Below are 56,907 nucleotides of genomic sequence, written 5' to 3'. Positions count from 1 at the left end.
CGGCGCGGGATGTGAAGCGGCCGGTGAGGGGGGAGGTGAAGTGATCGGTGAGGGCGGCCCGGTCACCGAGCCCAGCAGCCAGCCAACGTCCACACCTCCGATGTCGGCGATCCGGGCCAGCTCCGCGGCGGTGAAACGACGGGTGCCGTTCAGGGAGCGCGACAGCTTCGACGGATCGATGACGATCCGCCGGGCGAACTCACGTGCGCTGACTCCCGCCGCGTCGATCACCTGACGGACCCGCGCGGCCACCTCGTACTGCTCCATGGTCGGCAACCGTAACCAGGTGTTGAGCAAATCTCAACACGGGAGGTGATGCATGACGGCATTTTCGCCGAGGAATGGAGAGCCTGACTGATGAGAAAGTCAGGTGAGGGGGCTGTGTCGTGTCACTCCTGGGTCAGCATCCCGTTGCGCAGCTTGCCCAGCATCCGGTTCAGCAGGCGGGAGACATGCATCTGGGAGATCCCGAGCTCGGCGCCGATCTGCGCCTGCGTCAGCTCCTGGCCGAACCGCATGTCGATGATCCGGCGTTCCCGCTCGTCCAGTTCGCCCAGCAGCGGTGCGAGGGTGTGCAGGTTCTCCACGGTGTCCATGGCGGGGTCCGGCTCACCGAGGACATCGGCGAAGGTCCGCCCGCCGACGTTCTGCGGGCCGGATTCGGCGGAGTCGGTCGGCATGTCCAGCGAGCCCGCGGTGTAGCCGTTGGAGGCGACGATCCCCTCGGTGATCTCGGCCTCGTCCATCCCCAGGTGCTCGGCAAGCTCCCGTACCGTCGGGTCCCGGTCGAGGTCGGCCGCGAGGGTCTCCTTGGCCTTGGCGAGGTCGACCCGCAGCTCCTGGAGACGCCGGGGCACATGGACGGCCCAGCTGGTGTCCCGGAAGAACCGCTTGATCTCGCCGACGATGTACGGCACGGCGAAGGAGGTGAACTCCACCTCGCGGGAGAGGTCGAAGCGGTCGATCGCCTTGATCAGCCCGATCGTGCCGACCTGGATGATGTCCTCCATGTCGCCGCTGCCCCGGTTGCGGAAGCGGTTGGCGGCGAACCGGACCAGCGAGAGGTTCATCTCGATCAGGGTGTTGCGGGCGTACTGGTATTCGTGCGTGCCCTCCTCCAGGACCTGGAGGCGGTCGAAGAAGAGCCGCGACAGCCGCCGGGCGTCCATGGGGGCGACCTTGCCGGCGTCCTCGATCCACGGAAGGTCCTCCGTGGTCCCGGTCCGCTGCTCGGTACCGGTGCTCCGTGCCGTGTGCGCCGTCATCTCGTCACCCTCCCCAGGTCGTAGGCCATCCGGTTTACTCGACTGCCCGGCGGTCCGGTCCTCATGCGTACGGGAGGGATTCGATCTGGCCAGAGGTCGGGAGTTGGCCGGAATCGGCTGGAGAGAGGCGGAAACAGGCGGAGTTCGGCGCTGAAACACCGTCATGGGGGCGGGCCGGTCCACAGGGGGCGCACAGAACCGCCCCACCGGTACGGGGGAGCCCGGTGGGGCGGTCGCCACCAGAGTGCCACAGCTGGAAGGCAGTTGGGACCGGACCCGCGCGGATTGGCTGACGGATGAGTCGAATTCGCCGCTCCTCCAGGTGGGCGCACGCCGGTTCCCGCCGTGCTCCGGAAGCTCTCCTTCCAGGGCGTGGAGCCGGTCTCCGCCGCCGTTGATTGCGGCCTCGTGAACAGTTCCCCGGCGCGGAATACGCCCTGCGCGCATCGGCTTTTCGCGGGTGGCGGACGCGCGGCGCCAGGGCACCGGGTGCCCGCCGGGAGGAACCGCGCGATGGACCGGAACGAGGGAGAGCATGCGCAAGCCGTACGCGTACGAAGGGTGCCGCGGAGGGGTGGCACGGGATGCGGCCGAACGGCCCGATCCGATCGCCGAGGTGGGCCCGTGACCGCCCTCGACCCCGCGCCCCGGCACCGGACCGCCACGCCTGAAACCGTCTCTCCGGCCCAGCCGCTCGCCGGTCCGCCGGCCCAGCCGCTCGCCGGCCCGTCGGCCGTCCCGGCCACCGCCTCCGCAGTCGGCCCGCCGGCCACCGACCCGTTCGCCGCACCGGCCGCCGGGCCCGGAGCTCCACCCCACCCCCTGGACAACCCCGCGCTCGCCTCGCTCACCGGCCCGCACGCGCACTTCGCCGAGCGGCGCGGCCGGATCCTGCGCTATCCCGTCGACGTGTCCCCGTGGACCGCTCACCCCGGCGTCCCGGACGCGCGGGACTGGGCCGATCTCGCCGCGCTCGCCGGGCCGGGCGGAACCATCGGCCTGAACACGCTGCGTGAGGAGCCGCCGAGGGGCTGGGAGATCCTCCACCGGATCCGCGGCGTCCAGCTCGTCGATGTGTCGGTGGTCCCGGAGCCCGACCCGGAAGCCGTACGCCTCGGCCCGGCGGACGTGCCGGAGATGCTGGCCCTGGTGGAGCGCACCCGCCCCGGCCCCTTCCTGCCGCGCACGGTGGAGCTCGGCACCTACCTGGGCATCCGCCGGGACGGCGCGCTGGTGGCGATGGCGGGGGAGCGGCTGCATCCGCCGGGCTGGACCGAGATCAGCGGGGTCTGCACGGACGAGGCGGTACGGGGACAGGGGCTGGCGAGCCGCCTGGTCCGGGCGGTGGCGTACGGGATCCGTGAGCGCGGCGAGACGCCGTTCCTGCACACCTCCGCCGCCAACGCGGTGGCGATCCGGCTCTACGCATCGCTCGGCTTCCAGCTCCGCGCCCACCCCGAGTTCATCTCCGCCCTGGCTCCCGTGAGCCTCCCGCCCGCCGACGGAACCCGCCGCGCCGCACTGCGGTGACCAGGAGGAAGAGGGCCGAAGGTCCCGGGCCGAACGTCCCGCCCGGGACCTTCGGCACCGCCTCCGGGCCCTATGCCCCGCTGCGCCATGGCCCGAATGGAGGTCAACTGGAAGGGACCGTCCTCACCCACGGGCGGCACCGAACAGAGAACGGGAGGAGAGGGCGTGTCCCTGGGGAAAGGGCGCACAGCACCGGGCCGGCCGACGGCCCTGCCGGGTGCGGACGCGGGCGCCGAGGCGGCCAGGGGCCGGATCGGGAACTGGGCGCTGGCCGGCCTCGTGCTGCTGCTGAGCGCGCTGGTCGCCCTCCTCGACGCGGTCACCGGCGATGACCTCCGGGTCATCCCCCTCCTCGTGGTCGTCCCTGCCCTGGCCTCCGTCTTCTGCACCCTCCGCCAGACCGTCTGGGTGGCGGTCTGGATCACGGCGGTCGTCGTCGGCTCCGGGCTCGGCAGCGACGGCACCTTCTGGGACTTCGTCTTCGGCATCGGCTTCACCGTGCTGGCCTGCGCCCTCGGCGTCGCCGCCTGCGCCGCCCGCATACGCCACGCCACCGAGATGGCCCGGCTCCGCTCCACCGCCGTGGCCCTCCAGCGCCAGATCCTGCGCCCGCTGCCCGTCATCACCGACCGGGTCTTCGCGTACGGCCTCTACGAGCCGATCGAGGAGGACCGCTTCGTCGGCGGCGACGTCTACGAGGTCGTCGAATCGCCGTACGGCACCCGTGTGATCATCGGCGACGTCCAGGGCAAGGGGGTCCCGGCCATAGGGGCCGGGTTCGCCACCATCGCGGCGTTCCGTGAGGCGGCGGTCCGGGAGCCGACGCTGACCGGTGTGGTGGAGGCCTTGGAGGCCGCCGTCGTCCGGCACAACGGGTTCTCCGCCCAGACCGGTGAGGCCGAGCGCTTCGTGACCGCGCTGGTCCTCGGGTTCGACGAGGAGGACGACGTACAGGCGGTGAACTGCGGCCATCTGCCGCCGTGGCTGCTGTACGAGGGCCACGCGTCGGCCGTACCGCTGGAGCGGACGTATGTGCCCCTCGGCCTCGGCGGCCTCAGCCGGGAGACCCGTACGGCGGAGTCGTTCGCCCTGCCGCCCGGCGCCACTCTCCTCGTCGTCACCGACGGAGTGACCGAGGCCCGCGACGCGGCCCACGCCTTCTACCCGCTGGACCAGCGACTGAGCGGCTGGGCCGGGCACGGTCCGCGTGAGCTGCTGGACGCGCTCCAGCTCGACCTGGCGGAGTTCACCGGAGGCGTCAGGCGCGACGACGTCGCCGCGCTCGCGCTACGCCGGGCGCCGGGCGACGGCGAGCCGCGGCCGGTGTCCGGCGCCGAGGAGGCCCGGCCGGTCGCGGGCGCCGTCACCGACTGAACGACCCGCCCGTGATGTCCCTGTGAGACGAATGTCGCGCGGGGACATTTTCAGGTGTACGGTGCATGTATGAGCGCGGAGGAGAAGAACCCGGAGCGGACGGCGACGCCGGAACCGCCGGAGCGCGGGGCACCGGAACGCAGGGCCCCCGAGCGGCGTAGCCGGAAGGCCCGCCGCACCCGCGACACGCTGGCGCAGGCCGCGTTCGAGCTGGTGCTCGACCGGGGGCTGCGGTACGTCACGGTCGAGGAGATCGCGGAGGCCGCGGACGTCGACCGCCGTACGTTCAGCCGGTACTTCGCGAGCAAGGAGGCCGCCGCGCTCGACTCCCTGCGCGGCGACGGCGACCGGATCAACGAGGCCCTGCGGGCCCGTCCCGCCGAGGAGCCCCCGCTCCTGGCCTACCGGCGCGCCGTCCTGGCCTGGCTCGCCGACCCGGACGCCGAGCCCTGGCACCGCCGCCCCCGGATCTTCGACCTCCTGACCGCCGCCGAGGAGGAGCCGACGCTCTACGCGGCCTTCCACCACATCCGGGTGGACGCCCAGGAGGACTCGGTGGCCATCGTCGCGGACCGGCTCGGCACCGACCCGCGCCACGACCTCCGCCCCGCCGTCACCGTGGCGGCCGGAGCGGGCGCGCTCCTCGCCGCCCAGGCCGCCTGGGTGCGCGGAGGCCGCCCCGACGCCCTGCCCGACCTGGTCACCGAGGCGTTCGACGCCCTCTCGGCGGACCTCCTCACAGCCCCGGGCACCACAGAAGACACAGCAGAAGAGGCAACCTCATGAGCACCACCACCCCCACCACCCCCGCGGCCGAGTTCGCCGGCCGTACCGCCCTCGTCACCGGCGGCGCCTCCGGCATCGGCCTCGCCGTGGCCCGGCTGCTCGCCACCGCCGGCGCGGCCGTCGTCGTCGCCGACTACGACGAGGAGAGCGCCCGCAAAGCCGCCGCCCAGCTGGAGAGCACCGGTGCGCGGGCGGCCGCCGTCCGCATGGACGTCACCGACCCGGCCTCCGTCGAAGCCGGTGTCCGGTTCACCGTGGAGACCTTCGGCGCCCTCCACCTGGCCGTGAACAACGCCGGCATCGCCGGTCCAGCCGCCCCCACCGGCGCCTACCCCGTCGAGGACTGGGACCGCGTCGTCGCCACCAACCTCAGCGGCGTCTTCTACTCGATGCGCCACGAGCTGCCCGCCATCGTCGCGTCGGGCGGCGGCGCGATCGTCAACATGTCCTCCATCCTCGGCACCAACGGCTTCGCGGGCTCGCCCGCCTATGTCGCCGCCAAGCACGGCGTCGTCGGCCTCACCAAGAGCGCGGCGCTCGAATACGCCGCCCAGAACGTCCGGATCAACGCGGTCGGCCCCGGCTTCATCGACACCCCGCTCCTGCGGAACGCCGACCCGCAGGCCCGCGAGCACCTGATCTCCCTGCACCCGGCCGGACGCCTCGGCACCGCGGAGGAGGTCGCGGAACTCACCGTCTTCCTCCTCTCCGACAAGGCCTCCTTCATCCACGGCAGCTACCACCTGGTGGACGGCGGCTACTCCGCTCCGTAACGGTGCCCGGGTGGCGGACGGGGGAGCCACGGGCGACAAAGGACCTACGGGACATCACGGGGGCCGGTCGAGGAACACCAGGCCGAAGAGCACAAGGCAGCGAAGAAGCGAGGAGACCCATGAAAGCCGTCCAGTACCGCGCCGTCGGTGAAGCCCCCGAGGTCGTCACCGTGCCGGACCCCGAGCCCGGCCCCGGCCAGGTCCTGCTGAAGGTCACCGCCGCCGGTGTCTGCCACTCCGACATCGCGGTGATGAGCTGGCCCGCCGACCAGATCCCCTTCCCGCTGCCCCTCACCCTGGGCCACGAGGGCGTCGGCACGGTCGCCGCACTCGGCGACGGCGTGCACGGCCTGTCCGAAGGCGACTCCGTCGCGGTGTACGGGCCCTGGGGCTGCGGCATCTGCGTGAACTGCGCGGAAGGCAAGGAGAACTACTGCCTGCGCGCCAAGGAGCTCGGCATCATGCCGCCCGGACTCGGCGCCCCCGGTGCCATGGCCGAGTACATGATCGTCGACGACCCGCGCCACCTGGTGCCGATCGGTGACCTGGACCCGGTGAAGACGGTGTCGCTCACGGACGCCGGACTCACCCCGTACCACGCGATCAAGCGCTCGCTGCCGAAGCTCGCGCCCGGTGCGACGGCCGTCGTCATCGGCACCGGAGGCCTCGGCCACGTCGCGATCCAGCTCCTGCGCGCCATGACGGCCGTCCGGGTCATCGCGCTCGACGTCACCGAGGAGAAGCTCGACCTGGCCAGGTCGGTCGGCGCGCACGAGGCGGTCCTCTCCGACGAGAAGGCGGCGGCCCGCGTCAAGGAGCTGACCGGCGGACTCGGCGCGCATGTGGTGCTGGACTTCGTCGGCGCCCCGCCGACCGTCGAGACCGCCGGAGCCGCCGCGCGCGTCGACGGCGACGTCACCATCGTCGGCATCGGCGGCGGCGCGCTCCCCGTCGGCTTCGGGACGCTGCCGTACGGCACCAACGTCAGCGCCCCCTACTGGGGCTCGCGCAAGGAGCTCGCCGAGGTCCTCGACCTGGCCCACGCGGGAGCCGTCGACGTCCACGTGGAGACGTACTCCATCGACGAGGCCCCGCGCGCCTACGAGCGGCTGCACGACGGCCGCATCAACGGCCGCGCGGTCATCCTGCCTAACGGCTGAGCCTTGTGCGCCGATTGCGGGGCCGGTATAAATCCCCGGCCCCGCGACCGGGCGGCCGTTACACTCGATGCCATGCGTTCGTACTACTACTTCCGCTGATTCCCGGCCCGGACAGCCGCCGTGTGACGCCTGACGTCACCGGCCGAGCCCCCGGCCGACCGCCGAGCACCGCCCGTGACCGCACCGGGCGACGCCTGGCCGCATCCAGGCCCCGGTGCGCCGCTGTCCTTCCGCCGTCCGGTATCCACGCCCCGCCCCCGCGCGTCCCCGCACGCGCTGCCGCGGGCGCTCACCCAGGAATCAGGGAAATGGCCCCGATGCACCCTCAGCGCGACCGCGCCCAACTGACCATGAAGGACGTCTCCAAGGCGTACGGAGACCGCTCCGTACTCGACCAGGTGACGCTCACCGTCCGCCCCGGTGAGAAAGCCGCCGTCATCGGCGAGAACGCCTCCGGAAAGTCCACCCTGCTGCGGCTGCTCGCCGGAGCCGAACAGCCGGACAGCGGCGAGATCACCGTCCGCTTCCCCGGCTCCACCGGCTACCTCGCCCAGACCCTCGCCCTCGACCCCACCGCCACCGTGCAGGACGCCGTCGACGCGGCCCTCGCCGAACTCCGTGCCTTGGAGCGCCGCATCCGCGAGGCGGAGGAGGCACTGTCGGCGGCCGAGCCCGCGGACGGGGAACTCGCCGCGTACGGAGACCTCCTCACCGCCTACGAGGAGCGCGACGGCTACCGTTCGGACGCCCGTACCGAGGCGGCTCTCCACGGCCTCGGCCTCGCCCACCTCACCCGCGACCGCACGCTCTCCACCCTCTCCGGCGGCGAACAGTCCCGCCTCGCCCTGGCCTGTGTGCTGGCGGCCGCCCCGGAACTGCTGCTCCTGGACGAGCCGACCAACCACCTGGACGTACGGGCGGTGACCTGGCTGGAGGAGCACCTGCGGGCCCACCGGGGCACCGTCGTCGCCGTCACCCACGACCGGGCCTTCCTGGAGCGGGTCACCACCGTGATCCTGGAGGTCGACCGCGACCTGCGCACGGTCACCCGGTACGGCGACGGCTGGGACGGCTACCGCACCGCGAAGGCGTCGGCCCGCCGCCGCTGGGCGCAGGAGCACCAGGACTACCTGAGCGACCTGGCCCGTACGGCGGAGCTGGTGGACGCCGCAGGTCAGCGGCTCGCGGCCACCGGCAGGGATCCGAAGCAGGGGTTCGGCAAACACCGCCGCTCGCACGAGACCAAACTCTCCGGCCAGGTCAGGGCGGCCCGCACCCGGCTGGAGGCGCTGCAGCGCACCCCCGTACCGGCCCCGCCCGAGCCGCTCGCCTTCACCGGCCGCCCGGCCCTGGCGGCGGAGACCGGCACCGGGCCCCTGGTGGAGCTGGACGGCGTCTCCGTGGGCGACCGGCTCCACCTCCCGGCCCTCCGCGTGGAGCCCGGCGCCCGTCTGCTGGTGACCGGCGAGAACGGGGCCGGGAAGACCACGCTGCTGCGGGTCCTCGCCGGGAACCTGGCGCCCGACACCGGGACGGTCCGCCGGCGCGCCCGGGTCGGCCACCTCCCGCAGGAGCTGCCCGCCCGGCCGACCCGGCGCACGCTGCTCGCCACCTTCGCGGCGGGCCGTCCGGGCTTCCCGGAGGAGTACGCGGACGAGCTGCTGGAGCTGGGCCTGTTCCGGCCCGAGGACCTCGGCGTACCCGTCGCGTCCCTCTCCATCGGCCAGCAGCGCCGACTGGCCCTGGCCCGGCTGGTGACCCGGCCGGCCGATCTGCTGGTGCTGGACGAGCCGACGAACCACATCGCGCTGAGCTTGGTGGAAGAGGTGGAGGCGGCGCTCGCGGCCTACCCGGGAGCCGTGGTCGTCGTCTCGCACGACCGCAGCTTCCGGGCCCGCTTCACCGGTGACGTACTGGAGTTGCGGGCCGGCCGCCCCGCCGCGCCCTATGCCTCCGGGGAAGAGGATCCCGCCGCGCGCACCCGGTCGCGCAGCCGCTTCACGAAGATCCGCTGACCGACGATCAGCAGCCCGTCGGCCTCCTCCGGCGTGCACCAGGCGAACCGGTCCATCTCCGGGAACTCCTGCTGCACGCCGGAGCCGCGCGGCCACTCCATCGTGAACGTCCCCGGCACCACGGCCGCCACATCCAGCTCCGCCTCCACCGCCCAGACGGTCACCGTCTTGCCGCTGCGCTGACGCGACTCACCGAGCGGCAGCCAGGCACCCTCCGGCACCGGCAGCCCGAGCTCCTCCTCGAACTCCCGCCGCGCGGCCGCCGCCGGATCCTCCTCGGGGCCGTACTCACCCTTCGGCACCGACCAGGCGGCCTCCTCCCGCCCGGTCCAGAACGGCCCGCCCATGTGCCCGATCAGCACCTCGACATCCCGCTCACCTCCCGAACCGGTGGTCCGGAAGAGGAGAAGTCCCGCACTGCGCCTGCCTGCCGACATGTCGTCAAGTCTGCAATCACGGTGAGCGGCACGCCAACGGAGGGCCGGGGCGTGCACGGGACTCCACCCCGTACGACCCGACCCACTACGTCTTGCGATACCCGTACGCCTCCGAGGCCGCCGCCTCCACCGCGCCGATGTCGCCGCCGGACGACGCGGTCACCACGGCGGCGACCGCGCCCTCCACGAAGGGCGCGTCGACCAGCCGGCTGTTCTCCGGCAGCTCGTCACCCTCGGCGAGCATCGCCTTCACCGTGAGGACCGCGCTGCCGAGGTCGACGAGGACCGCGACCCCGGCGCCCCGGTCCACCGATGCGGCGGCCCGGCCGATCAGCTCGGCGCTGGTGCCGAGCCCGCCGTTCGGCAGCCCTCCGGCCGCCGCGACGGGGGCCGTCACACCTCCCGCCGCGAGGCCCCGGGCCAGTTCGGCGACCGATTCCGCGACCGGACCGCTGTGCGAGACGAGCACGATGCCCACCTGCGGCTCCTCGCTCATGCCTTCGCACCTCCGTCCTGTGCCGTCCTGGCCAGCGCCTCGACCAGCAGGGCCGCCGAAGTCGCCCCCGGGTCCTGGTGGCCGATGCTGCGCTCACCGAGGTAGCTGGCCCGACCCTTGCGCGCCTGCAACGGCACCGTCGCCTCCGCACCCGCCCGGGCCGCCTCCGCCGCGCCGCCGAACGAGGAGCCCAGCGCCTCGGCGGCCGGCAGCAGCGCGTCCAGCATCGTCTTGTCCCCGGCCTGCGCCCCGCCGAGCTGCCCCACGGCCGCCACACCCGCGGCGAACGCCCGGGCGAGCTGGTCCCGGTCCACCTCGGCGTCCTCGCCGAGCGCCTTGCCCGTACGGCGCAGCAGCGTCCCGTACAACGGTCCGGACGCACCGCCGACGGTCGAGATCAGCTGCCGCCCCGCCAGGGTCAGCACCGCACCCGGAGTCGCGGGCGCGTCCTTCTCCAGGACGGCCGCCACCGCCGCGAAGCCGCGCTGGAGGTTGCTGCCGTGGTCGGCGTCCCCGATCGCCGAGTCCAGCTCGGTCAGTCGGTCCGCCTCACGGTCCACGGCGGCCGCGGTGGCCGCCATCCAGCGGCGGAAGAAGTCGGCGTCGAGCACATGATCTCCTGTTCCCCGGGCCGGTCCGGCCCGGTGCGTACGGGTGACGAGTACGGCCGGGACCGGCCCGGGCTCACCGGCCCCAGCGGAGCGCGGGCGTCTCCACGGGCGCGTCCCACAGCCGCAGCAGCTCCTCGTCGATCTGGCACAGCGTCACCGAGCAGCCTGCCATGTCCAGCGAGGTCACGTAGTTCCCCACGAGCGTACGAGCCACCGGCACGCCGCGTTCGGCGAGCACCCGGTGGACCTCGGCGTTGAACCCGTACAGCTCCAGCAGCGGTGTCGCGCCCATCCCGTTGACCAGCGCCAGCACGGGCCCGGTCGGCCGGAGGTCCTCCAGCACCGCGTCCACGGCGAAGTCGGCGATCTCGCCCGAGGTCATCATCGGCCGCCGCTCCCGGCCCGGCTCGCCATGGATGCCGATGCCCAACTCCAGCTCTCCGGTGGGCAGATCGAAGGTCGGGCTGCCCTTCGCCGGTGTGGTGACGGCGCTGAGCGCCACGCCGAAGCTCCGCGAGGACCCGTTCACCTGCCGGGCCACCGAGGCCACCCGCTCCAGCGGCGCGCCCTCGTCGGCCGCGGCCCCGGCGATCTTCTCGACGAAGAGCGTCGCACCGGTCCCGCGCCGCCCGGCCGTGAACGTGCTGTCGCTGACCGCCACGTCGTCGTCCACGACGACCTGGGTGACCTGGATGCCCTCGTCCTCGGCGAGCTCGGCGGCCATCTCGAAGTTCAGCACGTCACCGGTGTAGTTCTTGACGACGAAGAGCACCCCGGCTCCGCTGTCCACCGCCGCGGCCGCCCGCACCATCTGATGCGGCACCGGCGAGGTGAACACCTCCCCGGGACAGGCCGCCGACAGCATGCCGGGCCCGACGAACCCGCCGTGCAACGGCTCGTGCCCCGACCCGCCGCCGGAGACGAGCGCCACCTTCCCGGCCACCGGGGCGTCCCGCCGTACCACGACCCGGTTCTCGACGTCGACGGTCAGTTCCGGGTGCGCGACGGCCATGCCCCGCAGGGCGTCGGCGACGACGGTCTCGGGGACGTTGATGAGCATCTTCATGCCTGTCTCCTCGTGAGGTTTCGGCCGGGGCCGTGAGCTGCTGGCCGACCTCCATGATCCTGCAGGACCGCATCATGCGGAGTACGTTGCGATGGTCAGGCCTGCCGGGGAGGCCCGCTGACCCGAAGAGCATGGGGATCGCTCCGAGTCCGAAGGCGGACAGGAAGGCGCCGTCGCCCGGTCTGCCTCCCGGACCTTGCGTGGCCGGCGGCCCGCTCCGGCCGTGGGCGCCGAGATCCGGCAATGCCGCCTCGCTGGTCGCCCCTTCGTCGTCTCGGCCCCCTCCACGGAGACGGCGAGCGCGACGGCGGCCGGCACTGTCGGGTGCCAGGTGCGGAAATCCTTCGTGGTGATGGGATGACCGGGCAAGGCATGGAGGTGCTCATTGCACCCTGAACTGCTCGTGACAGGTACTGACGGCGTCTTGCGTCACCCGTGCCCACCGCTTGCCCGTGACCGGAGGGCCACGGGCAGATCCACACCTCTCGCCACCCCGGCGGGATGACTGATACGCAACCGCATCGCTTCTCCTCGGAGTATCACCCTGTTGCCGCGTCGTTGCCGCACGTGACACCTGTTGGTGCGGCAGCGCGTCCCCCGGTCCGGACGGCTTCAGGGCATGGCCCGACGGCGGGGTGATGACTGTCGGCTTCTCATCCAGCGGATGCGCAACCGGGCTGCCGGGGCGAGCCTGGAATCGGTGTGAATCGTCCGCAGGGAAGGAAACCTCCATGCCTCGAAAGGGCAGACTCGGCAAGGATGATGAAGTGGCGTGGAAGAGCCATGGCCAGGAAGTGACCGGCAAGGTGAAGAGGAAGATCACCGATCGGACCGAGGCGGCCGGCCGCACGGTCGACGCTTCCACGGACGAACCGCAGTACGAGGTGGAGAGCGACAAGTCCGGCCGTTCCGCGGTCCACAAGCCCAGTGCCCTCCGCAAGAAGGGCCGTCACTCCTGATGACCGCCGGCAGGGCTTGCGGCCCACCCGCTCCCTGACTCCCGGTCATGAAGGGGGCCGGTACCTCGTTCCCGAGGTACCGGCCCACCCTGAGCGCCCCTCAGGCAGCCTTCTTCAGTGACGTGAGGTGGGCGAAGACCACGACGTTCGCCGAGTAGCCCGCCTTCTCGTCGAAAAGCCCGCCGCAGGTCAGCAGGCGGAGTTCGGGCCGCCCGGTCTCCCCGTACACCTTGTCGTCGGGGAACTTGTCCTTCGTGTACGTCTTGACCGCATCCACGGTGAACACCGCGGTCTTGCGGTCCGCGCGCACCACGTTGACCTTGTCGCCGCGGCGCAGTGCGTTGAGGTTGAGGAAGATGGCAGGGCCGGTCCTGGTGTCCCGGTGGCCCACGAGCAGCGCTGTCCCGTCCTCGCCGGGCGACGGCCCCTTCTCGTACCAGCCCGTCAGCTTGGGCTTGCTCAACGGCGGTGCTTCCAGCCGGCCCTTCGCGTCGAGGCCGAGTCCGGTGACCGGTGCCTCGATGAAGATGGCGGGAATGGCGACCTTGAGCGGGCGGGAGGGCACCAGGGGGGCGTGCGAGGCGGGCACGTGCTTCTCCGGTGTGTGCGGCGCCCGTCGGAACGGCTCGGGCCCGCCGCCCGCGGCGTCGCTGCCGCGGGCGGCGGTGACCGTCCGGGTGTCCTCGGAGGAGTCCGAGGACACCCAGACGATGCCGGCCACCAGAGAGAACGTCACGCACAGCGTCATGGTGAGACGGCACGCGCGTGTCGGTCCTCGTCGTCGCCGTCGGCAGCGGGCGTTACGCCTCGCCACGGGCACGGCGACGGCGCATCATGATCAGGCCCGCGGCTCCGGCGGCCCCGGCGACCAGCGCGGCGGCCGTTCCCGCGTTCGAGTCGCTCTCGGAGCTGACGGGCTCCAGGTCCGGGACACCGCCGCCGCCCGCGGGGACCGCGCCGATGGGCTTCTGCGGCTTGTGAGGCTTGCCGCCGCCGTGACCGCGGTCGGGGCACTCGACCTTGAAGCTCTTCTGCTTCGGGCCCGCCGGGACGACCCACACCAGCTGGTACGTGCCCTCCGGGAGCAGGTACGTCTCACTGCGCGCACTGCCGTTGATGAGCGGAAGGGTGTCCAGCAGGGTGGTGCCCGGCGGCACGGTGGGAGGCTGCTCGGTGATCGTCCAGGGGACCGAGGGGAACGACTCGAAGTTGCTCGCCGCCAGCACGAACTTGCAGACCTCGACCCCGTCGCGGTCACCGCGCGAGTGCCAGCTCACCGAGCGGATGTCGATGTTGCCGCTGTCGCCGGGGAGGGCGTAGGCGGTGGGTGCTCCGGCCAGGGTGGCGCCGGCGACCGCGACCGCGACGGCCACCTTGGCCCCCGTGCGAGCACTGCGGGAACGGACGGAACTGGAGATACGCATGGAGGCTCCTTCAAGCCGAGATGATTGTCGTACTGATCACCTGATCGCCTAAGGCATGTCATGAATCGACCTAAAAGTCAGATAAGACACGTGAATATGCCAGAACTGCCCTGTTCGGCAGACAGCGCAGGAGTGGCACCCGGACACCTGGACCGGATCGAGGGCTGAGGGCGGCAGCGTCGACGCGGGCCGACGACCCCGGTTGATGCGCGCGGGGACGGGCCCCGCCTCTACGCGGAGGGGGACCCGGCCCCGGTTCGCCGTGGAGCTGATTCCAGAGTTCGGGCGGTCCTGGGAGACGCGGTCTTCGACGCGGACATGCTGGCGGCGTCCGGCTTGGACGACCGCACCTCGTCGCGGGGGATCCTGAAGCGGGCGCAGGAGTTGATGGCCGGCGCTCTGGCGCGGGCTCACCGTGTGCGTGCGGAGATCGCACGCCTCCTTGACGGGTCGCGGGATCTCGTTGCGCACGCCGACGAGCTTCCGCCCGCTCCGGACATCCGTGTTCCCGGCCCGGGTGAACTGCGTCTCCGGCAGGCGACGCTGCCACGCGACGCCTTCTTCGGTGAGGCCGAGCAGGTACCCGCCGTACAAGCGGTCGGCCGGATCTGCGCCGAAATGCTCACGCCGTACCCGCCCGGCATCCCCGCCGTCCTCCCCGGCGGAGTACTTGGCCGGGCCGTGGTGGAGTACCTCAGGACCGGCGTGGACGCGGGAATGCTCGTTCCCGATGCCGCCGACCCCACCATGGCCACCCTTCGCGTCTCCGCGCGCGATGTCGGTGCCGACCGACCGAACCTTCACGCCGGGCACTTGAGAGGCGACTGCCCTCTCCGCCGGTCGCAGACCCGCCCCCTGGAATCGGTCCATCAGCGGTTGGGCCGTCAGCGAGGCGGGCGAGCGCCGACCTCACCGACGGAGTGATCCGAAGCGCACCCGTGGGTGACTACGTCGTGCCGAAGTTCGCGATGCTTCGGGGTTCCAGAGTTTCTTCGGCTATCCGGAGCGGTCCGAGGCCGGCCATACGTACGGCAGGCCGTCGGGGTCGTCCGGGAACAGGGAAGCGTAGATTGCCGGGTCCTTGCTCCGCAGCGCGGACCGATGGCTGCGGTGAAAGGCGGGGTCCCCCAACCAGGGCGGCAACTCGTGAGCCGCTGCGAGTTCCGCCTGCGAACGCACACCCGGGTCCGCCCCCCGCGGCGACAAGCCGGCCACGAGCGAAGCGGCGCACGTATCCGCGTGCCCACCAGCCGTCCACACCCGGCAGATCTCGAGCCCGTACCGCACGAGCGCCTCCTGATAGCCCGCCCACATGCGAACGGCCGGGTGGTGCCGCCACCCGTAGCCGGGGACCGTCAGGCCGCGCAGCACCTGGAGTGCTTCGACACGCTGCTTGCCCAGGCGGCGGAGGTCGAGCGACGCGGCGGATGCGACGAAGTCGGGATAGGGCAAGAACGTCTGCATGCAAGCCAACCCTTGAGGTCGATGCTGCCGGTCGCCCAGGCGGGAAAGGGCGATGTCGGAAGGCCGAGATCTCAATCTCGCACGGCAGCCCCCGCCCAGCACCTGGGCGTCCCTGGGGCCCCGAGCCGGGCGCGTCCGGCTGCAACCGGCGGACACGGCCAAGAGCCTCGGTCACCGGGCACAGGCAAGGCCCGACCCGCCCCTTTCCACGCGACAGTCGCTGCACGCGCCCCTGGACGAGAAGGGCCGTCCTGAACTGCGGAGTTCAGTGATCGGCCGGCCGAACAACTCGGACCGGAATGCGGCGAGCCGCTCGGGTTGGCAGCGTCGACGATGAGGGCGTTGATCTCCAGGGGTACCTCTGCCATGCCTCGGTTCTCCATCTCCCGCACGGGGGCGCGCATCAAGGCCGGGTGCCGGTGGGGCCTGCGCGTACGGGCCGGTCAAGGAGCCCGACGTGACCTGACCGACGCGATGGTGGCCAGGCCCGCGCCGACGGCGAGAACGATCAATCCCCGCAGCCAGACGTCCTGTTCGACCTGGGTGGCGAGCAGGACGCAGGACAGGGCACCGAGCACCGGAACGATCGTCGGTGCCCGGAAGTGGTCCCGGGACGTGGTGTCGCGGCGCAGGACGAGGAGCGAGGTGTTGACCAGGAAGAAGACCACCAGAAGCAGCAGGACCAGCGTGGAGGCCAGCGTCGACACATCGCCGGTCAGCGCGAGGAGCAGCGAGAGCGCGGTGGTCGCGGCGATGGCGGCCCACGGGGTGCGCCGGCCGGGAAGGACTTTCGTCAGGAAGCCGGGGAGGAGGCCGTCCCGCGCCATGCCGTAGGCCAGGCGTGAGGACATGATGCCCGTCAGCAGGGCGCCGTTCGCGACGGCCACCAGGGCGACGGCGCCGAACAGCTCGGTGGGGACGCCTCCGGCCGCCCGGACGACTTCGAGCAGGGGGCCGCTCGATTCCGACAGCGTCTCCGTCGGCACAGCGGCGGACGCGGCTACGCCGACCAGCGCGTACACCGCGCCCGCGGTCAGCAGTGCGCCGAAGAGCGCGCGAGGGTACGAGCGCCGGGGGTCACGGGTCTCCTCGGCCACGTTGACGGACGTTTCGAACCCGACGAACGAGTAGTAGGCGAGCACCGCGCCACTGAGCACGGCGGCTACCGGCCCCTCATGCGAGGTGCCCAGGTCGGTGAGGCGCTTCAGGTCTCCGTCCCCGCGGAGCACGATCCAGGCGCCGAGACCGATCACCAGGAGCAGCCCGCCGACCTCGATGACCGTGGCGACAACGTTGGCCCGGGTCGACTCGCTGATGCCTCGCGCGTTCAGCAGCGCCAAGGCGGTCAGGAAGACGACGGTCACGAGCACCACGGGAAGGGTGATGAACTCGGACAGGTAGTCCCCGCCGAACCCCCGGGCCAGGGCGGCCACCGACACCACCCCGGCGGCGAGCATGCAGAAGCCGGCGAAGAACCCGAGGAACGGCCCGTAAGCCAAGGTCGCGTAGTGGGAGGCGCCACCGGCGCGCGGATACTTGGTGACCAGCTCGGCGTAGGAGGCGGCCGTCAGCAGGGCCAGACACAGGGCCACGACCAGCGGAGCCCATACGGCGCCGCCGGACTCGGCGGCGACCTCGCCCACCAGGACGTACACGCCGGCTCCGAGGACGTCTCCGAGGATGAAGAAGTAGAGCAACGGAGTGGTGAGGGCCTTCTTGAGCGGTCCCGGAGCGTCCGAGGCCGGGGGTGTCGTGGGAAGTGGTTTCACGGGGCGCCGGGTACCCAGTCGGCCTTCCGCCAGTCGGTGAGTCCCTCCGATGCCGGTACCGGCGGCCCCCCGGTGCCCCCGGTGTCCTGGGCCTCGGGACGATTCGACTCCCGTAGCACGCCTCCAGCCACCCGGAGTGGGTGCCGAGCCGAACCGGCGGGTACGGGCAGGGGGCGGGACCTGGCCGACGGCATGGAGGAGTACGACGCGTCCCGGGCGGAACAGTGGCACCGCAGTGCCAAGGACCTGCTGGCCGCGTTGTCGGAGCTGTATATCGGACGGGGATGGGGCTCCGAGAGCTTCCGGCTCAACCCCGGCCGCCGCCTCCGCCGCTGGACGCCCGCACCCTCCACCGATGGGGACAGCGTCCGGGCGCTGGTGGCCGACCGGCTGCCCGCCCTCACCCTGACGCTCGGGGAGACCGCCTCCGAGGACCGGGCTCTGCCCCGGCCGCCGAGCCGCGCCCGCGAGGTCCGAATCCCTCCCGTCCGCGGATCCGTGTTAAAAGTGTTCTTCGGTCCTCGTGGCCGGTTGGTCGGCGGCTGTTCGGACGGAAGCAGCCCTTCGAACGGCCCGAACGTCGAGCTCAGCCCCTATGAGCCGCCGGTGGGCCCTGAAGGGGCACCTCCGTCACACCGGTTCCTGCGGGGCTACGTTTCCGAGGCAAGGGAGCCGACGTGGGCGACGGCACAGGCGCGTCGACTCAGGATGTCCTTCAGCAGGAGCTGGCCGCCGCGCTGGATCGCCTGGGTGTGGGTGTGCTCGCGCTCGACGGTCAGAAGCGGATCGTCTGGACCAATACCGCGTCCTTGGCCTTGCTGTCGTGCTCCGCCGAGGAGATCGTCGGTCTGGACCTCCGGGCGCTGCTCCACCCGGATGTCCGGCAGGTTCCGTCCTGCCGTGCGGCCGAAGAGGACGACGGAGCACCGACGGACACCCCCGAGGGCCGCACGTGGCTGGCGCGGTGCGACGGTTCGCCCGTGCCGGTGCGGTGGTTCCCGCTGTCCGTGAAGGACGACGCCGGAAGCGGCGTGCGTCTGCTCGCCTTCGACGCGGACGGCGGCGCGAGACGCAGGCCCGCCGGCCCGTCCTCGCCCACGCGGACCCTTTCGGAGCGGGACCGGCTGGCTCTGCTCGCCGACACCACGGCCCAGCTGATCTACAACATCGACGTGGACGAGTCCCTGCGCAGAGTGGTGGACCTGCTGCTGCCACGGTTCGCCGACTGGGCGGTCATCGACCTGATCACGGAGACCGGCGAGGTGAACCGGTCGCTCGTGGTCCACGCCCACTCCGGCGGCCTGAAGATACGGGAGGACCTGCAAGGGCCCATGCCGCCCGTGCCCGTTTCCTCACCCATGCCGCTGTCCAAGGCCCTGCGCGGTGTGGCCTCCACCCTCGCCGGTCCGGAGACCTACGACGTACCACCCGACAGCGCGGTGGCGGTGGAGCAGCGGAAGCTGTTCACCGCGACCGGCATCAAGACGGCGGCCGTCGCACCCGTCAAGGGACCGAGCGAGGTCCTCGGAGCCATCACGCTGGGGCGTACCGAGGGTGACGAACCGTTCACGGTGACCGACCTGGACCTGTTGGAGAACATCGGCCGGCGCATCGGCATCGCCTTGGAGAACGCCCGCCATTACCAGCGCCAACGGCAGGCCGCCGCGACCATGCAGCGCTACCTTCTGCCCCAGCTTCCCCGGCTGACCGGGGTGGAGATGACCGCGCGCTACCTTCCCTCGCCGGACGCCTCCCACGTCGGCGGCGACTGGTACGACGCCTTCCCCCTCCCCAACGGCGACACCGCCCTGGTCATCGGCGACGTCGTCGGTCATGACCTGGAAGCCGCCGCCGGTATGGCCCAGCTCCGCAACATGCTCCGCGCCTACACCTGGGCCCAGGACGATCCGCCGCACCACACCGTCGAACGCCTGGACCAGGCCATGGGCCACATCACCGACGTCTCCATGGCCACCCTGGTCCTGGCCCGGCTCACCAGCGAGCCGTCCGGACACCGAGCCCTCCGCTGGACCAACGCGGGCCACCCGCCTCCGCTGCTCCTCGACTCCACCGGCAGGACGCGTTTCCTCGACGAAGGCAGAGGGATCCTCCTCGGAGCCTCCGCCGACCGCTCACGGCCCGAGGCCCGCGTCCTCCTGCCGCCGGGCTCGACGCTCCTGTTCTACACCGACGGCCTCATCGAATCGCGCTGCCGGCCCCTGGACGCCGGTCTCAAGCAGCTGCGGGGAGCCGCCGCCGAGCTGAACCGGCGTCACCTGGACGACTTCGTCGACGAGTTGCTCGTACGGTCACGTCCCGCCGACAACGACGACGACGTCGCTCTGCTCGCCATCCGAATCCCGCCCACCCCGTGAACCGAGGCCCGGTTGCCCCGGGCCGCGGCACGCAGGACGACGCGATCGAGCCAGGCCCCTCGGAGCGCCTGCCGGATCCGGGTCAGTGACGACGTCGTGAGGACCTGGTCCGGTCGTCGGGGAAGAAACTCACCTCGGTCACCCTGCCGAAGGGCACCAACGAGCTGTCGGGCGTCGTCGCCGGACACTGACCGCGTAGGTGTAGCCCACCAAGGGGGCTGGGAGGACACCCGGCGTCCTGGCCGGTCCCGAGCCGGACTTGCCCCGGCTTCGCGGACGGAGGCACCACAGCCTTCGGGCGGTCTGCCGGCTTCCGGCGCGCAGAGCGGACAGGCGACCGTGTTTGAGAACGTCGATCGGGGACATACGTCGGCTCGACGTGCTTGGGCAGACAGGCACACACTCGCGGGAGCGGCATCCGGCCGCCGTGAGGTGTTCCTTGTCGGTGCCCTCCCGTGTTGTCCATGAACAGCAGTCATCGGGAGACGCGCATGACCACCACATCCTCACGTCTTCGGCCCTCCGCCGCCTTGGGCCACGGTGCAACGGCCACTGCCACTCCTACGGCGCTTCCGCGGATCGAGGATCCCAGGAAGATCGCCCCGAAGGACGCACGGGCGCTGGGGTCGTTGTTCTTCGAGCAGCTGCAGGTGCTGGAAGAAGGCACGCAGGAGTACCAGTACGCGCGGAACACGCTGATCGAGATGAATCTGTCGCTGGTGCATTTCGCGGCGAAGCGCTTCCGCAACCGTGGCAGCGGCGAGATGGAGGACATCGTCCAGGTCGGTACGATCGGGCTGATCAAGGCGATCGACCGCTTCGAGCTGTCGCGCGAGGTCGAGTTCACCTCCTTCGCGATCCCGTACATCGTCGGCGAGATCAAGCGGTTCTTCCGCGACTCGACGTGGGCCGTCCACGTACCGCGCCGTCTGCAGGAACTGCGCGTGGCCCTGGCCAAGGCCAAGGAGAGTCTCACCTCGGTCCTGGGCCGTGACCCCGGCGTCGCCGAACTCGCCGAGCACCTGAACATGAGCGAGGAGGAGGTCATCGAGGGACTCATAGCCGCCAACGGCTACACCGCGGGCTCCCTGGACCTGCCCATCGGTGCCGAGCAGAACAGCGCCGAGACGGTCACCTACGGAGACATCAAGGGTGACGTCGACCCGGCCATGGAACTGGTCGAGGACCTGCACGCGCTGGCTCCGCTGCTGGACCGGTTGGACGACCGGGAGCGGGAGCTCGTCGCGATGCGATTCGGCCAGGAGATGACGCAGGCTCAGATCGGCGAACACCTCGGCATCTCGCAGATGCATGTCTCCCGGCTGCTGACCCGGCTGCTCACCAAGCTCCGTAAGGAGATGCTCACCCAGAACTGACCGGTACGCGACATCGCGAGCGGGGCACGGCGCCAGGCGGTGGTGACGACAGGGCCCGTACTCGTCACCGAAGGGATATCGGTGAGAGTTCCGCGTGAGTCCTCGCGCCGTGACCCGCCGCCGCGTGTCGAGCGATCGCCATCAGCTTCGACGTCTCCTGTGGAAGAGGCTTCACCACCGATGCCGGACCTTCCCTGCGCACACGCAGACGGAGACCGAGAGGACTGAGGAACCATGCGGGACAACGCCGAGCAGATCCGAGCGCTCATCGAGGGCTGGGCCGAAGCCGTGCACGAGGGTCGTATCGACACGGTCGTCGCGGATCATGCCGAGGACATCGTGATGTTCGACGTGCCGCCGCCCTACCGGGGCGTGCGCGGGGCCGACGCCTACCGGAAGGTCTGGCCGGCTTTCCTCGCGTGGCAGGCTCAGGGGGCGGCCTTCGACATCGAGGAGCTGGAGGTCACCGCGGGCCAGGACGTCGCCTTCGCCCACGCGCTCGTCCGATGCGGCACGGAGGACGAACTCACGGCTCACCCCGGGCTGCGGCTGCGGCTCACCCTCGGGCTGCGCAAGGAGGCGGGCCGCTGGGTGATCGCGCACGAGCACCACTCCTTCCCCGACCTCAGCAGCCCCGGCGCCGAGGCCGAGATCCGTGCCGTGCACGACCACTGGTTCGACAGGACCGCGGCGAAGGATCTGGACGGCGTGATGCAGCACATCGCGGACGACATCGTCTCCTACGAGCACGACGCCCCGCTGCAGTACGTGGGGCGCGAGCAGGTGCGAGAGGTGTGCCGACAGGGTCTGGAATGGGCGCCGGGAACCGTGACCTGGGACGTTCCCGACCTGCGCGTACTGATCCGCGACGACATCGCCGTCGTCTGGGGCCTGAACCGCATGACGGCCGGGGAGGCCGACGGCACGACCGCTGAGTCCTGGTCACGGGGCACCCGGGTGCTCCAGCGGCGGAACGGGGAGTGGGCCATGATCCATCAGCACGTCTCCTACCCCTACGACCCGCAGACCGGCGAGGCGAAGACCGGCCTCCGTCCCTGACGGCCACCTCGTCCATGTGCCACCGCCCCCGAGGGGAAGGTGACGGGACCACTGCCGTGATGGATTGTGGCAGTGGTCCCGCGGGATGGGGAGAAGCGCTCGAATTCACTTGGTGAGCGCGCCGGCGGATTCGCGCTCGCCGTCGAGCGGTTGCGGCAGCAGTACGCGCGGAGGCGCCTTCCGCAGCGTGAACACGATCCGGGTGCCGGGTGAATGGGCGGGATCGACGGCGATGGTGCCCCCGTGGTACTCCACGATCTTCTTGCAGAGGGCGAGGCCGATGCCGTTGCCCGCGTACTGCTCGCGGGTGTGCAGCCGCTGGAAGACGACGAAGACCCGGTCGGCGAACTCCGCCTCGATACCGATGCCGTTGTCGGTGACGGCGAACTCCCAGCCGTCGTCCACGGGGCGGCAGCCCAGGTGGACGACGGGTGCGCGGTCCGGGGAGCGGAACTTGATCGCGTTGGTGAGGAGGTTCTGGAACAGCATGCCCAGCTGGCCCGGTTCCCCCTCCAGCACGGGCAGGGGGTCATGCGTGACGACCGCGTCCGACTCCTCGACGGCCAGGCTGAGCGAGGTGAGGGTCCGCTCGAACTTCTCGTCGAGATCGACGCTCTGGTGCTCGGTCGCCAGCCGGCCGACGCGGGAGAAGTCCAGGAGGTCGTTGATGAGGCTCTGCATCCGGGTCGCCCCGTCGACGGCGAAGGCGATGTACTGCCGGGCCCGCTCGTCGAGGTTCTCGGCGTAGCGCCGCTCCAGCAGCTGGCAGAAACTGGCGACCTTGCGGAGGGGCTCCTGGAGGTCGTGGGAGGCGACGTACGCGAACTGTTCCAGTTCGGCGTTGGAGCGGCGCAGCTCCTCGGCGTGGGCGGCCAGGTTCGCCCGCGCCACGTCGCGGTGGGCGAGCTCGTCGGCCAGGCGGGCGCGCATGCTCTCGACGTCCTGTGCGAGGAGCCGCAGGTCGGCGGGGCCGGTGCCGGCGACCGGATGGCCGAACTCGCCGGCCGCGACCGTACGCACATGGCCGGAGAGGCGGTCCAGGTGGTCGGTCACGCCACGGCGGAGGCCGACGAAGACCGACGCGGTGAGGGCGAGGATGGCCAGCGCGATGGCGCTGAAGGACCAGTTGCGCAGAGTGCGCGCCTCCTGGAGGTCGGCGCGGGCCCCGGCCCGGTCCGCCGCCAGCCGCTCCTGCTGGGCGGCGGCGGCCGAGCGTACGGAGTCGAAGAGGGCCTTCCCTTCGACGGCCCGCTCGGCGGCGGCGGCCTTCGGGTCGGCGGCCGCGACCACGGGCCGGGCGATCCGGTCCTGCCACTGCCCGGCACTCCTGACCACCTCGGCCAGGTCCCGCTCGGTCGCCCGGTCGCCGCCGGTCGCCGTACGCAGGTCGGACATGGCCTTCTCCTGCTGCCGCAGGCCCTCGCGGTAGGGGGCGAGGAAGCTGTCCTGCCCGGTCACGCCGTAACCGCGGATTCCGGTCTCCTGGTCGACCAGAGCGCTCTCCAGCCGGACCGCGGCGATGAGCGCGGGGGCGGAGTGGTCGATGAGACGCGTGTTGATGGCGGTGGACCGGGCGAGGATCCAGCCGCCGAACAGCATGAGCGCGAGCAGCAGGGACAACGCGGCGGCGGCCGTGACCGCCAGCCAGCGTTTCGTCGTCCACCCGGCGGTCACGGGTCTCTTCGGCTTCCCGGTCGGCACGGTACTGCCCTGGCTCACGGCGTGTTCTCCTCGGTGAGAGGCCCGGAGCGCTCCGAGCCGGGACAGAATACCGCCGCCGACAACGTTTGTTGTCATGGCTCCCTCCGAGCGCCTACGCTGACGCCCATGGGCCACGACCTCAGCACCTTCGACCACCCCGGGATGCTGGATGTACTCGCCGACAACGCTCTGCGGGAGCTGGCCCAGCGGCTGGCCGAGCAGGCGCTTGACGGCAGCCCGGCGCACCCCGGAGCGGAGCAGGTCGCCGAGCCGGGCCCCGGCCAAGGGCGCGTCGTCGACCCGCCGGCCCGCCTCCGCGTCCTGGCCCACCTCGGCAGGGCGGTCAGCCGACAGGCCCAGGCCGAGGCGGCGGCCGGAGTGGGGGCGAACCACCCCCAACTGGGGGCGGCGTGGGGGATCGGCCGGCAGGGCGCCCGCAGGCGCCGGCCGGGTCTGGTCTTCACCGCGAAGCCTCCCAGCCGTCCTCTTCCCCACCGTCACCACCGGAGCCATGACGTGAACGCCTTCACCACGAACCGCCCCTACAGCGTCCTCCTCGTCGAGGACGATCCGGCGGACGCCCTGCTCATCGAGGAGGCTCTGGTGGATCGCGGCATGGCCCGCACCATCGACCAGGTCACCGACGGTGTCGCCGCCCTCCAGTACCTCCGCGACCCCGCCAGGGACCGGCCCGACCTCATCGTCCTGGACCTGAACATGCCGCGCATGAACGGCCGCGAGCTGCTGGCCGTGCTCAAGGAGGACGACACCCTGAGCAACATCCCCGTCGTGGTGCTCACCACGTCCTCCGCCCCCGACGACGTCGAGGACGCCTACCGCCGGCACGCCAACGCGTACGTCACCAAGCCGGTCAACCTGGACGCCTTCATCAAGTCCGTCCAGGAGATCGACGCCTTCTTCCTCGACACCGCCGTACTTCCGCCCCGCCCGAGCAAGTGGGAGTCCGACTGATCCGTCGGGCGCCGGTGCGGGCTTCACACCCGGTGGGCAAGCACGCGGAAGCTGCTGGCGGACCGGTGATCCTGGTCGTGAACCCGTCTGCCAAAAGCCTTCTTTCATGGTGGCGGAGGGCTTCATAGCGCTCGGGAGCGCCTGCCGACGGTACTCATGCTGACCTGTTGCCGAGTTCCCGCCGGCCGTCCCGGATGGCCGGGAAGTGCATCTGAGATGAAGGATTGTTCATTTTCGCTTCATCTTCGTACCGTCCGGGACGGCCAGGGTGAACGCATGGCTTTCTCACCTCGTCTGGCGGCCCTGGCAGCCGTCGTCGCCGTGCCCCTCGGCATAGCGGCCACCAGCTATGCCATGACCGACACCCCGGAAGCGCCGAAGGTGCCTTCCACCGTCCAGCTGGAGGAGAGTCCGCGCGGCACACCGCCGCCCAGCGGTGTCACCTCGCCGACCGACGCCCCGTCGCCGAGCGGCCCCTCCACTCCGACCCGTACACCGGACAGCTCCGTCGTCCCCGGCCCCTCGGCGGCCGACGACGATGACGACGACGACTTCGGTGATGACGGTTAGCTTCCCCAGAATCTCCGCCCGGGTACGGATCCTGCTGTGGCTGCTGGTCGTGATGGCCGTCGCGCTGGGCGCGGTCGCCGTCACCGTGCGCTCGCTCCTCCAGCGGGACGTGGACCACCGCATCAGCCAGCTGCTCACCCAGGAGACCGGCGAGTTCGCGAACTTCGTGCCGCAGGGGGTGGACCCGGACACCGGCGGCCGGTTCGACACCGCGGACAAGCTGCTCCGCGTCTATCTCCAACGGCAGTACGCGGACCCCGACGAGGAGTTGCTCGGCCTGACCGGCCGGCCCGGCGACCGCCCCGGCGTCATCCGGCAGCGCCGCGAACTGCCGCGGGACATCGCCCTGTGGCAGGACAACGCCTCGCTCACCCGGATCCACGCCTCCCCGGACACCTTCGGGACCCTGGACCGCCCGCAGGGAGAGCTGCGCTGGGCCAAGGTCGCCATCGAGCCGTCCGCGGGCGAGCAGCCCGGCGCGTTCGTCGTCGCCTTCCACCCGGAGCGCGAACGGGCCGTCGCCGACAAGACGTTCTGGACGCTGCTCGCCCTGTCCGGTGTGGCGCTGCTGATGACGACCGGGATCGGCTGGGCCGTCGCCGGACGCATCCTCGCGCCCGTCCGGATCGTCCGGACGACGGCGGCGGAACTGACCGAGCAGGACCTCACCCGGCGCATCCCGGTGGAGGGCCGGGACGACATCGCGGCCCTCGCCGAGACGTTCAACGCGATGCTCGACCGCCTGGAGCGGGCGTTCGCCGCGCAGCGGGTGTTCGTCGACGACGCCGGGCACGAGCTGCGCACACCCATCACCATCGTCCGGGGCCACCTGGAGCTGATGGGCGACGACCCGGCGGACCGGGAGGAGACGGTGCGGCTGGTCACGGACGAACTGGACCGGATGAGCCGCATCGTGGAGGACCTGCTCCTGCTCGCGGGGGCCGAGCGCCCCGACTTCGTACGCCCCGAATCCGTCCAGCTCGCGGAGCTGACCGCCGACGTGTTCGTCAAGGTGCGGACCCTCGGAGAGCGGGAGTGGCAGCTCGACGGCGTCGCGGACCGCGAAGTGCGGCTGGATCCGCAGCGGATGACGCAGGCGATGGTGCAGCTCGCGCAGAACGCCGTCCAGCACACCGTGCCCGGCCAGCGCATCCGTATCGGCTCGCGGGCCGACGAGGGCCGGGACGGGACGGACCGCGTCGAGCTGTACGTCGCCGACCACGGGCCCGGAATCCCGCCGGAGGACGCCGAGGTGATCTTCGAAAGGTTCCGCCGGGGGACGTCCCGGCGCGGGACCCGCACCAGCGGCGCGGGGCTGGGCCTCGCCATCGTCAAGGCCATCGCGGAGGGCCACCACGGCCGCGTCGAACTACGCCGGACCGAGGGCGGCGGAGCCACCTTCGTACTCACGCTGGAGACCGATTCATGAACCGGATACTGATCGCCGAGGACGAGGAGCGCATCGCCTCGTTCGTCCAGAAGGGCTTGCGGGCCAACGGCTTCACCACGGTCGTCGCCGAGGACGGGGACCTGGCGCTGGGCCACGCGCTGACCGGCGGGTTCGACCTGATGGTGCTCGACATCGGCCTGCCGGGCCGGGACGGTTTCACCGTGCTGCGGGAGCTGCGCGAGGCCCGCGTCACGCTGCCGGTCATCGTGCTCACCGCGCGCGACTCCGTACGGGACACCGTGGCCGGTCTGGAGGGCGGGGCCGACGACTGGATGACGAAGCCGTTCCGCTTCGAGGAACTGCTCGCCCGGGTACGGCTGCGGCAGCGCACCGCAGCCCGCGCGCCCGAGGTCACCCTGTTGCGCAGCGGCAGCCTCGCCCTGGACCTGCGGACGCGCCGGGCCCGCGCGGGGGAGCGGACGGTGGATCTGACGGCGCGCGAGTTCGTGCTCCTGGAGATGTTCCTGCGCCACCCCGGCCAGGTGCTGTCGCGCGAGCAGATCCTCTCCCATGTGTGGGGGTACGACTTCGATCCGGGATCCAACATCGTGGACGTCTACGTACGCGCGCTGCGCCGGAAGCTGGGCGCCGAGCGGCTTGAGACGATCCGGGGCATGGGCTACCGCCTGCCCTGAGCCAGGCCCCCTTCCCGGCCGGAGGCCCCGTCCCGTGTGCCCGGGGCGGGGCCGTTCGCTGTCCCCGGGATGCCCCGGGCACGCCCCGCGAGCGGAGAGGGAGGCGCTCGGCGCCTTCGGTGAAAAAGCCTTCATCGGCCGCTCATCGGAGACTCACCCCGCCTTCGGAGGCTGTACAGCGTGCCTCTACCACTCCGGCAGACCGTCGGCCTCTGTGCCGTCCTCGGACTCTGCGCTCTCCTCGCCGTCCCCGGCGCCGCCCCCGGCCTCGGCGTCGACGGCCGGCTCTCGCTCGCCGTCTTCGCCCTGGCCACCGCCGCCTGGATCGCCACTCCGGTGGACGACGCCTACATCGCGCTCGGCGCGGGCCTCGCACTGACGGTCACGGGGGTGATCAGCAGCGAGACCCTGTTCGCCACCCTGGGCGACGAGACGGTGTGGCTGCTGATCTGCGCCTTCGTCCTGGCGGCGGCCGTGACCCGGACCGGTCTGGCCGGCCGGGCCGCCGTCTTCCTGGTCGGCGGGGCCAGGACCGTGCGCCAGCTGGTGCACCTGACCACGGCCGGACTGGTCGTCACCGCGTTCGCCGTGCCGGCCACATCGGGGCGCGCCGCGCTCGCGCTCCCGGTGTTCATGGCGCTGGCCGCCGCCCTGCGCGAGCGCACCCGGCTGGTGGTGATGCTGGCGCTGCTCTTCCCCACCGTCATCCTGCTGTCGGCCGTCGCGACCCTGATCGGCGCGGGGGCGCATCTGATCACCGTCGGGGTGCTCCGGGAACAGACGGGGGAGCAGCTGGGCTTCGTGCAGTGGCTCGTCCTCGGGCTGCCGCTGGCTGTCGTCTCCTCCCATCTGGCCGCCGAGCTGGTGCTGCTGACGACGACCCGGCGGGCGGACCGCAAGGGTCCGGTCACCATCACGGCGGCGCAGATCCAGGAGCACTCCGAGACGTCCGTCGAAGGACCGTTCAGCCCGGAGGAGTCCCGGTGCCTGCTCCTGCTGGCGACGGTGGTGGTGCTGTGGTGCAGTGAGCCCCTGCACGGGGTGTCGCCCGCCGTGGTCGCGCTCACCGGCGCGCTGGTGGCGACCTCTCCGGCGCTGGGCACCGTGCGGTTCAAGGATGGTCTGCGGACGGTTCCCTGGCCGCTGCTGCTGTTCATGGCCGCCACCATGGCGATGGGCGTCGCCCTCTCCGACTCGGGCGCGGCCGACTGGCTGGTGGGCTGGATACCCCTCGGGGCGTCCACACATCCCTGGATGTTCCTGACCGGCGTGGTCGTGGTCAGTACGGCCGCCCACCTGGCGCTCCAGTCGCGCTCCGCCCGGTCCTCCGTCCTGGTCCCGCTGGTGGTCGCGGCGGCGGTCGGGGCCGGGGTCAACCCGGTCGCGGCGGCGCTGGCTTCCACGGCCGCCGCCGGGTTCTGCCACACGCTGCCCTCCTCGGCCAAGCCGGTCGCGCTCTTCGCTGACGTGCCCGGCACCCCGACCTACACCCCGCGCGACCTGCTGCGGCTGTCCGCGTTCCTCGCGCCCCTCAGCGCGGCCCTCGTCCTCGCTTTCGCCCTCGCCGTCTGGCCGCTGCTCGGCGTGCCCGTCCTCCTGGAGACCCAGCCATGACCCACCGCATCGCCATCGCCCCCAGCGGCTTCAAGGAGTCCCTGTCCGCGGCCCGGGTGGCCGAGGCCATCGCCGTCGGCGTACGGCGCGTGATCCCCGACGCCGAACTCGACCTCATCCCGCTGGTGGACGGCGGCGAGGGCACCGCCGAGGCGCTGGCCCTGGCGGGCGGGGGCCGGCTGGTCCCGTGCACCGCGACGGGTCCGGTGGGCGAGCCGGTCGCCTCGCACTTCGCGCTGCTGGGCGGCGGCACAGCACCGGGACCGCTCACCGCCGTCGTCGAGATGGCCGCCGTCGCGGGCCTCGCCCTGGTGCCGCCGGGCCTGCGCCACCCGGGCGCGACCACCACGTACGGCGTCGGCGAACTGATCCGTACGGCCCTGGACTCGGGAGCCCGGCGCATCCTCATCGGCTGCGGCGACTCCGGTACGTCGGACGGGGGCGCCGGTGCGCTCCAGGCACTCGGGGCCCGGCTGACCGACCGGCACGGCCGTGAACTGCGCCGGGGCGGCGGGGCGTTGCACGAGCTGGAGCGCGTCGACCCGTCCGGCCTCGACCCGCGGCTGGCCCGCACGGAACTGCTCGTGGCCTGCAACCCGCACAACGTGCTCTGCGGGAAGCGCGGGGTGGCCCGGGTGTTCGGGCCGCAGAAGGGGGCGACCCCGGCGGAGGTGGAGCTGCTCTCCGCGGGCCTGGAGCGGCTGGCCGATGTCCTCACCCGGGACCTCGCCCCGGCCTTCACTCCGGCGACCGGTACCCCGGTCGACCTGCGCACGGCTCCCGGCACGGGGGCGTCCGGCGGTCTCGGGGCCGGCCTCGCCGCCGTGGGCGCGCGTCTGCTGCCCCGCTACGACGTCCTGCTCGACGGTCTCGACCTCGACGCGCGCCTCTCCCGCGCCGACTTCGTGATCACGGCGGAGGGGGCGCTCGACAGCCAGACCGTACGCGGGAAGATCCCGGCGGAGGTCGCCCGGCGGGCACACGCGTGCGGAGTGCCCGTTCTGGTGCTGGCGGGGACGATCGGGCCGGGCGCCCAGGACGTGCGGGCGGTGGGTGTGGACGCGTACAGCGCGATCCTGCCCGCCCCGATGACGCTGGTGGAGGCGATCGGGAGGAGCGGCGAGTTCCTGGCCGACGCCACGGAGCGCGCGATGCGGATCATGGCCCTGGGCACCCGGCTCGCACCGCTGGCCGCCTGACGCGCACGCCGTGCTTCGGCGCCGGGGGCGGACGTTTTCGCCCGGGCGGACGTCTTCGCCGGGGTGGACGTCTTCGCCGGGGCGGACGTCTTCATCCCCTGCCCGCGTGCGCGGGCGGCGGCCGGGGGGACTACCTTGCTCGGATGAGCCTTCTCCATGATGTGGCCGAGCGCGACGGCTGGCGATGCTGGGTGTGCGACGAACCGGTCGACCCCGACAAGTCGGTGAACGACCCGCAGGGGCCCAGCGTCGACAGTCGCACCGCCGACCGGAAGGCCAAGGTCGCCGAGCGGCTCGCGCACCGCGGCTGCAACTCCCGCAAGGGCGCGGTCAAGGTGGAAATCGCCTGGCCGGACAGCCTGTACGTGGTCGAACCCGCGCCGCTGATCACCGTTGCCTCCCGGCTGGAGCGCAAGGGGGGCCGTGAGCTGGTGGGCCGCTGTCCGAGCAGGCAGGATGCCCAGGACGCGGCGGACTGGCTCGTGGACCGGTTCTCGCGACTGGTGCCGGAGCTGCCGGTGACCGCCGATGTCCAAGCGGGAGGCGGCCAGTTCCTCGTCACCCTCACCGCCGGTCGTCGCTGACCGGAAGCCGCCGGACCGGCCGGGCGTCGGGCCGGCCCGTTGGCCCGACGGCCTGCACCGCCGAAGCCGATGTGGCCCGTGCGGCCGGTGTGTCGTCGGCGACGGTGTCCTACGTCACCGGCCGAGGCAGCGGCGTACATCGCCCGGTACAAAGCGGCGCCGCGCTCACCGCACACGGCCTCCCCGCGGAGCTGCCGCCCGGCGACCACGCGAGCCGGATGCTGACGCTGCGCCGGCTGAGTGAGGGGGGCCGCGTGGACCTCAGCTTCAGTTCCTGACCGGCGTGCCGCTGTAGAGGTCGCGCTGTACTGAACCGCGATAGGTTCTGCCCGCGAGCGCGTCATCGTGACGGGCCGGCAGGCAGGGGGCCTCATGGACCGGGGATCGGGCGAGAACGGGCTGCGCTGGATAGCGGACGCCTACGACATCAGCTTCACGCTCACGCTCGGCGAGGGGCTCTCCCCGGTCGAACTGCTGCGCCGCGTAGGTGCCGAGGAGCGTCACATCGTCCCGCTGACCCGCTCCGCGGCGTACAGCCTGCTGCTGAGGGACGAGAGCGACCACCTCAGCGACCTGGACTTCCTGGACTGGGAGGACACGGCGGCGGTCGGCCGGCTGACGAGCGGCGGCTTCCTGCCGACCCCGCCGGAGACCATCGTCCGAGCGGGCTCGGTGGCGGGCTGGGCGTACGCGCTGGAGGAGTTCGGCTGCCGTACGGACACCCGCATCGCGGAGCTGTCCGAGCGCGGGCGGGCGTTCGTGGTGCATCGCAACGCGAGGGGCTCCCACCACGTCGGCTACGCGCTCCACGGCGAGGTGGTGACGTGGTTCGAGCCGGGCCTGCCCCACCTGCTGAGCGGTGTCCCGGCGGAGGAGTCGCTCGGCTTCGTCGACGACGGCACCGAGGTGGGTGATGTGGCGTTCCTGAGGTTCCTGGAGAACCAGCTCGGCATCTACCTCCCTTACGAGGAGACGGAGGCCGAACTGCCGGCGGCGGCGTTCGGCTTCTCCGGTCAGGCTGTCGGCTGAGCGGCCGCTGCCGTACGGGACATCGCCGGAGAGGCGTTGAACAATGCGTGCACGGCCCCGTTGACCTGGGCGGTGACGACTTCGGGGGTGGAGGAGTCGAGTTTGCCGTCGAGGTGCAGGAACGCGAGGCCGTGGACGAGGGCCCAGACCGTCGTCGACAGCGCGTCCGCGTCCACGCCGGGGAAGGTGGCGGCGACGATGGTGCGGACGTACTGCGCTATGGCCGCGGTCGCGGCGACCCGTTCCTCGCTGGTCGGGTCGCACGGCTCCGCGAACATCGCCCGGAACAGGGCCGGGTGCTCCAGCGCGAACCGTACGTAGGCGACGGCGACGGCGGCGAGTTCGTCGGGCGTCGACGGCGCGGGATGGGCCTGCGCCAGGGATCCGGCGAGCTCGCGGTACCCCTCGGCCGCCACCGCCGAGACGAGCGCCTCGCGGTCGGCGTAGTGGCGGTAGGGGGCCGTCGCCGACACCCCGGCGCGCCGGGCCACCGCGCGCAGCGAGAGACCGGCGCTGCCGTCCTCCTCCAGGAGCTCGCGCGCGGCGCGGAGGCAGGCGGCGCGGAGATCACCGTGGTGGTACGTGCTGGTCCGGGCCATCGGCAGAGCTCCCTATGTTCGCCATGTCCACATCTCCTCCCTGATGTGAACGTTGTATACATCTTAGGGGATCGAGGAGGCAGAAGAAACCGGGCGGCCTGCCGGGTGGGCGGGCCGCCCGGTTTCTCGTGCTGTCCGGCCGGATTCTCCGCCGCGTTCAGCGGACTTTGGCCGTCTTGAGGACCTTGAGCGCTCCGGTCAGGAGGGCGGCCCAGGTCTCGGGGCTGATGCGGGCGGGCGGGGTGAAGCCCTGGACGCGCTGGTGGGCGATGGTCTGGGGCTCGGTGTACTTGAGGATGCCGTCGGCGCCGTGGCGTCGGCCGAGTCCGGAGTCGCCCATACCGCCCATCGGCGCGTCGACGCTTCCCCACGCGGCCGCGAAGGCCTCGTTGACGTTGACGGTTCCGGCGTGCACGCGGGCGGCGACGGCCCGGCCCCGGGCTCCGTCGCGGGACCAGACGCTGGCGTTGAGGCCGTAGGAGGTGGCGTTGGCCAGCGCGACGGCCTCGTCCTCGTCCCGGTAGGGGTAGATGGAGACGACGGGGCCGAAGGTCTCGTGGCCGTACAGCGTCATGTCCGGGGTGACGTCGGTGAGGACGGTCGGCTCGTAGAAGAGCGGGCCGAGGTCGGGCCGTGCCGTGCCGCCGGCGAGGACGGTCGCGCCCTTGGCGACGGCGTCGTCGACGTGCTCGGTGACGGTTCTGAGCTGGGCGGCGGTGGTGAGGCTGCCGACGTCCACGCTGTAGTCGTACGCGGCGCCGATCCTGAGCCTCTGCGCGCGGGCCGTGAACGCGGCGGTGAACGCGTCGCGGATGGACTCGGCGACGTACAGCCGCTCGACGGAGACGCACAGCTGTCCGGCGGACGGGAAGCAGGCGGCGACGGCGCCTTCCGCCGCCTTCTCGATGTCGGCGTCGGCGAGGACGAGCATCGGGTTCTTGCCGCCGAGTTCGAGGGAGGCGCCGATGAGGCGCCGGCCCGCCTTGGCGGCGATATCGCGGCCGCTTGCGGTGGAGCCGGTGAACATCATGTAGTCGGCGTTGTCCATCAGCGGGTCGCCGATGGAGCTGCCGCGGCCGATGACCATCTGCCAGACGTCGCGGGGGAGCCCGGCCTCGTACATGAGGTCCATGGACCACAGCGCGGTGAGGGCGGTCTGGGTGTCGGGCTTCTGGACGACGGCGTTGCCGGCCATCAGTGCGGCGACGGTGTCGCCGGCCGCCATGCTGAGCGGATAGTTCCAGGGCGAGATGACGGTGACGACGCCCTTGGGGTGCCGGAGTTCGGTGGTGTGGGTGAGCAGCGGGATCGCGCCGCGGCGGCGCCGGGGGCTGAGGTGTTTGGCGGCGTTGCGGGCGTAATACCGCGAGACGATGCCGATGTCGACGACTTCCAGGAAGGCGTCGCGGCGGGTCTTGCCGTTCTCGGCCTGCATCAGGTCCAGCGCCTCGTCCTGACGGGCCAGAACCAGGTCGTGGTAGCGGAGCAGGATCCTCCTGCGCTCGCCCAGGGGCGTGGCGGCCCACGCCTTCTGCGCGATCCGGGCCCGGGCGAACGCGGCCTCGACCTCGTCGGGCGTCGAGACCGGGAGGTCGGCCAGCGGGACGCCGGTGTACGGGGCGCTGATGGTGACCCGGGCGGCGTCCGGCGCGGCGGAGACCTGCGCGGTCAGCCGCCTGAGGAGGGCCGGGGTGATGGACGCGGGAAGCGCGGCGGCGGAGGGGGAGGTGGTGGGCCGGGTGGCGTGGTCGGTGGCCATGGCGGGGCTCCTTGGTTGCTGGGTCCGGTACGTGATCCGGGGGCGGTTACTCGCTCCGGCGCGGGACCGAGGTGGGGACCGGCATGTGCAGGGCGAGCTGGCCCTCGGTCATCACGTCGAACTGGACGGTCCGCTTCGGCCTGAGCGAGCGCAGATCGTCCGCCATGCGGCCCTCGCCGACCTGAAGGCCGATGCCGCTCCTGCCGCGCGTCGTACCGGCGTTGAGCACGTTGGTCTGGCTGAGGGTGGAGTGCCAGGCGCCGGCGATCGACGTGTACGAGGTGAGGGAGGAGACGCGCTCACCGCTGGGGTACGCGGTCTGCTTCGGCGTAGCGGCCGACAGTGCCAGGTCGATCCCGCCGGCGTCGTTGGCCACGCGGGCGGTCGTCCGCTGGAGGTCGATGCCGACGTCGAGGCCGGTGACCCACTTCGGGAAGCCGTAGCCGTCGTGGCCGCGGACCTGGGCGATCTCCGTACTCACGGGCAGCGACAGCACATAGGAGTCCAGGTGCTCGTTCTTCAGGCCGGAGACGAGGTCGAAGAAGCCGAGCTTCCCGTGGCGGGCCGGCTTCACGGCGATGCCGACGGCGGCCTCCGTGTAGAAGTCGATGTCGCACACCTCGTACCGGAAGAACATCACCGAGATCAGCCCGAGGCCGGGCGTGAGCTCCAGAGGTGCCAGCTCCTCGGGCAGCCGGGCGCGGATGGCGCGGGACGGCGCGAGCATGGTCAGCCGGGCGGTGGAGACCTTGTAGTAGAAGTTCGGGGTGAGCGTGGGGCCGATGGGGGAGTCGACCTTGATCTTGGGCAGCTGCCGGAAGAAGTCCACGCCGCTTACGCGCGGGTCGCGGGCGATCGCGTCGAGGTCGGGGGCCATCCGGTACCGGTCGTAGAGACCGCCCCTGGGGACGGTGACCTCGCGGCCTCCGAGGTCGACCTTGACGGTCGCGTCGTCCTTCTGCGCGGAAGACATGGGGTGTTCTCCTTCCATGTTGGCGATGTATACATGACGGCAGAGTGCGGTGCTGTGCTGTCAGCAAGGGGGTCCCTGCTGCTCGTTCAGGGGCCCGGCGTCGCTCAGGCCGCGCTGCGGGGCGCCGCCAGCCAAGATCGGTAGCGGCGCAGTGCGGTGCGCTGCCTGCGCTGTTCGGAGACCAGCGCGATCGCCGGATGCGTACCGGGCCTGGGGCTGCTGCCCCGGGCGAGGCGGCGCATCTGGTGGCGGACCTGGGCCATGCTCGCGGCGGAGGCGAGGGCCTTGTCCGACCAGGTCACCGGCCGCATCTGCCGGTCGGCCTCGCCGCCCCGCTGCCAGCGGTGGGGCAGGTCAGGGGTGACGGCGAGGGCGGTGCCCATGCCGACGACCGCCACGCCGCTGTCGAGAACCCGCTCGGCGGTCCGGCGCCTGGTGATGCCGCCGGTGAGCATCAGGGGGAGCGGGCTGGTCTTCACCAGGTCCTCGGCCAGGTCCAGGAAGTACGCCTCGCGCGCCTGGGTCCGGGTGTCGGTGGAACGGCCGGTCATCGCCGGGCTCTCGTAGCTGCCGCCGGAGAGCTCGACCAGGTCGACGCCGAGCGGTTCGAGCATCTCGATGACCTGGCGGGCGTCGTCGGCGTCGAACCCGCCGCGCTGGAAGTCGGCGGAGTTGAGCTTCACCGCGACCGCGAACGACGGGGAGACGGCGGCCCGTACGGCGGCGACGATGTCGAGCAGCATCCGGGCGCGGTTCTCCAGCGGCCCGCCCCATCGGTCCGAGCGCTTGTTGACCAGCGGCGAGAGGAACTGCGACAGCAGGTAGCCGTGCGCGGCATGGATCTCGACCCCGGCGAAGCCGGCTTCCTCGGCCCGGCGCGCGGTCACCGCGTACCGGGCCACGGTCTCCTCGATCTGCCGCGCGCTCACGGCGGTGGGCCGGCCGAACCGGCTGCTGTGCCTGCCGAGGTCGACGCCGATGTCGGACGGGCCCCAGACGACGCCGGGCATGCCGGAGGCGACCTGGCGGCCGGGGTGGTTGATCTGCATCCATATCGCGCCGCCGCCGGACTTGCCGGCCTCGGCCCACTCGGTGAACGGCTGGAGCGGCGCGTTCTCGTCGAGTACGACACCGGCGGGGCCGGTCAGTGCCTCGGCGTGGACCATGACGTTGCCGGTGATCAGCAGTCCGGTGCCACCGGCCGCCCAGCGCCGGTACAGCGTGAACAGCTGGTCGTCGGGCAGCTGGCCCGCGCCGGCCATGTTCTCCTCCATGGCCGCCTTCGCGATCCGGTTCGTCAGTACCTGTCCGGAGCGCAGGTGCAGTGGTGAGAACAGTTCGCTGGTCATTCGGATTCTCTTCCCTCTTGATCGCCTACGATGTGTACACCACTCACATTAGCTGATGGATGTAATCACCGTAAACATTGAGTGGTGTGGGCTGCGGCACGCCGTGAGGAGAGGAGGCGCCATGAAGGCCGTATCGATCAGGGCGGGCGCGCCCGGCGGGCCTCCGCTCCGGGCCGCGCCCCTTCGCTCCGGGCCTCGCCCCTCGGGTCAGCCCAGGGGTCGCACCCCTCGGGTCAGCCCACCGGTGCGGCCTCTTCCGTGGCGCTCGCCGGGCTGCCGAGGCGGGTCATCAGCAGCCCGGCGAGCGCCGCGACGGGATAGGCGAGTACGCCGTAGACGGCGGCGGGCACCGCCAGGCCGACGCTGCCGAGAACGCTGATCGCCAGCGTCATGGCGACCGCGCTGTTGTGCACGCCGATCTCCATGGAACAGGCGATCGCCTGCCGTTTGCCGACGCGCGCCCAGCGCGGTACGAAGTACCCCGTGGCCAGGCTCAGCACACAGAAGAGAAGGGCCACCGGCCCCGCGTCCACGAGGTAGCCGGCGATGTTGCTCCGCTCGGCCGCCACGGCACCGGCGATCACCGCGACCAGGACGACGACCGACAGATGGCGCACCGGACGGTCCATGCGCCGCGCGAACGCCTCCGACCGGCTGCGCACGATCAGCCCGATCACCACCGGCACGAGCACCAGCGCGAAGACCTGGAGCACCTTGCCGAACTGCAGCCCCAGGCCGTCCTGCCCGATGCCCGGCTCGAAGTGGAGCAGGGCGAGGTTGGTGATGATCGGCAGCGTCACGATGGCCACCACCGCGTTGATCGCCGTGAGCGTGACGTTCAGTGCCACATCGCCGCCGAAGAGGTGGCTGAAGAGGTTGGCCGTCGTCCCGCCGGGAGAGGCCGCGAGCAGCATCATGCCCACGGCGAGTACGGGGGAGAGGTCGAAGGCGATGACCAGGCCGAAGCACACGGCGGGGAGGAGCAGCGCCTGGCAGGGCAGCGCCACGACGACGGCGCGTGGGTGCCGCCGCACCCGGCGGAAGTCGTCGGCGGTCAGGGACAGGCCCAGTCCGAACATGATGACGGCGAGAGCGAGCGGGAGCAGAACGGTGGCGAGGGGAGAGTCCATGTGCGGCTGTGTCTCCTGGGTGGGGTGGGAGGGGATGCGGGGGTGGGCCGCAACTCCGAGACTCCGGTGCCGGGTTGCGCGGCTGCACGGTCACGCCGGAGGTGTCCACCTGAAAGTAGCGCCCGATGTGTGCACCGTCAACACTTCGGTGTGTGCGCTGATCCGGCCCGGCAGTCCGGCCCGGCAGTCCGGCCCGGTGAGGCTTCCCGGTGGTCTCTGCGGCCCGGCCGCTTCGGCGCTCGCGCGGATGGCATGACGTCCGAAAGGGCGGTGCGCTCCTGTCCCGCGCTTTATGCTGCTGCGGCATAGGAACGACTACGAGCGTGCGCTCTCCCACCGGGACGAGTTCGACCGTACCGGCGACATCGCCCAACTGGCGCTGGCCGTCGACCTGTTACGTACCACCTACGCCACCGCATCCCCGGCCGACCGCTACACCCGCGGCGGCAACCTCGGGCTCGCGCTGAGCTGTCTCTACGACCGGAGCTACGACCTCGGCGTCCTGCGTGAGTCGATCGACGTGCTCCGAGGCGGCCTGCGTGCGGGGTCGGCGGCCGACGGCTACGCGTACAACCTCGCGCTCGCCCTGCGGAAGTACGCGGCGGAGAAGGACGACCTCGCGGCTCTCGACGAGTCGATCGCCTGGCTGCGCCGGGCCGCCGCCCGTTACTCGTACCGGTACTTCAGCGACTCGGCCTCCACTCGCTCGATGTCGGCGATCGTCAGCTCCGGCATCCGCAGTTGGGCCAGCGTCACCTCGGCCGAGGTCGGCTGGGCGTCCGCCGGCAGCCACTGCTCCGGCTTCCAGGCGCCGCTGCGCAGAAGCGACTTGGGGCAGTGCGGGTAGACCTCCTCGATGCCCACCACCAGCGCACTGGTCGGCGGCTTGCCTACGGCGGTCAGCTGCGACAGCAGCTCCGGCCGGGTGGAGACGCAGGCCCGGCCGTTCACCCTGAGCGTCGTGGTGCGCCCCGGGACGAAGAACAGCAGCCCGGCCCGTCCGGTGGCGATGACGTTCTGCAGGGTGTCCAGCCGCTTGTTGCCGGTCGCGTCCGGTATTGCCACCGTCCGTGTGTCCAGGACCGAGACGAACCCGGCGGGGCCGCCGCGTGGAGAGACGTCACAGTTGCCCTCGGCGTCCGCGCTGGCGACCAGGACCAGCGAGGAGCAGCCGATCAACCGACGTGTCTGTTCGGTGAGTTCGGTCATCTGCTTGCGTACGGCCGCGGCGCTCGGGAGTTCGTAGGCCCGGCGCAGCGCCTCCTGGTCGGCCATGGCGTCGCGGCGCAGCGAGTCGAAGGCGCTGCCGTCAAGGGCGCCGTCAAGGGTCGATGTCATGCACCCGACCCTAACGGGCCGACCTGCGGCGGGCCTCCGGTGCTCGTCGGCGTGACGGCGTACGGATCCCCGCAGGCCGGCCCGGAGCCCGCCGCCGCGCTACGCCATGGTGTCGAAGGTGTAGTGCGCCGTGTGATCCATCATGTCGGCAGGTGTCACGTCGTTCCACGGCCGCATGACGTCGTCGACGCTCACGACGTTCCTCGTCCGCGCGGCCGGCAGGTAGGCGGAGTTGGGGTGGCGTGCCTGCCACTGCGCCCAGAGCCGGTCGATGAACGCGTGGTGCAGCCAGAAGACCGGGTCGTTGGGCGAGGCGCCGGTGGCCATCTGGCCCCCGACCCACACGTGCACCCGGTTGTGGAGATTGACGCCGCGCCAGCCTTCGAGGTGGTTGCGGAACCCGTCCGAGGCGCTGTTCCACGGCGCGGAGTCGTAGGTGGGCATGGCGAGGACCGCGTCGACCTCCGAACGGGTCGGCAACTGCGGAACGCCGGACCCGAGCGCGCGGCGGAGGAAGCCGCGCCCGTCGACCGTCACCGTGACCGGCCATCTGCCGCCGCTCACCGCGAACGGCCCCTCGGCGACCTGCCCGTCCCTGGCGCGTCCGGTGCCTCCGAGGAAGTCGGGTGCCCACAGCGAGGCCGTGACGGTACGGTCCACCGTCCAGTCCCAGTAAGGCAGTGTGACGGACGGGTCGACGGCCTGGAGCGCCTGCTCGAACTGTATGAGGAATCTGCGGTGCCAGGGCAGGAAGGACGGCGACCGGTGACCCACCCGGTCACCGTTGTCGGTGTCGCTCATGATGAAGGCGTTGTGCGTGGTCACGAAGGTGTCGTACCGGCCGGTGCGCTTCAGCTCCAGCAGCGCGTCGACGAAGCGCCGCTTCTCGGCGGCGGTCAGGCTCGCCTGGTTCTTGCGTACGGTCATGAGATTGCTCCCGGGTTCGGAAAACGTTCAGCGGAATGACGCGGATGGGCCGGTCGGGCCGGTCGGGCCGGCGCGACGGCCGGGCCGACGGGCGGTCAGACCAGAGGTACGAGGTCGGAGCCCTGGAGCTCGATCACGGCGGCCCGGGCCACCGCGCGCGGGGTGGCGAACGTCTCGTAGTGGTTGATGACGCTGACCCACGTGCTGTCCGCGTTCCGCATCACATGCAGATCCTCGCCGTCGACCCGCACGGTGTAGCCGCCGTGGTGCCCGCCGTCGTGCGCCGGCGCGCCTTCGATGAGGCGCCCCCGGGAGGTCTCGCGGAACGGCTGCGGGCCTTTGTGCCCCGCGTGCCCCCCGTGCCCCTCGTGATGGTTCGTGTCCGCGGTCCGGTGATCGGACGACGCCCCTGCCGTCCGCGCGAAGCCGGTCAGAACGAGGCCGGTCAGAGCGGTCGCGGCAGCCCCGAGGGCGCGACGACGGGTGAGTTGAGACATGGGAAAAGACCCCCAGGTACGGCGACAGGTGAACGGGGATCGAAGGCAGGCACCCTCGATGACCCCACGAATGACGGCATGTCACGGCCGGTGCCGCCCGACTCGGTCAGGGTCGGAGCGTCCGGCATACCGTTCTGGAATATGCCTACAGCCCCCTGCGCGGGAGCGAGTAGTCGCGGTGGGGCGGTTGGCCGCCATACGGACAAGGTGAAGTCGGCGGTGCAGGGTTCAACCAAGTTGATCTTGCTGTTCAGGTGACGAAACGGGACCATGGCAGGAACTTTTGAAGAGGAAGCCTCAGGCTCATGAAGAATTTCCTGCCAAACGTCGAAAGGCGTGGCCCCACTCACATCCCGAAGCTGTCCGGAAACCCCCGGCGTACGGGGGAGCGCGCCGGTCAGTAGACGTCGCGGACGTAACGCCTCTCCGACGCCAGGCGCCTCACGTACGCGGACGCCTCCTCGGCGTCCAGGCCGCCGTGGGTGGTGGCGATGTCCTTGAGGGCTCGGTCGACGTCCTTGGCCATACGGGAGGCATCACCGCAGACGTAGAAGTGGGCGCCGTCCTGGAGCCACTGCCACAGGCGGGAGCCGTGTTCGAGCATGCGGTCCTGGACGTAGACCTTGTTGCGCTGGTCGCGGGAGAAGGCGAGGTCGAGCCGGTCGAGGTGGCCGGACGCCCGGTACGCCTCCAGCTCCTCGCGGTAGTAGAAGTCGGTGGCCTGGCGCTGCTCGCCGAAGAAGAGCCAGTTGGGCCCGGTGTGGCCGCGGGCCCGGCGGTCCTCCAGGAAGCCGACGAAGGGGGCCACGCCGGTGCCGGGGCCGACCATGATCATGGGGGTCGCGGGGTCGGCGGGCGGGCGGAAGTGCGGTGAGCGCTGGACGAAGACCTGGACCGGGCCGTCGTCGGCGTGGTCGGCGAGGTAGGCGGAGCAGACGCCCGTGCGGTCCCGGCCGAGTTCGTTGGTGTAGCGGACGACGGAGACCGTGAGGCGGACCTCGCCGGGGTGGGCGAGCGGGCTGGAGGAGATGGAGTACAGGCGTGGCTGGAGGCGCTTGAGGACGCTCGCCCACTCCGCCGCCGACGTACGGATCGGATACGCGGCGACGACGTCGGCCGCCTGGCGGCCCCAACTCCATTTCGCGAGCGCGTCCTTGTTGTCGGAGCGCAGCAGCCGCTTCAGGTCGTGGCTGCCGGTCCGTTCGGCCGCCAGCCTGAGCAGGTCGGGAGAGATGCGGGCGATGTCCAGGCGGGTGCGGAGCGCCTCCTCGAAGGGGAGGGAGGAGCCGCCGCCCAGGTCGACGGGCTCGTCGGGGTCCAGTCCGGTCAGCGCGAGCCATTCGGCGACGAGCGGAGCGCCGTTGGCCGGCCACACGCCGAGAGCGTCGCCTGCCTCGTAGGCGAGTTCGCCGCCCCGAGTGTCGAACGCGAACTGACGGACCTCCTTCTGCGAACCCGGCAGGCTCAGCAGCCTGTTGCCGACGAGGAGCGTGGCGAACGGGGACGCCTTGGTGTGATCGGCCGGTACGGAAGCGGGGGCCGCGGCCGGGACGTCCCGTACGGAAGCGGGGGCCGCGGCCGGGACGTCCCGTACGGCCGCGGCTGCGCCGGCAGCCCCGCGCCCCTGGTCCTCGGCCGCCGCCAGCGCCGCGACGACCTGACCGAGCCACTGCTCCGCCGGCTCCTCGAAGTCGGGCTCGCAGTCGGTACGGGGGACGAGGCGGGTGGCGCCGAGGGCGGCGAGGCGTTCGTCGAGACGGCGGCCGTGGCCGCAGAAGTCGTCGTAGGCCGAGTCCCCGAAGGCGAGAACCGCGTACCGGACGCCCTCCATCCGCCCGGCGTCCGGCGCCGACAGCATCCGCCAGAAGTCGGCGCCGCCGTCCGGTGCCTCGCCGTCCCCGAAGGTGCTGGTGACGAGGAGCACGTCGGTGTCGGTGCCGAGGCCGTCCGGGGACACGTCGGCCATGGGCAGCAGCTCGGGGGCGTGGCCCGCCCCGGTCAGGCGAGCGGCGGCGCCCCCGGCGAACTCCTCAGCGGTGCCGGTCTGGGACGCCCACAGGATGAGCAGGCGCCGGGTCGGCACGGCCGTCGCGCCGGTCGGCGGCGGCACCGGGGCGGGCGCGGCGGGCGCCTCCGTACGGGAGAACATCCCGGCCAGGACGCCGTCCACCCACAGGGCGTGACCCGGGTCGAAGGGTGCGTCCGGCGGCAGCACGGGTACGCGCCCGTCGGGCGGGGCCATGGCGAGACCGGAGAGATAGCCGGAGAGGTAGCGGCGCTCCGGTTCGGCCAGCGGTACGGGAGCGAGACCGGCGACCCCGAAGAGAGCGGCGAGCGCCTGCACGGGCGAGTCGTCGTCACCCGCTGCCACCGCCACGGGTGCCGGAACGGCCTCCGGCCGCGGGCTCGCCTGCGGGGCCGGCACCGGAGCGGCCGTCCGGGCCAGGGTGACGGCGCAGACCTTGAACTCGGGCTGGAAGGAGGCCGGGTCGACGGCGTCGTTGGTGACGGCGTTGATGCTGAGGTACTCGCCGAACAGGTCGTTCCAGTGGAACGGGGCGAAGCAGGTGCCCGGCCGGACCCGGTCGGTGACCACGACCGGCAGCACGGCCCTGCCACGCCGGGAGGCGACCTCCAGGTGATCGCCCCCGCCGACGCCGAAAGCCTCGGCGTCCTCGGGGTTCACCTCGACGAACGGGCCCGGATCGAGCTTGGTCAGCTTCGCGACCTTGCCGGTCTTGGTCATCGTGTGCCACTGGTGCTGGAGCCGACCGGTGTTGAGGACGAACGGGTAGTCGTCATCGGGAAGTTCGGCCGCCGGCAGGTGGGGGCGGGCGAAGAACCGCGCCCGTCCGCTCGCGGTGGGGAAGGCCAGGCGGGGCCGGGTGCCGTCCGCGCGCTCCAGGAGGGTCTGGCTGGTGCCGTCGTTGAGGTAGCGGACCGGGTTGCGTTCCGGGCCGTCGGCTGTGGGCGCCGGCCACTGCACGGGCGTGGTGCGCAGCCGCTCGTAGCTCACACCGCGCACATCCCACCCGGTCTTCGGGTTCCACGCCTGCTTGAGCTCCTCGAACACCTCCTCGGAGGAGCCGTACGTGAACGCCTCGGCGAACCCCATCTCACAGGCGACCCGGGCGATCAGCCGCCAGTCCGGCAGCGCCTGACCCGGAGGGTCGACGACGCCCTGGACGAGGGTCAGGTTCCGCTCGGAGTTGACCATGACGCCGTCGGACTCGGCCCACAGCGTGGCGGGCAGCACGACATCGGCGTACGCGTTGGTCTCGGTCTCGGCGAACACGTCCTGGGTGATGACGAGTTCGGCCGCCTCCAGACCGGCGACCACGGTCCGGCGGTTGGCGACCGAGGCGACGGGGTTGGTGCAGATGATCCAGCACGCCTTGATGTCCCCGGCGGCCATCTGCTCGAACATCTCGACCGTGCCCCGTCCGACGTCGGTCCGCAGCGAGCCCTCGGGTATGTCCCACAGGTTCTCGATGAAGGCACGTTCGGCCTCGACCAGCACCGATCGCTGGCCGGGCAGACCGGGGCCCATGTAGCCCATCTCCCGGCCGCCCATCGCGTTCGGCTGGCCGGTCAGCGAGAACGGACCCGAACCCGGGCGGCAGATGGCACCGGTGGCGAGGTGCAGGTTGACCAGGGCGTTGGTGTTCCAGGTGCCGTGCGTGGACTGGTTGAGGCCCATGGTCCAGCAGCTCATCCACTCACCGGCCTCGCCGATCCACCGCGCCGCCTGCCGGATGTCGGTCTCCGGAATCCCGGTGATCTCCGCGACCTTCGCCGGCGGGTAGTCCGCGAGGAAGGCCGGCATCTCCTCCCAGCCCTCGGTGAACTCGGCGATGAACGTCTCGTCGGTGTGGCCGTCGGCGACGAGGAGGCGCAGGAGGCCATTGAGGAGGGCGAGGTCGGTACCGGGTTTGATCTGCAGGAAGAGGTCGGCCTTGTCGGCGGTGGCGTTACGGCGCGGATCGACGACGATCAGCCGGGCCCCGGCCGACTTGACCCGGTCCATCATGCGCAGGAAGAGGATCGGGTGGCAGTCGGCCATGTTGGCGCCGATGACGAAGAACGCCTCCGCGCGGTCGAAGTCCTGGTACGAGCCGGGCGGGCCGTCCGCACCCAGCGACAGCGTGTATCCGGTCCCCGCACTGGCCATGCAGAGCCGGGAGTTCGACTCGATCCGGTTGGTCCGGACGAACCCCTTGGCCAGCTTGTTCGCCAGGTACTGCGCCTCCAGCGACATCTGCCCGGACACATAGAAGGAGAGCGCGTCCGGGCCGTGCTCGTCCAGGAGCGCCCGCAGCCGGCCGGCCACCGCCGTGATCGCCTCGTCCACGCCGGTCCGCGCGGGCTCGGCGCCGCGCTCCTCCCGTACCAGCGCCTCCGACAGGCGACCGGGCGCGGCCATCATGTCCGCGCTCGTCGCGCCCTTGGTGCAGAGGCGGCCGAAGTTGCTCGGGTGCTCCTTGTCGCCGGAGGCCTTGGCCGCGCGCCGGCGGCCGTCGGCCGGATCCCGCGTGAGGTCGAGCACGATGCCGCAGCCGACCCCGCAGTACGAACAGACCGTACGCACGCTGTCCTTCTTCGCACCAGCCGGCACCGAACCTCCACTTTCCGCCCCGCGCGGTCCGCAGCGGGCAGGCCTACCACCAGCACCGTAGGAAGGCCGGGTTTCCACCCCGTCACGCTCCGGGAACACCTGCGATTACGCCTCACGCACACCTCCCGGCACCGGCGTGTGAGAAGAGGGCCGAAAGGAGACCCCTGGTCGCGGCCGCAGCGAGACAGTCCGGCCAAGGCCGGGTCGGGGACCATCAGGGGGAGGGGCCGACCTGCTGGAGGTCGTGGCGCTCAGCGCGCTCACCACGTTTCTCACCGCGGCGGGGAACGGCGCGGGCGGAGAGCTGGGCAAGCAACTGCTCCTGTCGACGGGGGCGCTGGTGGGCCGGACGCTGGGGCGCGAGACACCGCTGCCGGCCGGCAGCGACGGGCTGGAGGCACTGGCGAGCCAGGTGCACGCCCGCATCGGCGGGCGACCCGTCCCACCGCCGGAAGGCCGCGCTGCGCACAACTCTCCGGGCCTCCGGGCATCGGGACCACCGCCGTCGCCCTCCACGTGGGCGCGCTCCTCCATACCCGGTTCCCCGACGGGCAGTTCTCCGAGGACCTCCGCGACGCCGCCGGTGAGAACGGCCCGGAACCGGCCGCGGTCCTCCACCGCCTCCTGCGCGAGATGGCCGTCGAGCACGACCGGATTCCACCGACGGCGGCGGCCAGGGAACGGCTCTACCGGCGCCTCACCGCCGGCGGAGGGTGCTGTTCGTCATCGACCACGCCTCGTCGGTCGCCCAGGTCCGCGGCCTCATCCCGTCCACGCCGGGCGTCTTCCTGCTGGTCGTGGTCTCCGGCCGGCCCTTCACCCTGGACGCGCTCCCCGTCGCCGTACCACCGATGAGCGACCGCCACGCGCTGAAGATGCTGCGGAAGGTGGCCGGCCGCGAGCAGATCGCGCGGGTCAAACAGCGGCTGCCGGCCCTGCTGGACCGCTGCGCCGGCAACGCCTTCGCCCTCAGGACCGCCGCGCTCCGCCTGCTGACCGACGGAGCCGCGCCTTTCGACCCGACGGCAGACCCGACGGCAGACCCGACGGTAGACCCGTCGGGTGACCATCCGGTACGGGAGGCGACGCGGGCCGCCTGCGCCAGGCTCCGGCCGCAGACGGCACGGCTCTGCCGCCTCACCGCGCTGGGCGGCTGGCCGTCGGTCGACGCCCGCCTCGCCGCGGCCGCCGCGGGCATCGAGCCCGCCGAGGCAGCGGCGATGCTCGCCGAGGCCGTGGACGTCCAGCTGCTGGAGCCGCTGCCGGACGGCCGCCACCGCTTCCGTCCCGAGATCCGCCGCTACCTGGCGGACACGCCAGGCCCGGAGCACGGCATCGCCGCGTGCTCGGCGGCCGTGACCCGCGTACTCGACGACCTGCTGAACCGGGTCCTCCATGCCGCGCACGCCGCGCTGCCGCAGAGCTGGCGCACCGAACCGGCACCGGAGAGCGGAACGGCCTGCCGCGACGAGGCGGAGGGCGTGGCCGTGCCGGCGGCGGAGGTACGCAACGTCGTCCGGGCCGTCTCGGTGGCCGAGGAGTACCAGCACATCGACACCGCGCTACGGCTGGCCCGGGTCCTGTGGCCGCTCCAGCTGAAGGCCGGCTACTGGGACGAGGTTCTGCCCGCCCTCCGGTTCGCCCACCGGTCGGAGCCCTCCCCGACCGGTACGCGGATCGGCCGGCGTCCAGCCGGCCCCATGTGTCACTTCCTGAACGGCCGTGGTGTCATCGCGTCATCACCTCAGCCGGGCGGTGCGGCGGCCGATCTGGTCGTGTCCTGAAGTCGCTGTCTCCGTTCTGCCAGGCGGCGTCCGCGATCACCCTTGCGCCTGCGACGGTGGCCCGGACGGCTGTGGCGGAAGTGTCTACATTGAACATGCAGACCAGGAGATACCTGGCATTTCGCTATGAATTCGAGGCACCGCTCCATGAGTTTGAGCATCCGTAACCAGATCCCCGGCACGGTCACCTCCGTCACCGCGGGCGAAGTCATGGCCACCGTGAAGGTCCGGCTGGTGGGAGGCCAGGAGATCACGGCCGCGATCACGCTCGAAGCCGTCAAGGAGCTCGGTCTTGCGGAAGGAACGTCCGTACGCACGCTCGTGAAGTCCACCGAGGTGTCCCTCGCCACCGGCACGGTCGACGGCCTGAGCATCCGCAACCGGATCCCGGGCACCGTCACCGACGTATCCACCGGCGGCGCCATGGCGAGCGTCAAGGTCTCCGTCGAGGGCGGCGAGCTGACCGCCGCGATCACCAAGGACGCGGTGGCCGATCTGGACCTCGCGGCCGGAGTGCCGGTGCTGGCCCTGATCAAGTCGACCGAGGTCTCCCTGGCAGCCGCCTGATCCCCAGCCGGGCCGGACACGTCCCGGCCGCGCGGTTCAGCCCAGCCGCGGCCACGCTCCGACCCAGACCCGGGTGATGGCGCTGATGTAGCGCGCCCCGCACCGGTCGACGGGCACCACCAGCTGGCTGCCGGCCGTGTCCAGGTCCTCGCCGTCCATCCGGGTGGCCAGCAGGACGGGCGCGTCGCCGAAGTCGGCGTCGATCTCCGCCCAGGCCAGGACGGTGTGGTGCCCGTCGCCACCGGAGACCGCCAGCGCGAACCGCGACCGGTCCTTGCGTCGGCGGGCGTCGAAGAGCGGACGCGCGTCGAGCGCGACCTCCCGCAGCAGAGGCCCCTCGAACGCGTGCCGCTGCGGCCCGCTGGTAGCGCAGTCGAAGACGACCTCCGCCCGGTGCTGCTCCCATCCGTCGCGCAGGTCGCGCACGGTCAGGGTGGCGGGCCGGCCGACATCGCCCAGTACCGCGAGCGACGCGAGCCGGGTGGCAGGCGTGCGGTGTGACGTACCGGGTCGGCTCATGGAATCCTCCGTCGGACGGCCCGCGCGGCGGCTGCCAGGGAGGTATGCCCAGGAACCGTTCCGTCGAAGCGTTCCTGCGAGGCGATATCCGGCTTCGGCCTCGCTTCTGTGAGCCACCGGCGAAGTTCTGCCTCACACCTGCTCTTCGAGGTGCTGGTGCACGCAGTGCATCGACCCGGGCGCGAATCAGCCCTGATGCCCAGGGCGGTCGATGTGTACGTTGGTCGACTTCACCCGTGCCGTCGCCAGCACGCCCACCTCCAGGCCGAGTTCCTCCACGGACTCGCGGCTGATAAGCGAAACGAGCCGGTGCGGACCCGACTGGATCTCCACCTGGGCCACGATGTCGTCCATCGTGACAGCGGTGACGATCCCGGCGAACGAGTTCCGTACCGACGTCAGAGCTCCGCCGTCGGGCACAGGATGGAGGCCCGCCGCCCGTTCCGTGGCGAAGGCCGCCAGGCTGACACCGTCGATCACCCGGTTGCCCGAGCTGCCCCGGTCCATCGCGAGGTGACCGCTGTCCGCCCAGCGGCGAACGGTTTCCGGACTCACGGCCAGCAGCTCTGCGGCCTGGCCAATGCTGTACGAAGGCACTCCCGCACTCTAGAGCCTGCCCGAGACCGAGGGCGGCACCGGGCGCCTGCGGCATGGGGCGGGTCACATTCGGTGACTAATGGCTCACCTCGTTCGATAACACAGCTGCTCAGAAGCCTAGTTGACGGAGTGTCAGTCTCCGGATATCCACCTGGCCCTATCGACAGCATCGATCGAATCAGCTTAGGCTCACCTAAGTTCGGGTAGGCGCGCTCTGTCGGCGTGCCCGTCCGCCCTACCGTCCCCCGCGCCTGACAGGCGGCTTTCCCGCACGATGGGAGTGACATGTCACAGGTTCATCCTGGCGACGCACCACTGGTCCACGACCTCATCGGAATCGGCTTCGGCCCCTCCAATGTGGCCATGGCGATCGCGCTCAGAGAGCACAACACACGCGTCGGCGGGCAGGCGCCGGTCACCGCTCGCTTCTTCGAGCAGCAGCAGAGCTTCGGCTGGCACCGCGGCATGCTGATCGACGACGCCACGATGCAGGTCTCGTTCCTCAAAGACCTGGTGACGCTCCGAAACCCGGCGAGCGAGTACAGCTTCCTCTGCTACCTGCAGAGCAGGGGCCGGCTCATCGACTTCATCAACCACAAGAACCTCTTCCCCCTCCGCGTGGAGTTCCACGACTACTTCGAGTGGGCCGCGGCCAAGGTCGACGACATGGTCTCGTACGGACACGAGGTCGTCTCCGTGACGCCGTACGTCCACGACGGCACCGTGGAGTACCTGGACGTGACCGTCCGGTCCGGCGGCGGCCTCGAAGTGCACCGGGCCCGCAACCTCGTCATCGGCACCGGGCTGCGGCCCCTCCTGCCGGAAGGCGTACGGCGCGGCGACCGGGTCTGGCACAACTCCGATCTGCTGCGCAAGGTCGACGGCCTGGAGGGCACCTCGCCCTCGCGGTTCGTGGTCGTGGGCGCCGGGCAGAGCGCCGCCGAGAACGTCGCCTACCTGCACCGCCGCTTCCCCGGGGCCGAGGTCTGCGCGGTCTTCTCCCGCTACGGCTACAGCCCCGCCGACGACAGCAGCTTCGCCAACCGGATCTTCGACCCGGGCGCGGTCGACGACTACTTCGCCGCGCCCGACAGCGTCAAGAGCCAGCTGATGGCCTATCACGGGAACACCAACTACTCCGTGGTGGACATCGACCTGATCGACGACCTGTACCGCCAGATGTACCGGGAGAAGGTCCTCGGCACCGAGCGGCTGCGCTTCCTCAACGTCTCCCGGGTCACCGCCGTCGAGGAGCGGCCCGACAGCGTACGCACCACCGTGAAGTCCCTCGTCACGGGGGAGGAGACGCCTCTGGACGCCGATATCGTTGTCTTCGCCACCGGCTACAGCCCCGCCGACCCGCTGGGCCTCCTCGGCGAGGTCGCCGACCGCTGCCTGACCGACGACGAGGGCCGCGTCCGGGTCGAGCGCGACTACCGCATCGCCACCGACCCCGCTCTGGGCGCCGGCATCTATCTGCAGGGCGGTACGGAGCACACGCACGGCATCACGACGTCCCTGCTGTCCAACACCGCGATACGCGTCGGCGAGATCCTGGACTCCCTGCTCGACCGCAGCGTCAAGTCCACCTCCGACGAGGCCAGCACCGTCGGCTAGCAATCCTGCGGGCGCACCCGGCACCGGGTGCGCCCTCCACGGCCCGGCCGACCATGAGTTCCGGTGGCTCCAGAGGGATAACGTACGTCCATATGAGCACGACTGCAGTCGAGCGCCCCGTGCCCAGGGGTGCAACAGAGGTCCGCCGCGGGCGGGTTGTGGGCTTGGGCACGCTGGGCGCGGTTCTCGCGCTCGCCGCGGCCCTGTCGCTGGCCGTCGGAGCGCGCGCGCTCAGCCCCGCCGAGGTCTGGTACGGGCTGTTCGCCGTGCCGGAGGCCGATCAGCGGCTGACCGAGATCAGGCTCATCGTGGAGACGGTCCGGGTGCCCCGGACCGTCCTCGCGGTCGTGGCGGGGATCGCGCTGGGCGTCGGCGGTGCGCTGATCCAGGGGTACACACGTAACCCCATCGCCGACACCGGGCTGTTGGGCGTGAACACCGGTGCCTCGTTCGCCGTGGTGACGGCGATCGCCGTCTTCGGGTTCACCGATCCGTTCCAGTACGTCTGGTTCGCCTTCGCGGGAGCGGCCCTCGCCGGGGTCGTCGTCTTCGGGCTGGCGAGCATCGGCAGGGGAGCGGGCAATCCGCTGACGCTCGCCCTGGCCGGGCAGGGCATCACGGTCTTCCTGATGGCGATGACCACCGCGGTCGCGCTGACCGACCAGAAGTCGCTGAACGCGCTGCGGTTCTGGAACGCGGGCTCCGTGGCCGGGGTGGGGTTCGACGTCATCTGGCCGGTGAGCGGGTTCATCGGCGTCGGGCTCGTCCTGGCGCTGTCCACGCTGCCCTCCCTCAACCTGCTCAACCTCGGCGACGACGTGGCGCGCGGCCTGGGCGTGAACCTCGTGCTGAGCCGGGCCGTCGGCATCGTCGCCATCACCCTGCTGGCGGGCGCGGCCACGGCGGCGTGCGGGCCGATCGCCTTTCTCGGGCTGATGGTCGCCCATGTGGCCCGGTATCTGACGGGGCCCGACTACCGCTGGCTGGTGCCGTACGCGGGTCTGCTCGGCGCGGTCGTCCTGCTGGTCTGCGACATCGTGGGGCGCCTGGTGGTACGCCCCGGTGAGCTGGAACCCGGTGTCGTGGTCGCCCTCCTCGGCGCCCCGTTCTTCGCGGTTCTCGTCTGGCGAGGAAAGTTCAAGAGCGCATGAGCAGAACAGATATGAGCGGGACGGATATGAGCGGGACAGGCGTGAGCGGGCCGACGGTGAAGGCCGCGCTGACGCCGGGCATCCGGGTCGGCCGGGTGTCGTTCGTCTGGCGGCCCTGGCTCGTCCTGGTCACGCTGGTGCTGGCGGCCGCCGCCTTCCTGGTGTTCTGCCTCTCCATCGCTGTCGGGGACTTCCCGATCGGCCTCTCGCGGGTGATCGCCACGCTGCTCGGCCAGGGCGAACCGGTCGACGAGTTCGTCGTGATGGACCTGCGGATGCCGCGCGCGCTGGCCGGCCTCGTCGTGGGCATCGCGCTGGGCGTCTCCGGGGCCATCACGCAGTCCGTCGCGCGCAATCCGCTCGCCAGCCCCGACATCCTCGGGATCACCAGCGGTGCCAGTGCCGTCGCGGTGTTCCTGGTGACGGTGTCGGGCGGGGCCGCCGCGGCGGTCGTCGGCTCGGTGGGCCTCTCGGCGGCGGCGCTGCTGGGCGGCCTCGGCACCGGGCTGCTGGTCTACTTCCTGGCGTGGCGGCGCGGGGTCGACGGCTTCCGGCTCATCCTCATCGGCATCTCGGTGAGCGCCGTGATGCAGGCGATCACGACCTGGTTGCTGGTGTCGGCCGACATCAGGGATGTGGCCCGGGCGCAGGCGTGGCTGGTCGGTTCGCTGGACGGCCGGTCGTGGAACGAGGTCGAGATCGCGTTCTGGGGCTCGCTGGTCCTGTTCGTCGTGGTGGCCGCCGCCGCGTTCCCGTTCAAGCCGATGCACCTCGGTGACGACGTGGCCGCCGGACTGGGTGTCCGGCACACCAGGGTGCGGGCCGTCCTCCTGCTGTGCGCGGTGCTGCTGGCGGCGGTGGCGGTGAGCGCGGCGGGGCCCGTGCCGTTCGTCGCGCTGGTGGCGCCGCAGGTGGCGATGCGGCTGGCGAGGTGCCCGACGCCGCCGATGGTGGCGTCCGGCGTGCTGGGAGCGCTGCTGCTGATCGGTTCGGACCTCATCGCACGGACGGCACTGCCGGTCACCCTTCCGGTCGGCGTGGTCACCGCCGCGATCGGCGGTCCGTTCCTCGTCTATCTGCTGGTACGGGCGAACCTCCGCCGGTGATCCGCGCGCGAGGCCCCGAGGCGAACTCCCGCCCGAGGCAATAAGGTTAGGTGAGCCTAAATCAAGGGGTGCTTGTGGTCGCGCAGTTCATCACCGAGACCCGGACCGGCGCCGGGGCCGTCTCCCGGCTGGCGGCGAGAGGCGTCACCGTCGGCTACGGCGGCCGGGCGGTCATCGACGATCTCGACGTGGAGATCCCGCCGGGCGTGGTCACCACCATCATCGGCCCCAACGGCTGTGGAAAATCAACACTGTTGAGGACTCTGACGCGGCTGCTCAAACCGGCCGGCGGGACGGTCGTGCTGGACGGCGAGGACATCGCCCGGCTGCGGACCAGGGACGTGGCCAAGAAGCTCGGTCTGCTTCCGCAGGCGCCCGTGGCGCCCGAGGGTCTGACGGTGGGCGACCTGGTGGCCCGGGGACGGCATCCGCACCAGAGCTGGCTGCGGCAGTGGTCCTCGGACGACGCCGGTGTCGTGGAGCGCGCCCTGGCCATGACCGGAGTGGCCGACCTGGCCGACCGGACGGTCGACTCGCTCTCCGGCGGCCAGCGTCAGCGTGTCTGGATCTCGATGACCCTGGCCCAGGGCACCGACCTGCTGCTGCTGGACGAGCCGACCACCTATCTGGACCTCGCGCACGCCATCGACGTGCTCGACCTGGTGGACGACCTGCACGAGTCCGGGTGCACCGTGGTCATGGTGCTGCACGACCTCAACCTCGCCACGCGTTACAGCGACAACCTCATCGTGATGCGCGGGGGTGCGATCCTGGCGCAGGGCCATCCGCGTGAGGTGATCACCGCCGAGTTGCTGCGCGAGGCCTTCGGGCTGCAGGCCAAGGTGATCGACGATCCGGTCGGTGACCGGCCGCTCATCGTGCCGATCGGACGGGCGCACGTCCGGCTCGAACCGGTGAGCGACGCACCCGTGAAGTAAGGCCTGGACCAGGGGAGTTGGTGTTTCGGTCAACTCGATCCGGACGAGGGAAAGTTTCCAAGTAAGGCTAGGCTGGCCTCACTTGGCGGGATAAGGTTTGCTCGCCCTCACACAGGGGCGCAGTGGACAGCGCGACAGCAAGGGATTCCGGATGCTTCTCCATCGAACGACGCTCGCTCAGCCGTGGCGGCGGCTGGCCGCGGCACTCTCCGTCGCGACCCTCGGCGTCGGCCTCCTCACGGGATGCGGTTCCGACACGGAGGCGAAGAAGAGCGACGACGCCCCGGCCGCCGACGCCGGCGCGTTCCCGGTCACGGTGGAGCACGCGTTCGGATCCACGAAGGTCGAGAAGGCCCCCCAGCGCGTCGTCTCCGTGGGCTACACGGACGACCAGGCCATCCTCGCCTTCGGCATCAAGCCGGTCGGCATGGTCGACCAGTACCCGAACCCGGTGGGCCAGACCCCCGACATCAACACCCAGTGGCCCTGGGTCAAGGACAAGTGGGGCGACACCCGCCCCGAGGTCGTCATGAACAACGGCGACGCGGGCCCCAACTTCGAGAAGATCGCCTCCCTCCGCCCGGACCTGATCATCGCGGTCTACTCCGAGGTCGACCAGGCCGCCTACGACAAGCTCTCCAAGATCGCGCCGACCGTCGGCCGCACCAAGGCCGAGAAGGAGCCCTTCAGCGCTCCCTGGCAGGACAACGCGGTCCACATCGCCAAGGCGCTCGGCAAGGAGACCGAGGGCAAGGAGCTGGTGAAGGGCATCCAGGACAAGCTGGACGCGGCCAAGAAGGACAACCCCGCCTTCGCCGAGCAGAAGGCCGTCGCGCTCTCCTGGTACAAGGGTGCGGTGTACCCGTTCACCTCCACCGATGTGCGCGGCCAGCTGGTCACCGGTGCCGGCTTCGGCTACCAGACCGAGATCGACAAGATCGCCGACGGCAAGTTCTCCACCGAGCTGTCGCCCGAGCGCATCGACCTGATCGACGTGGACCGCATCTTCGTCATCAACGACAAGGCGGACACCGAGGCGCTCAAGAAGTTCGAGCTCTTCGCCAACCTGCCCGCCGTCAAGAACGGCAACGTCTCCTACCTCCTGGACAGCGAGGGCCCGGCGATCGGGGCCGCCATGTCCCAGGGCACGCTGCTCTCCCTGCCGTACGCGGTCGACGAGCTGGTCAAGGCGGCCAAGTAGCGATGACGCCCGCACCGCCCTCCCCCCACCGAGAACTGGCGATGGTGTGACAGTCACCGACACCCCCGCGGCCCTGACGAAGTTGCGTACGGCGACGGGGAGGGAGGCCACCGGCTGGGTGGCGGCACACTGCCGCCGCGCCCCGTGGCTGACCTTCTCCACCGTGGTCACCACCGTGGCCGGCGCGGCCCTCCAGGTGGTCCCGGTGCTCCTGCTGGGCCGGGTGGTCGACGGGGTGGTCGGCGGCGAACCACGCTCGGTGCTCGTCACCGTCGGCGTGCTGATGGGGGCCGCCGCGCTGCTCGGCGCGGCGGCCACCGCGGCCTCCACGTACCTGATCGGACGGCTGGGCGCGGAGCTGCTCGCGCAGCTGCGGGAGAGCGCCGTACGGGCCGTGCTCGGCATGCCGAGCGCCCGCGTCGAACAGGTCGGCCGCGGCGATGTGCTCTCCCGGGTCGGCGACGACGTGGCCGTGCTCTCCAAGGGCATCCGGCAGGCCATTCCCACGGTGTTCTCGGCCGGCGTGCTGGTGGCCATCGCCACGCTCGGCATGTTCGGCCTGGACTGGCGGCTCGGCCTGGCCGGGGCCTGCGCGCTCCCGGCGTACGCCTTCGCCCTGCGCTGGTACCTGCCCCGGTCCGCGCCCCTCTACCGCAGCCAGCGCATCGCCCAGGCCGACCGCGCGCAGGCGCTGATCAGCGGCCTCAACGGGATAGACACCGTACGGGCGTACCGCCTGGAGGGCGACGTCCGCGAGAAGGTCACCGCCGAGTCGTGGCGGGTGCGCAACCTCGGCATCGAGGTGTTCCGGTTCTTCGGCCGGTTCGTCGGCCGGGAGAACCGCGCCGAGTTCATCGGCCTCGTCCTGATCCTGGTGGTCGGGTACGCCCTGCTGGAGGCCGACGCGGCCACGCTCGGCGAGGTCTCGGCCGCCCCGCTGATGTTCCACCGGCTGTTCACGCCGCTCGGCGCCATCATGTTCACCTTCGACGAGGCCCAGAAGTCCGGAGCCAGCCTCACCCGTCTGGTCGGCGTGCTGGCGGAGCCGGCGGAGGAGCGCCTGGTCGGCGACGCGTCCGTCGCCCGGGCCGAGGCCGTGCCGTACGCGGTGACCGTGGAGGACCTGACCTTCAGCTATCCCGACACCGAGGAACCGGTCCTGCGCGAGGTCGACCTGTCCATTCCGGCCGGTGGTTCGCTGGCGCTGGTGGGCGCGACGGGCGCCGGCAAGTCGACGCTCGCCGCGCTGATCGCCGGCATCGGAACCCCGCAGACCGGGACCGTACGCATCGGCTCACGGGACCTCGCCGGGCTCGACGAGGCCGAGGCGCGGTCCCTGGTGAGCATCCTGACCCAGGAGACGCACGTCTTCTCCGGGCCGCTCGCCGACGATCTGCGTCTCGCCGCACCCGAGGCGAGCGACGAGGAGCTGATGGAGGCGGTGCGGACCGTCGGCGCCGACGGCTGGGTCGAGCTGCTGCCCGGCGGTCTGCACGCCATGGTCGGCGAGGGCGGAGAGCGCCTGGATGTGACCAAGGTCGCTCAAGTGGCTCTGGCCCGCCTGGTGTTGAGCCGCTCACCGGTGGTCGTGCTGGACGAGTCGACCGCCGAGGCGGGCAGCGAAGGCGCCGCCGAGCTGGAGCGCGCCGTACTGGCCGCCTGTGCGGGCCGTACCACGCTCTTCGTGGCCCACCGGCTGACCCAGGCCATGGCGGCGGACCGGATCGCCGTGCTGGACGCGGGGCGCGTGGTGGAGGAGGGGACGCACGAGGAGCTGGTGGCTCTCGGAGGCATGTACGCGCGTCTGTGGCGTGCGTGGCGCGAGGGAAGTTAGGGCAACCTAAGTAAGGTCAGGCTCACTTGAATGCCTTGGAAGGGTGCTGAGTCTTCGATGACGGAACCGACCGCTCCTCACGTACTTCTCTCTCCCACCCACTTCGCCGATGTGCGCCGGCGGATCGGAGAGTACGGCGACCGGACCATAGCCGAGGCGTGCGCCATCGGCCTGGCGTACTGGGCGACGGGCACCGGCCCCGACGGCATCGATCTCACGCCCGGCACCTCGTTCGCCGATGTCCTCGGCTGGGTCGACAACGGCGGTGGCGGGAAGCCGGGTTGGGGCGTCGCCGACGACAACCTGAGCGTGACGGTTCCCTACGGCGTTCCGCCGGCCGAAGCGCAGCTGGCCCTGGACGACCTGGCCGGCTTCCCGGACCGGCCCGTCGGCACCATCGGTCCCTCCAGCATCGCCGCACGGATCAGGACCCTCGCCCGGTGGAACGACAACCGCGCCGACCGTGCCCGCCCGACCGTCATGGAGCTGTTCCACGAGCAGGCGCGCGCGAGGCCGGACGCCGTCGCGATCGTCGACGAGCACCGCACACTGACCTACCGCGAGGCCGCGGAGAAATCAGCCCAGTTGGCCCACCATCTGATCGAACGCGGCCTCGGCGCCGAACAGGTCGTCGGGATCTCCCTCGGCCGCTCCGCCGACATGGTCATCGGCCTCCTCGCCGTACTCCAGGCAGGCGGCGCGTTCGTCCCGCT

General features: G+C 71.5%; 50 protein-coding genes and 2 pseudogenes (2 of these 52 running past the window's edge). 29 read left to right on the top strand and 23 right to left on the bottom strand.

Annotated features, from left to right (window positions below; translation table 11 throughout):
• A protein-coding gene (locus ACQP09_RS01345) for a TetR family transcriptional regulator C-terminal domain-containing protein (RefSeq protein WP_433395265.1) crosses the window boundary here: on the bottom strand, positions 1–267 show its 5' end (the start). The gene continues 606 nt to the left of window position 1, outside the view; 267 of the gene's 873 nt are visible here — the first part of the coding sequence; its start codon is at positions 265–267; its stop codon lies off the left edge, out of view.
• A 122-nt stretch (positions 268–389) separates the two neighbouring features.
• On the bottom strand, positions 390–1,265 hold the full coding sequence (locus tag ACQP09_RS01340) for an RNA polymerase sigma factor SigF (RefSeq protein WP_433395263.1): 876 nt from the start codon (positions 1,263–1,265) through the stop codon (positions 390–392).
• An 822-nt stretch (positions 1,266–2,087) separates the two neighbouring features.
• Between ACQP09_RS01340 and ACQP09_RS01335 the strand changes: the two genes are divergently transcribed.
• The 6 genes from ACQP09_RS01335 to abc-f all read left to right on the top strand — a co-directional run bounded on the left by ACQP09_RS01335 (position 2,088) and on the right by abc-f (position 8,903).
• On the top strand, positions 2,088–2,795 hold the full coding sequence (locus tag ACQP09_RS01335; protein ID WP_433406452.1) for a GNAT family N-acetyltransferase: 708 nt from the start codon (positions 2,088–2,090) through the stop codon (positions 2,793–2,795).
• 165 nt (positions 2,796–2,960) lie between these two features.
• Complete coding sequence (locus tag ACQP09_RS01330) at positions 2,961–4,169, top strand: PP2C family protein-serine/threonine phosphatase (protein WP_433395261.1); 1,209 nt, start codon at positions 2,961–2,963, stop codon at positions 4,167–4,169.
• Positions 4,170–4,238: 69 nt separating this feature from the next.
• The gene (locus ACQP09_RS01325) at positions 4,239–4,955 is read left to right on the top strand and encodes a TetR family transcriptional regulator (RefSeq protein ID WP_433395260.1); all 717 of its coding nucleotides are present in this window, start codon (positions 4,239–4,241) and stop codon (positions 4,953–4,955) included.
• Positions 4,952–5,728, top strand: a complete 777-nt coding sequence (locus ACQP09_RS01320; protein WP_433395258.1) for an SDR family NAD(P)-dependent oxidoreductase — start codon at positions 4,952–4,954, stop codon at positions 5,726–5,728. The genes ACQP09_RS01325 and ACQP09_RS01320 overlap by 4 nt, the downstream gene beginning before the upstream one ends.
• Before the next feature lie 119 nt (positions 5,729–5,847).
• The gene (locus ACQP09_RS01315; RefSeq protein ID WP_433395256.1) at positions 5,848–6,888 is read left to right on the top strand and encodes an NAD(P)-dependent alcohol dehydrogenase; all 1,041 of its coding nucleotides are present in this window, start codon (positions 5,848–5,850) and stop codon (positions 6,886–6,888) included.
• Between the two features lie 317 nt (positions 6,889–7,205).
• Entirely contained in the window at positions 7,206–8,903 is a 1,698-nt protein-coding gene (abc-f, locus tag ACQP09_RS01310) for a ribosomal protection-like ABC-F family protein (RefSeq protein WP_433406451.1), read from the top strand.
• Here the strand turns inward: abc-f and ACQP09_RS01305 are convergent.
• The 5 genes from ACQP09_RS01305 to ACQP09_RS01285 all read right to left on the bottom strand — a co-directional run bounded on the left by ACQP09_RS01305 (position 8,834) and on the right by ACQP09_RS01285 (position 11,995).
• Positions 8,834–9,340 (bottom strand): NUDIX domain-containing protein, encoded by a 507-nt coding sequence (locus tag ACQP09_RS01305; protein WP_433395254.1) that lies wholly within the window; start codon positions 9,338–9,340, stop codon positions 8,834–8,836. The two genes, abc-f and ACQP09_RS01305, sit on opposite strands and share 70 nt — an antisense overlap.
• A gap of 85 nt (positions 9,341–9,425) precedes the next feature.
• A complete protein-coding gene (locus ACQP09_RS01300) occupies positions 9,426–9,836 on the bottom strand; it encodes a PTS-dependent dihydroxyacetone kinase phosphotransferase subunit DhaM (RefSeq protein ID WP_432150077.1) in 411 nt (136 codons plus the stop codon).
• Positions 9,833–10,447, bottom strand: coding sequence for a dihydroxyacetone kinase subunit DhaL (gene dhaL, locus ACQP09_RS01295; protein ID WP_433395252.1), 615 nt, complete (start codon positions 10,445–10,447; stop codon positions 9,833–9,835). Before dhaL ends, ACQP09_RS01300 begins: the two co-directional genes overlap by 4 nt.
• A gap of 73 nt (positions 10,448–10,520) precedes the next feature.
• Positions 10,521–11,513, bottom strand: coding sequence for a dihydroxyacetone kinase subunit DhaK (gene dhaK / locus ACQP09_RS01290; protein WP_433395250.1), 993 nt, complete (start codon positions 11,511–11,513; stop codon positions 10,521–10,523).
• A 95-nt stretch (positions 11,514–11,608) separates the two neighbouring features.
• On the bottom strand, positions 11,609–11,995 hold the full coding sequence (locus tag ACQP09_RS01285; RefSeq protein WP_433395249.1) for a hypothetical protein: 387 nt from the start codon (positions 11,993–11,995) through the stop codon (positions 11,609–11,611).
• A 249-nt stretch (positions 11,996–12,244) separates the two neighbouring features.
• Here ACQP09_RS01285 and ACQP09_RS01280 point away from each other — a divergent pair, with 249 nt between their 5' ends.
• Positions 12,245–12,472, top strand: coding sequence for a DUF2945 domain-containing protein (locus ACQP09_RS01280; protein ID WP_433395247.1), 228 nt, complete (start codon positions 12,245–12,247; stop codon positions 12,470–12,472).
• 100 nt (positions 12,473–12,572) lie between these two features.
• Here ACQP09_RS01280 and ACQP09_RS01275 read toward each other — a convergent pair whose 3' ends face one another.
• Together ACQP09_RS01275 and ACQP09_RS01270 are read right to left on the bottom strand one after the other, a co-directional pair.
• Positions 12,573–13,220 carry a class F sortase gene (locus ACQP09_RS01275; protein WP_433395246.1) on the bottom strand — a complete coding sequence of 216 codons (648 nt, stop codon included), beginning with the start codon at positions 13,218–13,220 and terminating at the stop codon, positions 12,573–12,575.
• 52 nt (positions 13,221–13,272) lie between these two features.
• Complete coding sequence (locus tag ACQP09_RS01270; protein WP_433395244.1) at positions 13,273–13,896, bottom strand: hypothetical protein; 624 nt, start codon at positions 13,894–13,896, stop codon at positions 13,273–13,275.
• Between the two features lie 435 nt (positions 13,897–14,331).
• On the opposite strand from ACQP09_RS01270, the pseudogene ACQP09_RS01265 reads away from it, so the two are divergent.
• A pseudogene (locus tag ACQP09_RS01265) lies at positions 14,332–14,673 on the top strand (aminotransferase class I/II-fold pyridoxal phosphate-dependent enzyme); the annotation flags it as partial.
• A 219-nt stretch (positions 14,674–14,892) separates the two neighbouring features.
• On the opposite strand, the gene ACQP09_RS01260 reads toward ACQP09_RS01265, so the two are convergent.
• Both ACQP09_RS01260 and ACQP09_RS01255 read right to left on the bottom strand, forming a co-directional pair.
• Positions 14,893–15,360, bottom strand: coding sequence for an MSMEG_6728 family protein (locus ACQP09_RS01260; RefSeq protein WP_432150062.1), 468 nt, complete (start codon positions 15,358–15,360; stop codon positions 14,893–14,895).
• 443 nt (positions 15,361–15,803) lie between these two features.
• Positions 15,804–17,129, bottom strand: a complete 1,326-nt coding sequence (locus ACQP09_RS01255; RefSeq protein WP_433395242.1) for an APC family permease — start codon at positions 17,127–17,129, stop codon at positions 15,804–15,806.
• Between the two features lie 677 nt (positions 17,130–17,806).
• Between ACQP09_RS01255 and ACQP09_RS01250 the strand changes: the two genes are divergently transcribed.
• From ACQP09_RS01250 to ACQP09_RS01235, 4 genes and pseudogenes are all read left to right on the top strand, one after another.
• On the top strand, positions 17,807–19,504 hold the full coding sequence (locus tag ACQP09_RS01250) for a SpoIIE family protein phosphatase (protein WP_433395241.1): 1,698 nt from the start codon (positions 17,807–17,809) through the stop codon (positions 19,502–19,504).
• Positions 19,505–19,995: 491 nt separating this feature from the next.
• Positions 19,996–20,880: a SigB/SigF/SigG family RNA polymerase sigma factor gene (locus ACQP09_RS01245; protein WP_433395239.1), complete on the top strand. Its 885-nt coding sequence runs from the start codon at positions 19,996–19,998 to the stop codon at positions 20,878–20,880.
• A 234-nt stretch (positions 20,881–21,114) separates the two neighbouring features.
• Positions 21,115–21,534, top strand: a pseudogene (locus ACQP09_RS01240) (YybH family protein); the annotation flags it as partial.
• 6 nt (positions 21,535–21,540) lie between these two features.
• The gene (locus ACQP09_RS01235; protein ID WP_433406449.1) at positions 21,541–21,939 is read left to right on the top strand and encodes a YybH family protein; all 399 of its coding nucleotides are present in this window, start codon (positions 21,541–21,543) and stop codon (positions 21,937–21,939) included.
• A gap of 105 nt (positions 21,940–22,044) precedes the next feature.
• Here the strand turns inward: ACQP09_RS01235 and ACQP09_RS01230 are convergent, their stop codons facing one another.
• Positions 22,045–23,658 carry a sensor histidine kinase gene (locus tag ACQP09_RS01230; RefSeq protein ID WP_433395237.1) on the bottom strand — a complete coding sequence of 538 codons (1,614 nt, stop codon included), beginning with the start codon at positions 23,656–23,658 and terminating at the stop codon, positions 22,045–22,047.
• A gap of 108 nt (positions 23,659–23,766) precedes the next feature.
• On the opposite strand from ACQP09_RS01230, the gene ACQP09_RS01225 reads away from it, so the two are divergent.
• The 8 genes from ACQP09_RS01225 (at position 23,767) to ACQP09_RS01190 (ending at position 31,693) form a co-directional block, all read left to right on the top strand.
• On the top strand, positions 23,767–24,612 hold the full coding sequence (locus ACQP09_RS01225; protein WP_433395235.1) for a response regulator: 846 nt from the start codon (positions 23,767–23,769) through the stop codon (positions 24,610–24,612).
• Positions 24,613–24,888: 276 nt separating this feature from the next.
• Positions 24,889–25,182, top strand: a complete 294-nt coding sequence (locus ACQP09_RS01220) for a small hydrophilic protein (protein ID WP_433395234.1) — start codon at positions 24,889–24,891, stop codon at positions 25,180–25,182.
• Positions 25,172–26,611, top strand: a complete 1,440-nt coding sequence (locus tag ACQP09_RS01215) for a sensor histidine kinase (protein WP_433406448.1) — start codon at positions 25,172–25,174, stop codon at positions 26,609–26,611. Before ACQP09_RS01220 ends, ACQP09_RS01215 begins: the two co-directional genes overlap by 11 nt.
• Positions 26,608–27,267, top strand: coding sequence for a response regulator transcription factor (locus tag ACQP09_RS01210; protein ID WP_433395232.1), 660 nt, complete (start codon positions 26,608–26,610; stop codon positions 27,265–27,267). The genes ACQP09_RS01215 and ACQP09_RS01210 overlap by 4 nt, the downstream gene beginning before the upstream one ends.
• Positions 27,268–27,447: 180 nt before the next feature.
• Positions 27,448–28,881 carry an SLC13 family permease gene (locus ACQP09_RS01205; RefSeq protein WP_433395230.1) on the top strand — a complete coding sequence of 478 codons (1,434 nt, stop codon included), beginning with the start codon at positions 27,448–27,450 and terminating at the stop codon, positions 28,879–28,881.
• Complete coding sequence (locus tag ACQP09_RS01200) at positions 28,878–30,080, top strand: glycerate kinase family protein (protein WP_433395228.1); 1,203 nt, start codon at positions 28,878–28,880, stop codon at positions 30,078–30,080. Before ACQP09_RS01205 ends, ACQP09_RS01200 begins: the two co-directional genes overlap by 4 nt.
• A gap of 143 nt (positions 30,081–30,223) precedes the next feature.
• Positions 30,224–30,664, top strand: coding sequence for a hypothetical protein (locus tag ACQP09_RS01195; protein WP_433395226.1), 441 nt, complete (start codon positions 30,224–30,226; stop codon positions 30,662–30,664).
• A gap of 372 nt (positions 30,665–31,036) precedes the next feature.
• Positions 31,037–31,693, top strand: a complete 657-nt coding sequence (locus tag ACQP09_RS01190) for a DUF6461 domain-containing protein (protein WP_433395224.1) — start codon at positions 31,037–31,039, stop codon at positions 31,691–31,693.
• Here the strand turns inward: ACQP09_RS01190 and ACQP09_RS01185 are convergent.
• The 9 genes from ACQP09_RS01185 to ACQP09_RS01145 form a co-directional block, all read right to left on the bottom strand.
• Positions 31,678–32,292 (bottom strand): TetR/AcrR family transcriptional regulator, encoded by a 615-nt coding sequence (locus ACQP09_RS01185; RefSeq protein ID WP_433395222.1) that lies wholly within the window; start codon positions 32,290–32,292, stop codon positions 31,678–31,680. The genes ACQP09_RS01190 and ACQP09_RS01185 overlap by 16 nt on opposite strands.
• A 157-nt stretch (positions 32,293–32,449) precedes the next feature.
• Positions 32,450–34,051 carry a succinic semialdehyde dehydrogenase gene (locus ACQP09_RS01180; protein ID WP_433395220.1) on the bottom strand — a complete coding sequence of 534 codons (1,602 nt, stop codon included), beginning with the start codon at positions 34,049–34,051 and terminating at the stop codon, positions 32,450–32,452.
• Between the two features lie 46 nt (positions 34,052–34,097).
• Positions 34,098–35,024, bottom strand: a complete 927-nt coding sequence (locus ACQP09_RS01175; RefSeq protein ID WP_433395218.1) for an acetoacetate decarboxylase family protein — start codon at positions 35,022–35,024, stop codon at positions 34,098–34,100.
• A gap of 104 nt (positions 35,025–35,128) precedes the next feature.
• Positions 35,129–36,373, bottom strand: coding sequence for an NADH:flavin oxidoreductase/NADH oxidase family protein (locus tag ACQP09_RS01170; protein ID WP_433395216.1), 1,245 nt, complete (start codon positions 36,371–36,373; stop codon positions 35,129–35,131).
• 233 nt (positions 36,374–36,606) lie between these two features.
• The gene (locus tag ACQP09_RS01165; RefSeq protein WP_433395215.1) at positions 36,607–37,503 is read right to left on the bottom strand and encodes a bile acid:sodium symporter family protein; all 897 of its coding nucleotides are present in this window, start codon (positions 37,501–37,503) and stop codon (positions 36,607–36,609) included.
• Positions 37,504–38,169: 666 nt separating this feature from the next.
• The gene (locus ACQP09_RS01160; RefSeq protein WP_433395214.1) at positions 38,170–38,841 is read right to left on the bottom strand and encodes an MSMEG_1061 family FMN-dependent PPOX-type flavoprotein; all 672 of its coding nucleotides are present in this window, start codon (positions 38,839–38,841) and stop codon (positions 38,170–38,172) included.
• 99 nt (positions 38,842–38,940) lie between these two features.
• Complete coding sequence (gene melC2, locus ACQP09_RS01155; RefSeq protein WP_433395212.1) at positions 38,941–39,768, bottom strand: tyrosinase MelC2; 828 nt, start codon at positions 39,766–39,768, stop codon at positions 38,941–38,943.
• Between the two features lie 95 nt (positions 39,769–39,863).
• The gene (gene melC1 / locus ACQP09_RS01150) at positions 39,864–40,265 is read right to left on the bottom strand and encodes an apotyrosinase chaperone MelC1 (protein WP_433395210.1); all 402 of its coding nucleotides are present in this window, start codon (positions 40,263–40,265) and stop codon (positions 39,864–39,866) included.
• A gap of 397 nt (positions 40,266–40,662) precedes the next feature.
• Entirely contained in the window at positions 40,663–44,880 is a 4,218-nt protein-coding gene (locus tag ACQP09_RS01145; RefSeq protein WP_433395208.1) for a molybdopterin-dependent oxidoreductase, read from the bottom strand.
• Positions 44,881–45,593: 713 nt separating this feature from the next.
• Here ACQP09_RS01145 and ACQP09_RS01140 point away from each other — a divergent pair.
• Together ACQP09_RS01140 and ACQP09_RS01135 are read left to right on the top strand one after the other, a co-directional pair.
• Positions 45,594–46,664 (top strand): hypothetical protein, encoded by a 1,071-nt coding sequence (locus ACQP09_RS01140; RefSeq protein ID WP_433395206.1) that lies wholly within the window; start codon positions 45,594–45,596, stop codon positions 46,662–46,664.
• A gap of 147 nt (positions 46,665–46,811) precedes the next feature.
• Positions 46,812–47,231, top strand: a complete 420-nt coding sequence (locus ACQP09_RS01135; protein ID WP_432150047.1) for a TOBE domain-containing protein — start codon at positions 46,812–46,814, stop codon at positions 47,229–47,231.
• A 36-nt stretch (positions 47,232–47,267) separates the two neighbouring features.
• On the opposite strand, the gene ACQP09_RS01130 is transcribed toward ACQP09_RS01135, so the two are convergent.
• Together ACQP09_RS01130 and ACQP09_RS01125 are read right to left on the bottom strand one after the other, a co-directional pair.
• Positions 47,268–47,750 carry a molybdopterin-dependent oxidoreductase gene (locus ACQP09_RS01130; protein ID WP_433395204.1) on the bottom strand — a complete coding sequence of 161 codons (483 nt, stop codon included), beginning with the start codon at positions 47,748–47,750 and terminating at the stop codon, positions 47,268–47,270.
• 186 nt (positions 47,751–47,936) lie between these two features.
• Positions 47,937–48,347 (bottom strand): TOBE domain-containing protein, encoded by a 411-nt coding sequence (locus tag ACQP09_RS01125; protein ID WP_432150045.1) that lies wholly within the window; start codon positions 48,345–48,347, stop codon positions 47,937–47,939.
• Between the two features lie 285 nt (positions 48,348–48,632).
• On the opposite strand from ACQP09_RS01125, the gene ACQP09_RS01120 reads away from it, so the two are divergent.
• The 7 genes from ACQP09_RS01120 to ACQP09_RS01090 all read left to right on the top strand — a co-directional run.
• Entirely contained in the window at positions 48,633–49,964 is a 1,332-nt protein-coding gene (locus ACQP09_RS01120) for a lysine N(6)-hydroxylase/L-ornithine N(5)-oxygenase family protein (protein WP_433395203.1), read from the top strand.
• A gap of 92 nt (positions 49,965–50,056) precedes the next feature.
• Positions 50,057–51,115: a FecCD family ABC transporter permease gene (locus ACQP09_RS01115; RefSeq protein ID WP_433395201.1), complete on the top strand. Its 1,059-nt coding sequence runs from the start codon at positions 50,057–50,059 to the stop codon at positions 51,113–51,115.
• A gap of 26 nt (positions 51,116–51,141) precedes the next feature.
• Positions 51,142–52,221, top strand: a complete 1,080-nt coding sequence (locus ACQP09_RS01110) for a FecCD family ABC transporter permease (RefSeq protein WP_433406447.1) — start codon at positions 51,142–51,144, stop codon at positions 52,219–52,221.
• 74 nt (positions 52,222–52,295) lie between these two features.
• A complete protein-coding gene (locus ACQP09_RS01105) occupies positions 52,296–53,159 on the top strand; it encodes an ABC transporter ATP-binding protein (protein WP_433395199.1) in 864 nt (287 codons plus the stop codon).
• A gap of 151 nt (positions 53,160–53,310) precedes the next feature.
• Positions 53,311–54,360, top strand: coding sequence for an iron-siderophore ABC transporter substrate-binding protein (locus tag ACQP09_RS01100; RefSeq protein ID WP_433395198.1), 1,050 nt, complete (start codon positions 53,311–53,313; stop codon positions 54,358–54,360).
• Between the two features lie 46 nt (positions 54,361–54,406).
• Complete coding sequence (locus tag ACQP09_RS01095) at positions 54,407–56,194, top strand: ABC transporter ATP-binding protein (protein ID WP_433395197.1); 1,788 nt, start codon at positions 54,407–54,409, stop codon at positions 56,192–56,194.
• Positions 56,195–56,251: 57 nt separating this feature from the next.
• Positions 56,252–56,907, top strand: the beginning of a protein-coding gene (locus ACQP09_RS01090) for an amino acid adenylation domain-containing protein (RefSeq protein WP_433395195.1). 10,258 nt of this gene lie beyond the right edge of the window; only the first 656 of its 10,914 coding nucleotides appear in the window; the start codon lies at positions 56,252–56,254; the stop codon falls past the right edge of the window.

This window comes from Streptomyces sp. CA-146814, from assembly GCF_050942385.1.
Taxonomy (GTDB): domain Bacteria; phylum Actinomycetota; class Actinomycetes; order Streptomycetales; family Streptomycetaceae; genus Streptomyces.
Note: the sequence above shows the minus strand (reverse complement) of the source record. Positions and strands in the feature narration are given on the sequence as shown.

Coding starts and splice junctions, on each gene's coding strand:
- ACQP09_RS01200 (WP_433395228.1), top strand. CDS start 28,878: ATGACCCACCGCATCGCCATCGCCCCCAGCGGCTTCAAGGAGTCCCTG.
- ACQP09_RS01165 (WP_433395215.1), bottom strand. CDS start 37,503: ATGGACTCTCCCCTCGCCACCGTTCTGCTCCCGCTCGCTCTCGCCGTC.
- ACQP09_RS01100 (WP_433395198.1), top strand. CDS start 53,311: ATGCTTCTCCATCGAACGACGCTCGCTCAGCCGTGGCGGCGGCTGGCC.
- ACQP09_RS01190 (WP_433395224.1), top strand. CDS start 31,037: ATGGACCGGGGATCGGGCGAGAACGGGCTGCGCTGGATAGCGGACGCC.
- ACQP09_RS01220 (WP_433395234.1), top strand. CDS start 24,889: ATGGCTTTCTCACCTCGTCTGGCGGCCCTGGCAGCCGTCGTCGCCGTG.
- ACQP09_RS01320 (WP_433395258.1), top strand. CDS start 4,952: ATGAGCACCACCACCCCCACCACCCCCGCGGCCGAGTTCGCCGGCCGT.
- ACQP09_RS01245 (WP_433395239.1), top strand. CDS start 19,996: ATGACCACCACATCCTCACGTCTTCGGCCCTCCGCCGCCTTGGGCCAC.
- ACQP09_RS01110 (WP_433406447.1), top strand. CDS start 51,142: ATGAGCGGGACAGGCGTGAGCGGGCCGACGGTGAAGGCCGCGCTGACG.
- ACQP09_RS01280 (WP_433395247.1), top strand. CDS start 12,245: ATGCCTCGAAAGGGCAGACTCGGCAAGGATGATGAAGTGGCGTGGAAG.
- melC1 (WP_433395210.1), bottom strand. CDS start 40,265: ATGTCTCAACTCACCCGTCGTCGCGCCCTCGGGGCTGCCGCGACCGCT.
- melC2 (WP_433395212.1), bottom strand. CDS start 39,768: ATGACCGTACGCAAGAACCAGGCGAGCCTGACCGCCGCCGAGAAGCGG.
- ACQP09_RS01275 (WP_433395246.1), bottom strand. CDS start 13,220: ATGACGCTGTGCGTGACGTTCTCTCTGGTGGCCGGCATCGTCTGGGTG.
- ACQP09_RS01225 (WP_433395235.1), top strand. CDS start 23,767: ATGGGCCACGACCTCAGCACCTTCGACCACCCCGGGATGCTGGATGTA.
- ACQP09_RS01260 (WP_432150062.1), bottom strand. CDS start 15,360: ATGCAGACGTTCTTGCCCTATCCCGACTTCGTCGCATCCGCCGCGTCG.
- ACQP09_RS01170 (WP_433395216.1), bottom strand. CDS start 36,373: ATGACCAGCGAACTGTTCTCACCACTGCACCTGCGCTCCGGACAGGTA.
- ACQP09_RS01340 (WP_433395263.1), bottom strand. CDS start 1,265: ATGACGGCGCACACGGCACGGAGCACCGGTACCGAGCAGCGGACCGGG.
- ACQP09_RS01195 (WP_433395226.1), top strand. CDS start 30,224: ATGAGCCTTCTCCATGATGTGGCCGAGCGCGACGGCTGGCGATGCTGG.
- ACQP09_RS01215 (WP_433406448.1), top strand. CDS start 25,172: ATGACGGTTAGCTTCCCCAGAATCTCCGCCCGGGTACGGATCCTGCTG.
- ACQP09_RS01160 (WP_433395214.1), bottom strand. CDS start 38,841: ATGACATCGACCCTTGACGGCGCCCTTGACGGCAGCGCCTTCGACTCG.
- dhaK (WP_433395250.1), bottom strand. CDS start 11,513: ATGAAGATGCTCATCAACGTCCCCGAGACCGTCGTCGCCGACGCCCTG.
- ACQP09_RS01135 (WP_432150047.1), top strand. CDS start 46,812: ATGAGTTTGAGCATCCGTAACCAGATCCCCGGCACGGTCACCTCCGTC.
- ACQP09_RS01325 (WP_433395260.1), top strand. CDS start 4,239: ATGAGCGCGGAGGAGAAGAACCCGGAGCGGACGGCGACGCCGGAACCG.
- ACQP09_RS01180 (WP_433395220.1), bottom strand. CDS start 34,051: ATGGCCACCGACCACGCCACCCGGCCCACCACCTCCCCCTCCGCCGCC.
- ACQP09_RS01175 (WP_433395218.1), bottom strand. CDS start 35,024: ATGTCTTCCGCGCAGAAGGACGACGCGACCGTCAAGGTCGACCTCGGA.
- ACQP09_RS01210 (WP_433395232.1), top strand. CDS start 26,608: ATGAACCGGATACTGATCGCCGAGGACGAGGAGCGCATCGCCTCGTTC.
- ACQP09_RS01305 (WP_433395254.1), bottom strand. CDS start 9,340: ATGTCGGCAGGCAGGCGCAGTGCGGGACTTCTCCTCTTCCGGACCACC.
- ACQP09_RS01315 (WP_433395256.1), top strand. CDS start 5,848: ATGAAAGCCGTCCAGTACCGCGCCGTCGGTGAAGCCCCCGAGGTCGTC.
- ACQP09_RS01185 (WP_433395222.1), bottom strand. CDS start 32,292: ATGGCCCGGACCAGCACGTACCACCACGGTGATCTCCGCGCCGCCTGC.
- ACQP09_RS01270 (WP_433395244.1), bottom strand. CDS start 13,896: ATGCGTATCTCCAGTTCCGTCCGTTCCCGCAGTGCTCGCACGGGGGCC.
- ACQP09_RS01300 (WP_432150077.1), bottom strand. CDS start 9,836: ATGAGCGAGGAGCCGCAGGTGGGCATCGTGCTCGTCTCGCACAGCGGT.
- ACQP09_RS01120 (WP_433395203.1), top strand. CDS start 48,633: ATGTCACAGGTTCATCCTGGCGACGCACCACTGGTCCACGACCTCATC.
- abc-f (WP_433406451.1), top strand. CDS start 7,206: ATGCACCCTCAGCGCGACCGCGCCCAACTGACCATGAAGGACGTCTCC.
- ACQP09_RS01115 (WP_433395201.1), top strand. CDS start 50,057: ATGAGCACGACTGCAGTCGAGCGCCCCGTGCCCAGGGGTGCAACAGAG.
- ACQP09_RS01130 (WP_433395204.1), bottom strand. CDS start 47,750: ATGAGCCGACCCGGTACGTCACACCGCACGCCTGCCACCCGGCTCGCG.